Source organism: Thalassolituus sp., from assembly GCF_984348125.1.
On record NZ_CFHJLR010000003.1, the window covers coordinates 1 to 57,671 of the forward strand.

47 protein-coding genes (1 of these 47 running past the window's edge) are annotated in these 57,671 nt (G+C 48.1%); 4 read left to right on the top strand and 43 right to left on the bottom strand.

The annotated features are described in order from the left end of the window. Positions 1–171: 171 nt before the first annotated feature. From lysS to AC5E51_RS02710, 5 genes are all read right to left on the bottom strand, one after another. Positions 172–1,689, bottom strand: coding sequence for a lysine--tRNA ligase (lysS, locus tag AC5E51_RS02690; RefSeq protein ID WP_301378232.1), 1,518 nt, complete (start codon positions 1,687–1,689; stop codon positions 172–174). A gap of 174 nt (positions 1,690–1,863) precedes the next feature. After that, positions 1,864–2,959, bottom strand: a protein-coding gene (gene prfB, locus AC5E51_RS02695; protein WP_139325782.1) for a peptide chain release factor 2 whose coding sequence is annotated in 2 segments (ribosomal slippage) — positions 1,864–2,886 and positions 2,888–2,959 — 1,095 coding nt in all. Because the reading frame shifts where the segments join, the coding sequence is not laid out codon by codon here. 377 nt (positions 2,960–3,336) lie between these two features. After that, the gene (fliD, locus tag AC5E51_RS02700; protein WP_491778066.1) at positions 3,337–7,293 is read right to left on the bottom strand and encodes a flagellar filament capping protein FliD; all 3,957 of its coding nucleotides are present in this window, start codon (positions 7,291–7,293) and stop codon (positions 3,337–3,339) included. Positions 7,294–7,388: 95 nt separating this feature from the next. Continuing rightward, a complete protein-coding gene (locus tag AC5E51_RS02705; protein WP_297532815.1) occupies positions 7,389–7,772 on the bottom strand; it encodes a flagellar protein FlaG in 384 nt (127 codons plus the stop codon). Positions 7,773–7,851: 79 nt separating this feature from the next. Further along, complete coding sequence (locus AC5E51_RS02710) at positions 7,852–11,424, bottom strand: flagellin N-terminal helical domain-containing protein (RefSeq protein ID WP_301391120.1); 3,573 nt, start codon at positions 11,422–11,424, stop codon at positions 7,852–7,854. A gap of 335 nt (positions 11,425–11,759) precedes the next feature. On the opposite strand from AC5E51_RS02710, the gene AC5E51_RS02715 reads away from it, so the two are divergent. Then, a complete protein-coding gene (locus AC5E51_RS02715) occupies positions 11,760–13,811 on the top strand; it encodes a motility associated factor glycosyltransferase family protein (RefSeq protein ID WP_301391118.1) in 2,052 nt (683 codons plus the stop codon). Here the strand turns inward: AC5E51_RS02715 and AC5E51_RS02720 are convergent. The 25 genes from AC5E51_RS02720 to AC5E51_RS02840 all read right to left on the bottom strand — a co-directional run bounded on the left by AC5E51_RS02720 (position 13,797) and on the right by AC5E51_RS02840 (position 42,102). Continuing rightward, complete coding sequence (locus AC5E51_RS02720) at positions 13,797–14,711, bottom strand: hypothetical protein (protein ID WP_491778067.1); 915 nt, start codon at positions 14,709–14,711, stop codon at positions 13,797–13,799. The genes AC5E51_RS02715 and AC5E51_RS02720 overlap by 15 nt on opposite strands. Then, positions 14,704–15,240 carry a GNAT family N-acetyltransferase gene (locus tag AC5E51_RS02725; RefSeq protein WP_068436787.1) on the bottom strand — a complete coding sequence of 179 codons (537 nt, stop codon included), beginning with the start codon at positions 15,238–15,240 and terminating at the stop codon, positions 14,704–14,706. The genes AC5E51_RS02720 and AC5E51_RS02725 overlap by 8 nt, the downstream gene beginning before the upstream one ends. A gap of 9 nt (positions 15,241–15,249) precedes the next feature. Continuing rightward, a complete protein-coding gene (locus tag AC5E51_RS02730) occupies positions 15,250–16,560 on the bottom strand; it encodes a DegT/DnrJ/EryC1/StrS family aminotransferase (RefSeq protein ID WP_297532807.1) in 1,311 nt (436 codons plus the stop codon). Then, a complete protein-coding gene (locus tag AC5E51_RS02735) occupies positions 16,553–17,548 on the bottom strand; it encodes a Gfo/Idh/MocA family protein (RefSeq protein WP_491778068.1) in 996 nt (331 codons plus the stop codon). Before AC5E51_RS02735 ends, AC5E51_RS02730 begins: the two co-directional genes overlap by 8 nt. Then, entirely contained in the window at positions 17,545–18,216 is a 672-nt protein-coding gene (locus AC5E51_RS02740) for a PIG-L deacetylase family protein (protein ID WP_491778069.1), read from the bottom strand. Before AC5E51_RS02740 ends, AC5E51_RS02735 begins: the two co-directional genes overlap by 4 nt. After that, positions 18,209–19,255: a pseudaminic acid synthase gene (pseI, locus tag AC5E51_RS02745; RefSeq protein WP_491778070.1), complete on the bottom strand. Its 1,047-nt coding sequence runs from the start codon at positions 19,253–19,255 to the stop codon at positions 18,209–18,211. Before pseI ends, AC5E51_RS02740 begins: the two co-directional genes overlap by 8 nt. Further along, positions 19,252–19,986: a formyl transferase gene (locus tag AC5E51_RS02750; RefSeq protein ID WP_491778071.1), complete on the bottom strand. Its 735-nt coding sequence runs from the start codon at positions 19,984–19,986 to the stop codon at positions 19,252–19,254. Before AC5E51_RS02750 ends, pseI begins: the two co-directional genes overlap by 4 nt. Beyond that, positions 19,976–21,526: a UDP-2,4-diacetamido-2,4,6-trideoxy-beta-L-altropyranose hydrolase gene (gene pseG, locus AC5E51_RS02755; RefSeq protein WP_491778072.1), complete on the bottom strand. Its 1,551-nt coding sequence runs from the start codon at positions 21,524–21,526 to the stop codon at positions 19,976–19,978. Before pseG ends, AC5E51_RS02750 begins: the two co-directional genes overlap by 11 nt. A 3-nt stretch (positions 21,527–21,529) precedes the next feature. Then, positions 21,530–22,219: a pseudaminic acid cytidylyltransferase gene (pseF, locus tag AC5E51_RS02760; RefSeq protein ID WP_491228059.1), complete on the bottom strand. Its 690-nt coding sequence runs from the start codon at positions 22,217–22,219 to the stop codon at positions 21,530–21,532. Further along, positions 22,216–23,373: a UDP-4-amino-4,6-dideoxy-N-acetyl-beta-L-altrosamine transaminase gene (gene pseC, locus AC5E51_RS02765; RefSeq protein WP_491228060.1), complete on the bottom strand. Its 1,158-nt coding sequence runs from the start codon at positions 23,371–23,373 to the stop codon at positions 22,216–22,218. The genes pseF and pseC overlap by 4 nt, the downstream gene beginning before the upstream one ends. 2 nt (positions 23,374–23,375) lie before the next feature. Beyond that, the gene (gene pseB / locus AC5E51_RS02770; RefSeq protein ID WP_068443410.1) at positions 23,376–24,374 is read right to left on the bottom strand and encodes a UDP-N-acetylglucosamine 4,6-dehydratase (inverting); all 999 of its coding nucleotides are present in this window, start codon (positions 24,372–24,374) and stop codon (positions 23,376–23,378) included. Between the two features lie 99 nt (positions 24,375–24,473). Beyond that, positions 24,474–24,989, bottom strand: a complete 516-nt coding sequence (locus AC5E51_RS02775; protein WP_491778073.1) for a hypothetical protein — start codon at positions 24,987–24,989, stop codon at positions 24,474–24,476. A gap of 125 nt (positions 24,990–25,114) precedes the next feature. Beyond that, positions 25,115–27,328, bottom strand: a complete 2,214-nt coding sequence (locus AC5E51_RS02780; protein WP_491778074.1) for a GumC family protein — start codon at positions 27,326–27,328, stop codon at positions 25,115–25,117. A gap of 1 nt (position 27,329) precedes the next feature. Beyond that, positions 27,330–27,827, bottom strand: coding sequence for a polysaccharide biosynthesis/export family protein (locus AC5E51_RS02785; protein WP_301391104.1), 498 nt, complete (start codon positions 27,825–27,827; stop codon positions 27,330–27,332). Between the two features lie 95 nt (positions 27,828–27,922). Beyond that, on the bottom strand, positions 27,923–29,137 hold the full coding sequence (locus AC5E51_RS02790) for an outer membrane beta-barrel protein (RefSeq protein ID WP_491778075.1): 1,215 nt from the start codon (positions 29,135–29,137) through the stop codon (positions 27,923–27,925). 16 nt (positions 29,138–29,153) lie between these two features. Next, positions 29,154–29,609: a VanZ family protein gene (locus AC5E51_RS02795; protein ID WP_297532786.1), complete on the bottom strand. Its 456-nt coding sequence runs from the start codon at positions 29,607–29,609 to the stop codon at positions 29,154–29,156. Continuing rightward, entirely contained in the window at positions 29,593–30,996 is a 1,404-nt protein-coding gene (locus AC5E51_RS02800) for an undecaprenyl-phosphate glucose phosphotransferase (RefSeq protein ID WP_301391102.1), read from the bottom strand. The genes AC5E51_RS02795 and AC5E51_RS02800 overlap by 17 nt, the downstream gene beginning before the upstream one ends. Before the next feature lie 216 nt (positions 30,997–31,212). Then, positions 31,213–32,625 carry an MBL fold metallo-hydrolase gene (locus AC5E51_RS02805; protein ID WP_491778076.1) on the bottom strand — a complete coding sequence of 471 codons (1,413 nt, stop codon included), beginning with the start codon at positions 32,623–32,625 and terminating at the stop codon, positions 31,213–31,215. 161 nt (positions 32,626–32,786) lie between these two features. After that, positions 32,787–33,953 carry a nucleotide sugar dehydrogenase gene (locus AC5E51_RS02810; RefSeq protein ID WP_491778077.1) on the bottom strand — a complete coding sequence of 389 codons (1,167 nt, stop codon included), beginning with the start codon at positions 33,951–33,953 and terminating at the stop codon, positions 32,787–32,789. A 105-nt stretch (positions 33,954–34,058) separates the two neighbouring features. Then, complete coding sequence (locus AC5E51_RS02815) at positions 34,059–35,822, bottom strand: SLC13 family permease (protein ID WP_491778078.1); 1,764 nt, start codon at positions 35,820–35,822, stop codon at positions 34,059–34,061. A gap of 43 nt (positions 35,823–35,865) precedes the next feature. Next, entirely contained in the window at positions 35,866–37,308 is a 1,443-nt protein-coding gene (locus AC5E51_RS02820; protein WP_488074228.1) for a phosphomannomutase, read from the bottom strand. 582 nt (positions 37,309–37,890) lie between these two features. Further along, positions 37,891–39,339 (bottom strand): mannose-1-phosphate guanylyltransferase/mannose-6-phosphate isomerase, encoded by a 1,449-nt coding sequence (locus AC5E51_RS02825; protein WP_491778079.1) that lies wholly within the window; start codon positions 39,337–39,339, stop codon positions 37,891–37,893. Next, entirely contained in the window at positions 39,336–39,818 is a 483-nt protein-coding gene (locus AC5E51_RS02830; protein ID WP_297532773.1) for a GDP-mannose mannosyl hydrolase, read from the bottom strand. Before AC5E51_RS02830 ends, AC5E51_RS02825 begins: the two co-directional genes overlap by 4 nt. Before the next feature lie 14 nt (positions 39,819–39,832). Continuing rightward, the gene (locus AC5E51_RS02835) at positions 39,833–40,945 is read right to left on the bottom strand and encodes a glycosyltransferase family 4 protein (protein ID WP_488074232.1); all 1,113 of its coding nucleotides are present in this window, start codon (positions 40,943–40,945) and stop codon (positions 39,833–39,835) included. Between the two features lie 20 nt (positions 40,946–40,965). Then, the gene (locus AC5E51_RS02840; RefSeq protein WP_491778080.1) at positions 40,966–42,102 is read right to left on the bottom strand and encodes a glycosyltransferase; all 1,137 of its coding nucleotides are present in this window, start codon (positions 42,100–42,102) and stop codon (positions 40,966–40,968) included. A gap of 232 nt (positions 42,103–42,334) precedes the next feature. On the opposite strand from AC5E51_RS02840, the gene AC5E51_RS02845 reads away from it, so the two are divergent. Then, positions 42,335–43,228 (top strand): hypothetical protein, encoded by an 894-nt coding sequence (locus AC5E51_RS02845; protein WP_491778081.1) that lies wholly within the window; start codon positions 42,335–42,337, stop codon positions 43,226–43,228. A 24-nt stretch (positions 43,229–43,252) separates the two neighbouring features. Beyond that, complete coding sequence (locus AC5E51_RS02850; protein ID WP_491778082.1) at positions 43,253–44,152, top strand: sulfotransferase family protein; 900 nt, start codon at positions 43,253–43,255, stop codon at positions 44,150–44,152. A 50-nt stretch (positions 44,153–44,202) separates the two neighbouring features. Here the strand turns inward: AC5E51_RS02850 and AC5E51_RS02855 are convergent, their stop codons facing one another. The 13 genes from AC5E51_RS02855 to AC5E51_RS02915 form a co-directional block, all read right to left on the bottom strand. Next, positions 44,203–44,955 (bottom strand): hypothetical protein, encoded by a 753-nt coding sequence (locus AC5E51_RS02855; RefSeq protein WP_491778083.1) that lies wholly within the window; start codon positions 44,953–44,955, stop codon positions 44,203–44,205. Between the two features lie 122 nt (positions 44,956–45,077). Then, positions 45,078–45,947, bottom strand: a complete 870-nt coding sequence (locus AC5E51_RS02860) for a hypothetical protein (RefSeq protein WP_491778084.1) — start codon at positions 45,945–45,947, stop codon at positions 45,078–45,080. Then, positions 45,947–47,380: an oligosaccharide flippase family protein gene (locus AC5E51_RS02865; RefSeq protein WP_491778085.1), complete on the bottom strand. Its 1,434-nt coding sequence runs from the start codon at positions 47,378–47,380 to the stop codon at positions 45,947–45,949. Before AC5E51_RS02865 ends, AC5E51_RS02860 begins: the two co-directional genes overlap by 1 nt. Continuing rightward, a complete protein-coding gene (locus AC5E51_RS02870; protein WP_491778086.1) occupies positions 47,367–48,302 on the bottom strand; it encodes a glycosyltransferase family protein in 936 nt (311 codons plus the stop codon). Before AC5E51_RS02870 ends, AC5E51_RS02865 begins: the two co-directional genes overlap by 14 nt. A gap of 9 nt (positions 48,303–48,311) precedes the next feature. Then, a complete protein-coding gene (locus AC5E51_RS02875) occupies positions 48,312–48,590 on the bottom strand; it encodes a serine O-acetyltransferase (RefSeq protein WP_491778147.1) in 279 nt (92 codons plus the stop codon). A gap of 272 nt (positions 48,591–48,862) precedes the next feature. After that, the gene (locus AC5E51_RS02880) at positions 48,863–49,744 is read right to left on the bottom strand and encodes a glycosyltransferase family 2 protein (RefSeq protein ID WP_491778087.1); all 882 of its coding nucleotides are present in this window, start codon (positions 49,742–49,744) and stop codon (positions 48,863–48,865) included. Next, complete coding sequence (locus AC5E51_RS02885) at positions 49,745–50,764, bottom strand: hypothetical protein (RefSeq protein WP_491778088.1); 1,020 nt, start codon at positions 50,762–50,764, stop codon at positions 49,745–49,747. It abuts the gene before it with no gap. A gap of 55 nt (positions 50,765–50,819) precedes the next feature. Beyond that, the gene (locus AC5E51_RS02890) at positions 50,820–52,148 is read right to left on the bottom strand and encodes an O-antigen ligase family protein (RefSeq protein ID WP_491778089.1); all 1,329 of its coding nucleotides are present in this window, start codon (positions 52,146–52,148) and stop codon (positions 50,820–50,822) included. Then, positions 52,148–53,260 (bottom strand): glycosyltransferase family 4 protein, encoded by a 1,113-nt coding sequence (locus tag AC5E51_RS02895; protein ID WP_491778090.1) that lies wholly within the window; start codon positions 53,258–53,260, stop codon positions 52,148–52,150. Before AC5E51_RS02895 ends, AC5E51_RS02890 begins: the two co-directional genes overlap by 1 nt. Further along, entirely contained in the window at positions 53,257–54,387 is a 1,131-nt protein-coding gene (locus AC5E51_RS02900) for a glycosyltransferase (RefSeq protein WP_491778091.1), read from the bottom strand. Before AC5E51_RS02900 ends, AC5E51_RS02895 begins: the two co-directional genes overlap by 4 nt. Before the next feature lie 3 nt (positions 54,388–54,390). Further along, the gene (locus AC5E51_RS02905; RefSeq protein ID WP_491778092.1) at positions 54,391–55,404 is read right to left on the bottom strand and encodes an NAD-dependent epimerase; all 1,014 of its coding nucleotides are present in this window, start codon (positions 55,402–55,404) and stop codon (positions 54,391–54,393) included. Positions 55,405–55,510: 106 nt separating this feature from the next. After that, complete coding sequence (gene cysC, locus AC5E51_RS02910; protein WP_491778093.1) at positions 55,511–56,110, bottom strand: adenylyl-sulfate kinase; 600 nt, start codon at positions 56,108–56,110, stop codon at positions 55,511–55,513. Between the two features lie 115 nt (positions 56,111–56,225). Next, entirely contained in the window at positions 56,226–57,188 is a 963-nt protein-coding gene (locus tag AC5E51_RS02915; RefSeq protein ID WP_491778094.1) for a DHH family phosphoesterase, read from the bottom strand. A 226-nt stretch (positions 57,189–57,414) separates the two neighbouring features. On the opposite strand from AC5E51_RS02915, the gene AC5E51_RS02920 reads away from it, so the two are divergent. Next, positions 57,415–57,671, top strand: partial view of a hypothetical protein gene (locus AC5E51_RS02920; RefSeq protein WP_491778095.1) — the start only. Its footprint extends 328 nt past the window's final position; 257 of the gene's 585 nt are visible here — the first part of the coding sequence; the start codon lies at positions 57,415–57,417; its stop codon lies off the right edge, out of view.

Genomic DNA, 57,671 nt, shown 5'->3' on the forward strand with positions numbered 1-57,671 from the left:
TATCGCTCATACCTGTGGGAGCTATTCAGTCAGCTTGCCTGACTAATAGCGACAGGGATTCTTCCAGATGACTAATCGCGAATAGCCTCCGGCTGATTCGCTCCCACAATGTGTGATCGGGGGTAAGATCCCCTCCTACAACACAGTCAAGTCAGGACAACACAGCTAGCCTCAGAGTGGCTTCATATGCGGGAAAAGAATCACATCTTTAATAGTGTGGGAATCGGTAAACAGCATTACCAGACGATCAATACCGATACCCTCACCCGCAGTTGGTGGCATACCGTACTCCAGCGCACGAACATAATCTGCATCGTAGTGCATTGCTTCGTCGTCACCGGCGTCTTTTTCTTCAACCTGCTTACGGAAACGAGCAGCCTGATCTTCGGCGTCGTTAAGCTCTGAGAAGCCATTTGCCAGCTCACGGCCACCGACGAAGAATTCGAAACGATCAGTCACAAATGGATTGTCGTCGTTTCGGCGTGCCAGCGGCGACACTTCCCATGGATATTCGGTAATAAAGGTCGGCTGATCGAGTTTTTCTTCAGCGGTTTCTTCAAAGATTTCGCAGATGTACTTACCCGGGCCCCACGCAGATTGTTTCTCAGACTGAGGAATACCGACTTTTTTCGCGTACTCTTTCAGCGTGTCGATATTTTCTTCCGGATTATTCAGTACATTGGCATCCATATCCGGGTTGTACTTCAGGATTGCATCGACCATAGTCATACGCTGGAATGGCTGTGCAAAATCGTATTCCGACTCACCGTATTTAATGGTGGTGCTACCAACGACGTTTTCAGCAACAAAACGCAGCATACCTTCGGTCAGGTCCATCATGTCTCGGTAATCGGCGTAGGCCTGATAGAACTCAATCATGGTGAATTCTGGGTTATGGCGAGTACTCAGACCTTCATTACGGAAGTTACGGTTAATTTCGAACACACGCTCAAAACCACCGACGACCAGGCGCTTCAGATACAGCTCAGGCGCAATACGCAGGAACATGTCGATATCCAGCGCGTTGTGGTGGGTTTCAAATGGCTTCGCCGTTGCACCGCCCGGAATGGTTTGCAGCATTGGCGTTTCGACTTCCATAAAGCCGCGCTGCGACAGATAGAAGCGAATGCCTTCGATGATTTTTGAACGCATCAGGAAATTATTACGCGTTTCTTCGTTGATGATCAGATCAACATAACGCTGGCGATATTTCAGTTCCTGATCCGCAAGGCCGTGGAATTTATCCGGCAGTGGGCGCAGTGACTTAGTCAGAATCTGGAAGTTGCTCAGATCACCCACATCAACGTACAGCTCGCCTTTACCAGACAGGCTCAGTGTGCCGGTTGCCGCAACAATGTCACCGATATCCAGTGACTGCCACGCGGTGCTTTCTTTCTGCAGCGGCTTCGCCATGTAAACCTGCAGGGACCCCGTGACATCCTGAATACCGATGAACGGACCGCCACGGCGCATAACACGACCAGCTACCGCTACACGGTGACCTTCTTCAGCAAGCTGCTCTTTGCTTTTTTCACCGTGTTCAGCTTTCAGATCAGCCGCCAGATGTTCCCGACGGAAGTCGTTCGGGTGGCCATTAGATTTGCTGTTTTCACGCAGCGTTTCGAGTTTGGCACGACGCTCGGCGATGAGCTTATTTTCGTCCTGAACGGTTTGATTCTGATCTGTCATTTGGCACCCGGTATTCTAGGGATCAATGTTAAATTCTGTTTGGTGTCGTATCGGGGAGATGCTCCCCTCCTACAAATTCTGAAATACATCGCGCAAGCTTCGCGTTGCGCTCCTACAGGATTCTTTTACCGTAGGAGCGCTTCAGCCAGCTCGCCTGGCTATGCGCGAAAAAGGTCAGAGCCCGGATTTCAGGCTCGCTTCAATAAACTGGTCCAGATCTCCATCCAGAACAGCCTGCGTATTACGCGTTTCAACGCCGGTGCGCAGATCTTTAATACGCGCGTCATCCAGCACGTACGAACGGATCTGGCTGCCCCAGCCGATATCCGCTTTGCTGTCTTCCAGCGCCTGAGATTCAGCACTGCGCTTCTGCAGCTCCAGCTCATAGAGCTTGGCTTTCATCTGCTTCATTGCCTGATCTTTGTTCTTGTGCTGAGAGCGATCATTCTGACACTGAGTCACGGTATTGGTCGGCAAGTGCGTAATACGTACCGCGGACTCTGTCCGGTTTACGTGCTGACCACCCGCACCTGAGGCACGGTATACGTCGATACGGAGATCAGCCGGGTTAATATCGATTTCAATATTGTCATCAACTTCTGGCGATACGAACACAGACGAAAACGAGGTATGACGGCGGTTACCCGAGTCAAACGGGCTCTTACGTACCAGACGGTGTACACCGGTTTCTGTACGCAGCCAACCATAAGCGTATTCGCCCTGAACGTGAATCGTCGCGCCTTTGATACCTGCAACTTCACCTTCGGAGACTTCCATCAGCTCGCCTTTGAAGCCATGCGCTTCGATCCAGCGCAGGTACATACGCAACAGCATGTTGGCCCAGTCCTGAGCTTCTGTACCACCTGAACCTGCCTGAATTTCGACGTAGCAGTTGTTCTCGTCCATCTCGCCCGAGAACATACGACGGAACTCCAGAACTTCCAACTCTGACTGAAGGCCATCCAGTTCGCTTTTCACTTCGTCGACGGCATCTTCATCGTCTTCTTCGACCGCCATATCAAGCAGATCTTTGGCATCGCCGAGACCGCTATCCAGGGTATCAATGGTCTTAACAACGGCTTCCAGAGAAGACCGCTCGCGACCCAGCTCCTGCGCGCGGTCCGGGTCATCCCAGACATCGCCCTGAGCCAGTTCGTGTTCTACTTCTTCGAGACGCTCAACCTTGTTGGCGTAGTCAAAGATACCCCCTAAGCACGTCGGTGCGTGCCTGAAGGTCTTTAATCTGTTCGACGATTGGATTGATTTCCAAGGTGGGTACCCCTGTCGCTGTCTAACGTATGAAAATGACGCGGCATTTTACAGGAAAGACAGCGGGGTTTCATCCTGTGTGGCATAGAACCACACAGTGGTTCCTTGTGAGAGTGAATCAGCCGGAGGCTATGCGCGATCATCCTCTTCGCTATTAGTCAGGCAAGCTGACTGAATAGCTCCCACAGGGATAAGTGATACATCAGAGTCAGATGTAGAAGGGGATCTTATCCCCGACCACACATTGTGGGAGCGAATCAGCCGAAGGCTATTCGCGATCATCCTCTTCGCTATTAGTCAGGCAAGCTGACTGAATAGCTCCCACAAACACTTTGACTCTGGGTGGGAGCGAATCAGCCGGAGGCTATTCGCGAAGAATTAATCCTTGTTATTGCCATTGAGCGCATCAAACTGCTGTTTCACATAGTCCAACGTTGTGTTCAGCGTCTGAATCAAAGAGTCGTTATACAGGAATTTGGCCTTCAGACGCGCTTCCTGAGCATCCATACGGGCCTCAAGATCCGCGCGATCTTCTTCAACCGTGGTAATGTCCTGATCAAGCGCCGACAATTTATTCGTAATCGTACCGCTGCTGTTATCAAGAAAGTTCAGCAGGATATCTTTGAGCTGATCACCAAAGCCGGTAATGTAAGTAACATCTCCCCGGTATCCGATATCTCCCCCGGTGACCTTCAAACGGATCCCAGATGCGTCATCAATCTCACCGTTGGCATCCTTACCGCGCTCACCATCACCTACACCACGAACAAAACCGAACAAGTCTGCTGCGTCATTCGGCAGGTCTTTGATTTCCACCGACGAATCGGCACCGGTACGGTTGGAGATGATACCGAATTTATTAAAGGCAAAAGAGGATGTGTCATCTGTGTATTCAACCTTCACAGAAACGCCCTCTGCTTTCAGCGTGGCGTTGTCATTGATCGCCGTCTGCATTGCCGATGCCAACGCTGAACCGCTGATATAAGTGGCTGGAAAATTCAGTTGAATCTCTGCCTCAACACCATCGACTTCGATCGTAAAGCTGCTGTTGTCTGCATCGAGAACCACGGGCGTATCAAAGCCTGCCGACTCGTTGCCAATATAGAAACCAGGCGAAGCCTTAACGTTGCCATCAACCGCGCGCAGGAACTGTCCATTACCGGAAGCTTCTACGCCGTTAATCTTGCCAGCGACGTTCTGGCCTTTCGGAATTTCCTGACTGTACAGACTGACATCCTGCAAACCAAGAAAAGCAATAGCATCGGCATCAAGCTCAGTGAATCCAACACGAGTACCTTCACCACCAATCTGAATATTGAATGAGCCAAGGTCGCTGTCAGGGTCGTAGTTGTAGCTGACAACCGGATCAAGGTCATAACCGAACTCACGACCGCTGCTCATACCAAAACCGTCGAAACCATTGGTGCTGGTCTCGGCAGATAATCCCAGTGACGTCGCTGCCGTACCGCCGAGGTTGCTCACCTCAATGCTTGCCGCAGAGCCGAACGTGGCTGACGTTTTTACGCCCTCTTTCGAATTCGTCTCAAAGTACAGCTGACCAGAACCATCCACCGCAGCAGTAACATCACCTGCCTGGTATTCACCTGTAGCGATCAAGGCTTCATCCAGCGCACTCTGGATAGCGACCAGATTGGACTGGCTATCGTTGCTACCAGATGTGCCGTCACCCGTAACATCCACGTTAATGGCGGTTCCACCGACGGTAAGCGTAAAGCTGGCGTTCTGGCCTGGTGCCGAGAAATCGAAGCCAGTAGAAATATCACCAAAAGCCGATGTCTGAGCACCACGGCCGTCACTGACGACTTCGATAAACTCCTCATGCCCGGTCGCTACTGTGCTGAGTTTCAGACCGGTGCCGTCCAGGGATGCAGTCACTACGCCTGCACCATAGGCAGCATCAAGCGCTGCTTGCACGTCAGCAACATTGTCACCGGAATCGGTATTAACAAGAATGTCCTGCTCTACGCCCGACACATTCAGGCGGAACCCAGCGTTTGTTGTGCTGAAGTCGATATTGGCACTGATGTCACGCGAACCGGTCGCTGTCTCGCCGCCGCGTACAACGCCAGCAAAATTAGGATCTGTGCTTAAAGTGGCGCCCAACTGGTTCTGTATTTCCGTCGCCAGGTCAGCACCGGTCAGATACGTCCCCGCGGGAATAGAAACAAAGCCATCAGAATCGATGCCATCCACCTGCACTTTAAAATTAACCGCAGCCTGGAAATCAAGGCCGGGATCTTTACCATTGGTCTGAGCGCCCTGCGTCGCATCAAGGCCGAGCTGAGTATCAGTAACCGATGCGCCAACAGACGCAATTTCAATTGAGCTTGCCGCACCGACCGATGTCGTTTCGAACTTCAGATAACCATTGTTATCGAACGTGGCCAGCACCTGACCATTGAGAGCAGTCGAATCAATCGCCGTCTGAATCGCCTGCAAAGTATCATTGCGATCACCGAAGGTGCCGTCACCATTCAGGTCCTGTCCCTGAGCATTCTGATCGACGGTGACAGCGATCGGGCCGGAGCCATCCACATCAAGGCTGAAAGTCGCATTATTTGCCTGAAAGTTAATACCGGTTTCGGGATTGAGAAAGCGGCTTCCCGCGTCGGTCGTCGCGCCCCGCCCTGCAAACGCCGCCGCATTTAAGGTCGTCAGTTCTCCACCTTCGTAAGTACCGCTACCCAGCGCACTGAAGCCAAGGGTGTTAGCAGTATTGCCACTCACCGACTTAATATAAACCTGAGAATCAGCCCCATACTTATTCGACGTGATAGAAAAGTTATTACTGCTGGTATTGAAATCCACCGATACCGAGTGACCAAACTGAACCAGGGTGTCGTTACTGTTGATCTGCAACGCCAGCTCTGCCGCCAGATCATCGCCCGAGGTGTAATCACCGTGGGTCAGATTGACGGTCGCGTCCTTACCATTCACATTGATAGTGAAACTGTCATTGCTGCTGTCGACCGTCACAGGAGACGCAAAATCCAGCAGCCCGAGAGACGCCGACGTGTATTTTGCCTGCGTCGCCAGTTGCGTAATCTCAACGCCATACGTCCCCGACTTAGTGTTAATAGAGTCGTTAACGTAAGTAATCTGGCTATCGCTGGTGACGCCCGACTTTGCCAGAATCCCAACAATGGACGAGCGCTCTTCGTTAATCGCCTTACGGAATACCGAAGGATCGTATTCCAGCAGATAACCGTTATTCCGGTCAGTATTCACACCCAGCTCGGTCAGTGAACGATACTCACCGTTCAGCCCTGCAATCGGCTGGGAGATCAACGAGCGAACCTGACTCTGCATCGTGCGGATAGTCGAATCACCCAATAATAAACCTGCCTGCTGGCTATCGGTATCGTACGACGACAGGTCATCAACAAACTGCTTCAGGTTGTTATAGGCATCAACAAAGCCCTGAATATTCTCACTCAGAGTCTCGGTATCAGGAGACACACCAATGCTCACCTGAGTGCCGACATCAGCACTCTTCAGGTTGATGGTGACGCCCTTAATTACTTCGTCGACACTATTGCTCTCACGGGTGATCGTCAGACCATTCACACTGAGCTGCGCGTTTTCGCCTCGGCTGGTCTGCTCCAGGTTATCCGGCCCGGCCTGAAGTTCGTTAAACGCCATCGACGCCAGGCCATTGGTCAGTAGGTTACCGCCCTCGTCGCGTGCTTCAATCCGCATGGCGTTGCTGGAACCCGTATCGTCGCTCGTCATCAGCAGACGGTAACCACTGCCATCGTTAATGATTGAGGCTGAGACGCCCATATCAGCGTTATTGATCGCATCACGAATACCGCTCAGGGTGCGATTAGATTCGTCAATCGTGATGGTACGGGTCGGCCGATCGGTATTCACGTCCTGGCCAGTAATGTCGCCAGTGACGGCATCATAATTATTGGTACCAAAGCTGAACGTCAGCTCACCTGTGCCAACGATTTCGTCAAAACTGTTGAACGTACCCGTTGCCAACGAGTGAGACTTTGCCGTGTTGAGAACCTCGACACTGTAGTTACCTGGATCAGCAGTCGTTGAGGTAGTAACGGTCAGAATATCTTCGTTGCTGGAAGTAGCGAGTGTCGCACCTGCCGCACTCGGTGATGCGAGGTTGTTAACAGACGACTGCATGGTCGACATCAGAGATTTGATTTCGCCATAGGCAGTGATCTTGGCCTCAATCAGTTCCTGACGACGATCAAGACGAAGTTCACTGACTTCCCTCTCAGCGCCAATGATCTGCTCGACGAGGTCGGTAGTCAGTACACCTGAGCCCAGACCTAACGATTCTATCGATGCCATACAATCCTCTCACTGCTGATTTGCAGCCATAAAAAAAACCCACACTTACCTTATCGGCCAGTGCGGGTCTCTTTTTAGAGCGGTTTACTTAACCGTTACACTTGCGCACTGAACAATAAAGATGGCTCTTCATCATTCAATTTCTGCGCCAGCTCCAGGGCCAGCTCACTGGGGATCTGACGAATCAGTTCCGCAGAAGCTTTATCATAGACGCTGATAACCGTCTTACCGCTGTTTTCATCCAGTTTAAAGTCCAGAGTCCGTTCAGTTTGCTGTACGTATTCGTTAATACGTGACACTGCATCGCGAACTTTTTCTGAACTCACTTCTGCCCGGGCTTCGGTAGCCTGCGGCAAACCGTTGCCGCTGGTAGCGCTGATATCAGCACTGACGTTGACCTTAGCAGACTGACCCTGGGTGACGCTGACAGTGGACGCCGCAGCGGACTTATCCATCATGTTATTTCTCAGCTCGTTCATAATTCACCTCTATGGTATCTGAATCAGTATCTGAGTCAGTAAAAGTGGGCTGGTCAACCAGCCCATCTTACCCTTTACCTTATCCCAGCAGAGACAGTACCTGCTGACCTGCGGCGTTGGCCTGAGCCAGTACCGAGATACCAGCCTGCTGCAGTACCTGAGTACGTGACAGCTCGGCGGTTTCGGCCGCAAAGTCGGCATCCTGAATCCGTGAGTTCGCAGCATTCAGGTTCTCAGAGGTCACCTGCAGGTTGCTCACTGTGGATTCGAGACGGTTCTGAATCGCACCAAGGTCGGCTCGCTGGCTCGCCACCTGACCGATCGCATTGTCGATCGCGGTGATAGCTTCCTGAGCGCCTTCGAAGGTAGAGATGTCGATATCAGCCAGGAACTGACCATCTTCACCGCCGCCGTAGGTACCTGTCGCCAGACCGATTGCATCCAGCTCAGAGTTACCGTTCGCACCACCTTCCAGAGTGAACTCTTTCGCAGAAGACAGTGAGATCGAACCGTAAGTGGTCTCGTAAGCCGCAGCTTCAGCAGAAGTACCACCGCCTGCTACAGAGCCCTCACCGAAGGTTGCTTCACCGATACCGTCGACACCAGCATCCAGACCCAGCACTGCACCGATCGAGGCGCTTGAGCCAGACTTATCGTCGATTGCGATAGAGACGTTACGACCATCCGCTGCAGTCAGCGTCAGAGACACACCGTTGTCTTCTGCTACCACACCTGTTTTACCAGAGTTCTGGTTAATCAGGTTCAGTGCGTCAGCACGTGCACGGTCAGAGTCCAGGTTACCGCCACCATCAGTCTGCAGGGTTACCGTACCGACTTCTACACCATTGATGTAGATACCAGCCTGATCACCCTCTTCGAACTGAGTCAGGTCAACGTTAGTGCCGTCGCCACCAACCACTTCGGTCGCGTTAACTTCAGCAGATACGCCGGTCTCGTCAGATACTTTGTTGATTGCTGCTGCAATCGCGATCGCTGACTGAGACTTCTCAGAAGACAGGATCTTAGAACCATCTGACGATACGGTTGCAGAAGCAGTATCCGCATTCACATCCGCACCACCGATGGTAACGCCGTTGATCAGCAGGTCACCGTCTTCCAGGCCGTTAACACCTGTGTAGTCTTCCGAAGCACTTGTACCACTGAACAGCTCGCCACCCGTAGTTGGATCAGACAGAGTGACATTCACATCCTGACCATCGTCAGAGTAGAACTTCAGTTCACCCGACAGGTTCAGAGCGTTTTCGCCGATATCTGTAGTACCGCCTTCAGCGACTGTAATAGTCTGGCCACTGGCGTTCTCAGTTTCCAGGCTAACCGTGTCAGCGCTGTAGTTACGGATGGTCAGTGATACTTCGCCGCTGTCTGCGTCGTAAGTTGCTGATACATCCATATTGGCTGTAGAGAAGTCTGTACCGTTAATGTCATCAGCCAGACCTTGCAGCGTGAAGTTACCAGCGCTGTCTGGGGTAGCCGTCACATCGATATTGACACCGCCCGCCGAGAAACGCAGTTGCTCACCAGACTCAAGAGCCGAGTCTGTAATGGTCAGGTTGATTTCTTCGTAGGCGCTCACACCACTCACACCGTCGATGGCGCTTGCCAGCTCAGCAACCGTAGAACCTGCCTGCAGAGGGGCAGAAGGTGATACATCAACACCGCCAACACTCACTGAAAGGTTAGTTTCAGACGTCGTTGTCAGAACATCGCCCGCCGAAGAGCTGTCTGTCACTGTACCCGGAGCAGCCAGCAGTTCAGAACCTGCGTCAGTCAAAGTCACGTCAACCGCTTCACCGGTTGCAGACGTTGATGCAAAGGCCAGCTCACCATTCAGAACGGTTCCATTTGCCGTGGTAGAAATGGCAGTACCATTGATGCTGACTGAACCAGCAGTTGTTCTGTCAGCACTCAACTGAGTCGCTGTCTCATTACGGAAGGTGAAGGTCACGTCACCGCCAGTACCGTCCAGCTCAGCATTCAGGAAGCCTGAAGTACCCAGAGCAGCATTGAAGTTACCGGCATTCAGCTGATCTACCACGCTTTCAGCGCGAAGGATCGCAGACGTTCCAGAAACATTCACGGTCACGCCGCCAATGTCGAACGAGTCACCCGCATCCAGACCGGAAAGCGTCATGGTGCCCTGCTCGTAGAAGTTAACATCGATACCCGCGGTGGTTGCCACAGTTTCAGCAGCATCTGCGTATGCAGCGATGGCTTGGTCACCGGCATTCGAGTAGGTCACTGCGGTTGTTCCCTGAACGATGGTTACAGAGGCGCCGCTATCTGTGATCTGTCCGCTTGTACCACCCGTGGTAACAGACGTGGTAACACTACCACCAGCCTGAGAAATAAAGGTACCGCCCGAGTCAGCACGCTGCAGAGTGTTCGCCAGCGAACCCCCGCCAACGGTAGAAGCTTTAGTATCGTCAGCCACTTTAGAAGACACAGATACTGCTTCAGCGCGGTCGTAGGTACCCGCAGTCAGACCCGCATTTGAAAGGTCGCCACGACCAGTGCCGTTACCACCCGATACTTCAATGGTTTTCTGATCGCCGTCAGCAATCAGAGTGTAACCGCCTTCATAAGTGTTGCTGTACGTAGTACCAGACTGCACTGTCGCACCGCCAGCAAGACCGGTTGCCGCAGCAAAGGTATCCTGGTCGAGGCCATTCAGTTCAGTGGTATCGAAGGTCAGAGTGATGTTACGGCCGTCTTCAGCGACAAGGTTTACACCCGTCGAACCGTTCTCAGTGTCCACCGCACGTACACCAGTCTGTTCAGAAACTGCATTGATCGCCTGAGTGATCGCTGCACGGGACTGAGCCGTATCGGTCGTAGTAGAGAAAGAAATGTCTACACCGTTCAGAGTGAAAGTACCGGAACCCGCGGTGCCGCTCATCTCACTACCACCAGCCACGTTTTCATTTACCTGAGCGGTAACGCCAGTTTCGTCGCTGTAACGGTTAATCGCTGCTGCTTTAGAAATCGCAGAAGCGGCATTGTTAGAAACAGAAGAAGTATCGTCCTCTGCACGAGAAGCGGCGATTGCAACACCGTTGAGCACCAGGTCACCGTTTTCCAGAGCGAAGTCAGTACCACGCGCTGAAAGACCTGACTGAGAAGAAGAACCCAGTTTGTCAGCGGTCAGCTCACCGATAGAGATATCAACCGTCTGACCGGCATTCGCACCGACCTGGAAAGTTGCAGAGAAAGAACCATCAAGCAGCTTACGGCCGTTGAAGTCAGTTTCTTCTGCAGTACGTGAAATCTCAGAAACCAGCTGATCAACCTCAGCCTGAAGAGCTTCACGGTCAACGTCAGAGTTCGTGGCGTTAGCAGACTGAACCGCCAGCTCACGAATACGCTGCAGAGATTCGTTAATAGAACCCAGTGCACCTTCAGCAGTCTGTGCCAGAGCAATACCGTCACCGGCGTTACGTACGGCTACATCCAGACCTTTGATCTGAGAGGTAAAACGGGTAGAAATCGCCAGACCAGCAGCGTCATCTTTAGCGCTGTTGATACGGAGACCAGAAGACAGGCGCTGCAAGGCCTGCTGGTTCGCCGACTGGGATTTGTCCAGGTTACGCTGAGCGTTCAGCGAGGCAATGTTGGTATTAATAACTTGAGGCATGGTGTTTCTCCTGTACCTACTTCTATTGGAACCGGCATCACCTTCGACGCTTTTCGGCTCCGCCTGACTTTGTCATAGGGTTTAACGGCGCCCCTGTAGAGTTCTTTAGAAGTTTTTTTCAACAAAGTGACTGGCATCTGCGACGCACTTTTGACACCCTCACAACAGCCTCAGTAACCCACTGATATACAAAGAAAATTATTTTTGACACTCACCAAACCTGGCATTAAAAAAGATTGTTACGAAATGTTTTCCAATGCTTTTCTTACATGCCTGCCCCCCCCTTCAAGTGGCATGATCTCTGCTACTTTCTCTATTCAATAAGGAGAAATGGCATGACACACCCACGAGCCGCCGGTGCTATGGCGCTGAAAGACAAAAATCTGGCGTATTTTAAAAAGAAGCACCCTGCTCTATATCAGACTGCGTTGCAGGAAAGCTTCAGTCGACTGACGCTGAATATCGATGGCGATACAGGTAAGGTCGATCTTTGGCACAACAAGCAAAGTCTGTATCAAGGTGATGCACATGCGTTTGCCGATAACGAGGTGGCTGCGTACAAGGAAAACTTCGGACCAGGAAGCTCGATCGCCACCATATTGCCGCCAAGGCCCGGAGCAATAGGGTTCCACCGGTTTTTCTCCAAACGTATGCACGCCCTTACGGATCAGATTCCGGACGACGCAGACCTGACTCAGAACTATACCATTCCTGATTTCTACCCCATGATCGTATTCTTTGGCTGCGGGCTGGGAATTCATATCGAAAAGATGATCCGGGAGAACAGAATTCTCAACGTCGTCATTTTCGAGCCAGATCCTGAGTACTTCTTCGCCAGCCTCTATGTCACAGACTGGGAAAGCCTCTTCAGAGAGTTTGAAAGAAAAGGCAACAAAATCGATATACTTGTCTCTAGTGGCGGAGTTGCTCCACCAGAAGTGTCCTCCCCCGCCCTCTGGAACCTCCTGATTAACTACGGCCCGAGCTTCCCGCTGTGTGCTCTGTTTTATAATCACATCAGCAGTGAGCCCTATAATCCTATCGTCAAGCGTATACAGGGGGATATGCACTTCTTCCTGAATCAGTGGGGTTACTACGACGACGAAATAAATCAGTTTAATAATGCCCTGCATAATATCGGTGCAGGCGTACCACCCATGTCTTACAACCAGATCGATACCGACATGCCCGCGGTGATTGTCGGCGGCGGACCTTCGTTTGATATGCGGGTAGAAGAAATCAAACGCCATCGCGATAAAGTGTTACTGATCTCGTGCGGAACATCGGTGCACAGCATTATTGCTGCTGGACTCATGCCCGATATTCACGTCGAAATTGAGTCTCACATGCTAACGTACGATCATCTTTCGAAAATCGATCAGCCGGAGTTCTTTGAGAATACCTTGCTGGTCGGCGCCCTACAGCTGCCTCCTCAGGTGTTCAACCTGTTCAAACATGGTTACTACTTCCTTAAAGACTCAACGGCGCTAGCCAGTATGTTTGGAACCGAAGATGAAATCGTACACAGAGCGACACCGACCTGTACCAATACCGGCGTGGCCGTAGCAACCCACCTTAAACTTAAGAGCGTCTTCCTGTACGGCATGGACTTCGGCTTCCCGGAGAAGAATCAGCATCACTCGAAAAACAGCATCTACTTCAGCGATAAAATGAGTGACTCCATCAAAGAAGGGGTGAAGCGCAACCTGGAGAAGCTGGTCGAAACCGAATCCGTTCATGGCGATCCTATGTACACCTTTCCGATGTACAACACCTCGAGAATGAGTATTGAGCAGCTCACAAAGCACCGCACGATCCACCAGCACACACAGAGCTATGCCTGCTCCGAAGGTGCAAAGATCGCCAACACAGAATATCTGACACCGGATGCTGTCGATGACTTCTTCGCTACACGTGAAGAAATCGCCTCTACTGACTTTCTTAAGTCTTTGAAAGGAACGCCCTTCACTCAAAAACAGATGCGTAAGAAAATCGACGAGCTCGGTGCTTTCCTGACAGAAATCAGCCGATCATTCAGCGTGTGTTTAAACTCTCTGAAATCTACTGAACCTGAAGACGTATTCCGTGTGTGCCACACGATTAACCTCAATCTTCTACAACAGGTCTTTCCGAAATATGGCCTGACTGCTTACTTTATACGCGGGTCAATCTGGCACTACCTTAATATCGGCTGTGCCCACTCACTGTCGATAGAGAATAAGGCCAGTCGCGATAAATTCATTACAGAATGGAAAAATAACTTCGGGAAATTTCTTCAAGATCTTCCCGCCCATTACGACAGTATTACGTCAAAGCAATACCCTGACTCTGAAGACCCTTGGGTTCGCAACGATATCGTTTCTAACGAGCATCTATACGCTGAATGATTCGTTTCGAAGGTCAATAATACCTGCATGTGGTAACACACATGCAGGTGCATTCGGTGGCAAGGCACAGTAGACCTTGCGTCCTGCGGCTAACGCCACCACCATCGCGTAACTGTTTAATCCGACAACATAGGTCGCCTCTGAGATCGCATGCGATAATGACTCTTCCGTTTTTACAGAAACTCTGAAATCTACACACTCAGTAAGAGCGTCGTACTTACCAGGTGGGTCAGAAGGATGAGGGCGAATCACAATGTCGCCGACGTTAGCATCAGTCTTTTTAAGAGCGGTAAGAAAAAACTCGAAGGCTGAAAATTCACCCGGCTTAAGAGAAGCAGACTGACCCGTATGCATATCGCCCCATTGCTCTCGCACGGGCTCCATCAAAAACAGAACCTGTTCAGGCGTTGAGGGCAAACCAATATCGGCGATCTGACTCTCAAGATACCTTCCGGGCATAGCGCGTATACAGGTACCCGGAAACTCCGTAGCAGCTAAGGAACGTGCTTCCTCATCTACAACCCATAGTTCATCAACATCAGCTGTATCGTCAGCCTGATAATTCAATCTCGGGCGATAATTCACCCAGTGATCCAGTACAGCGAATACAGGGACTGCATATTGTCGAGCGAGACACATCGCGCTCTTCTCAATCTGCGTTGCCCAGCCTGTACCACAAATAACCCAATCCGCCTTCTGAATCAGGGTTTCGACATCATCGATACTATCGAAAAGACTCAGTAGTCCAAGGCGTTCTGCAATAGTTTGGGCAGGACCATGTAATGACAGCGTGATATCAACATCAGAAAAATCGCCCGCCGTAATCCAATGCAGGATCTGGTTCGCCGCACCTGCATCGTGAGCGACGATGCCACAACGCCCCGTAGGAAAATCAGTCATAAGAGAATCGGGCAAAATGAAGCATATCGAAAGCAACGCCCTCGACTAATTCTTGCTGTACTCGAATACCATCCGGGACCATATCACTCTTACGAATAACCCCTAGCATCGCCTTATTACAACTCAGGGTACCAGCGGTTATCTTACGCACCCCAGACAACGAAAGTACCTTATCCATCACCATCAACCAGGCCGTAGAACCAGCACCGGGAACCGACGTTTCACCAATCAGGATTCCCATATCAGCCGTGCCATGACGTTGATTGAAATGAACCGTCATCGTGCCGATATGGCCGTGAACATTATGCTTCACAGCAAGAAATACTGAGTTACTCCGGCTTACAGAATCAAAGAACTCACGACAACTGGCTTCATCATGATTCATAAATCTCTGATTACTGAACCTGACCAGTTCCTTATTGTTCAACCAACCAATATACCGCTCTGAAATATCATCCAGAGTAAAAAGACAGACTCTTAAGTCATCCTTTTCAATCGGCAGTATGGATTTGAAATCATTACTGAACATGGTTACGCCTTACCGACTCATCTCGACTTTGTGAGCCCACACTTTATGGAATGCCTGGATAATCAGATCAACATCCGATTCGGTCAGATCATAAGTGCACATACCGAACCCCAGATACGTACGGTCATTCATATCCTCTGCGACCGGGCATATCCCCTTCTCGTAGGATATATCCTGCCGGGTGAAATCAGCACTCCACGGGAACCCGCTGCTGCCGTAAGCAGTTTTCTGCTGATACATAGGCAAAAGATGCAGGTTCTGATACTGAGTCGCCAGAATCACCCCTTCTGCCTTCAATGCCTCAGCAATCTCAAATTTACTGACACCCGTGATATCCGGATCGACCAGAAGTGGAAAGACGTAATACACATGGGTATTTCCATCGGCGACATAAGGGACAGATAAACCAGCGAGGTCACGAATGCCTTCTGCCAACCGTTCGGCCAGAGCGCGGCGAGACTCAACCAGCCCATTGAGCTTCTTCAATTGCTCAATACCAATCGCACACTCAATCTCACCCAAGCGGAAGTTATAACCGAGCATGTTATTAATCGGCATGGCCTCGCGGTCAGGCAACACGGCCTCTGCATGATTGCGTATCAAGCGGACACGTTCAGCGAGTGCATCATCGTTGGTAACAACCACGCCGCCCTCACCGGTATGAATATGTTTGTGGTAATTCAGGCTATAACCACCAATATCCCCCAGGGTGCCCGCCCATTTGCCTTTGTACTTCGCGGCGGGTGCCTGCGCGGTATCGGAGATAATTTTCAGATTAAACTCATCAGCAATGGCTCGTAGCGCATCCATATCGGCCGACTGGCCGAAAATATCGACGGCCATGATAGCCCGGGTTTTTTCCGAAATATTTCTGCGCACCGATTCTGGATCAAGATTAAATGTTTGCGGATCGATATCTGCAAACACCGGGATGGCATTCCAATGTAGGATGGCCGTCGCACTGGCACACATAGTCCATGGCGTTACGATAATTTCATCACCCGGTTCGATATCAAGAGCACCCACCGCAGCGATCAGACCTGAGGTCCAGGAGTTGACCGTAATAGCGTGCTTAACACCAAAGTAGTCAGCGCACTGTGCCTCGAACGCCTGTACCTTGCTGCCGCCATAAAAATCGTCGTGCCAGCAACCCAGAAACTGAGACAGAACACCACTTTCCATAACCTTCTGCACAGCATCCTGCTCTTCTTTGCCAAGGCTGTTATAACGCGGAAACTCATGCGTAATAACAGGCGCGCCACCTTCAAGAGCAAGGGTTTCTGAACGCATGGCATCCAGTAATTCGTTTGTATTAGTCATCTACTCGTTCCAGAATCTGTTCTATCAAACGTTCCGTTTCTACCGCCTGCTCCGCAGCCCGATAATCAAAAGAGCCAGACTGACTGAGCAGTGCGAGATCTATCACTTCAGATATGGCTTTTTCCATCACTGGAAGATATCCACCGGAGCATGCGATTTCTTTACCCAAACGCTTATAGCCGGCAAACTCCGGGCTTTCTTCAACCCTGCGTTCGCTCCAGCGAAGTCCACCATCAAGCATACGGAATTCGCCTTTATCAGTCAGAAACGTCAGCTCAAACTGAGCGAAATCATCCGAGTCCGTACTATTCAGAGAACAGCGTATTCCACGATCAGACATCAGGACCATATCGATATCAGGATCATCCTTACGTACGTTGCCAGGGCGAACCGCAGCCCACTCTGGGCTCAGCACGCCGACCATACCCGCCAACAAGTCCAGAAGGTGAGAGCCGTTATTGCGTATGCCCTTGTTATACACCGCGGTAACCGCTTTAAGCGAACCCGGCCATCCTGCACTCTTGGTTTCCAGACCATTTTTAAGCTCAGCCAGCACTGAATCCCAACGGCGGCTGTAATTAACAATCAAGGCGATATTCTGCTGCCTGCATTTATCCAGTAACGCCTGACTCGTATCTGCAGAAGACGATACAGGTTTCTCAAGAAATATTACTTTCGGTCTGAAGCGAAAAATACTCTCCACTGAGCTCTTATGAACAGCGGTTGGAGTACAGATACTGACAATATCGAATTCGCGCTCAGCGGGTATTTCTTCACATCCCGAGTATGCTTCACTGACTGACCAACGCTCTGCAAATCTCTCTGCGATCTCAATATCAGGATCAACGCAAGCCGCGAGTACAACTTCGGATCGCTTACTGTAAGCGCCCGCATGCGACAGCGCGTGCTCTTCGCTCGAGCGCTTTTCATCGAACCCGCCTGCGATTCGTCCACATCCAACAATAAGGACAGACAGCGGCTTCGTCATTCGGACTTCTCTACCGCCCGCAACAACATAAAGGCTTCCGCATACTCCACACCAGCCGATGCTCCCCGAAGTCCAGCTAACTGACGCACATTCTGGTATGAACGGGTATGTGGGTACTCACGCATCTCTGAATCATACGGTGCGAGTGCCAACATTTTTTCCTCAATGGTGGCAGTTATATCTATCCAATAATTCGGTACAAACGTTTCATTCATCGACCATTCGGTACTGGAAAGCACCTCGAAAGAAAGAATGCGTTTTAACGCAGGCAAAGAGCCCGGCTGAGGGCGGCATGCAGTCATGACCGCCTGAGCCGTCACGCGATGATCAATATTCAAATCGCCCGAAAAGTGGGTATAAACAATTGAAGGGTTTAAGCGACTGATATGTGGCTCAAGGCTCTGTACGATATCCAGTAATGGCACTGAATCCAGCATGTTGTCGGGCCAGTCTAAAAAGATCCGTTCTGATATTCCGAGCGCATCGGCGCAATTGTTTGCGGCCAAACGGCGTTGCGTAATATCAGCCTCTTCACGAGAGGCTTCACCATCTGCCATAAACAAAACATGAACCTGATCACCCGCAGCAACATGCCTCGCAATAGTGCCACCACACCCAAGAACTTCATCATCGGGATGGGCAGCAACAACCAATACAACCTCACTCATCAAACGCCTCCCACTGCACAGGTGTACCCCGGCTTACTGAATCACTTAGTTTGCGGCCGATGACATCGTCGTAATATTTAGGCGCCAGACCGAACCCCGGACGAATACGACGGATATCGTTCTCTCTGACAATATGGCCCGCGGGCAGATCTTTAACAAAGTACAAAGACCGGCGGAATCGGCGGTTCGGCTCTTCAGCTTTTTGTCGGGTATAAGCCTCACTACCCAATGCAGCCCAGGCGTTATTTGCATCCTCGACCAACTGCTTCAACTCTTGCGGCTCAATAGAGAACTCACTATCTGGGCCTTTGTCTTCCCGGCTTAGGGTAAAGTGTTTCTCGATCACACACGCACCTAAGGAAACAGCAGCCACGGAAGCGACGGTTCCTAACGTATGATCAGACAACCCAACGGTAACGCCAAATTCTTTCTCAAGGCTGGCCATCTGACGAATGTTCGCTTGCTCCATCGGTGCTGGGTAACTACTGATGCAGTGCAACAACACCAGATCCTTGCAACCAGAAGCGCGCGCAGCATCTACCGCCTCTTTCACTTCTTCCAGGCTCGCCATTCCCGTCGACATAATCATAGGTTTGCCGGTGGCTGCAATACAGCGAATTAATGGGATATCAGTCAACTCAAACGACGCGACTTTGTAGGCGGGGGCACCTAATGACTCCAGAAGCTCAACAGCCGACTCATCAAAAGGCGTTGAAAATAAAGTAATACCGCGCGCTTTTGCATGGTCAAACATGGCCTTATGCCATTCATACGGCGTTTCGGCCCACTTATAGAGGTCGTAAAGCTTGTAGCCATCCCACAAACCACCATGGATCTGAAAATCAGGTAAATCGCAGTCGATGGTCATGGTGTCTGCAGTGTAAGTCTGAATTTTGACTGCGCTGGCCCCTGCGTCAGCGGCCGCATCAATGGTCTGCAACGCTTTGGCAAGATCGCCGTTATGATTGGCAGATACCTCAGCAATAATATACGGCTTGAAAGAGGCGCCTATCTTTCGGCCTGAAATAGAAAACGTCATGGCTTCTCTCTCTGTTTTACTTCGGATGTTGATCTTTCTGAACCTGTTAAAGAAATAACAACGCTCGCTTTCAGTTCACCCTCATGTAATTCGGCATCCGTATAGCGCAGAATGTACTGACCAGAACGGCTGAATGCATGAGGGTAACCATCGGCATCCAGCATCCGTATAAAATCATAAAGTATCTCAGGAGAAGCACCGTCCGGAATTTCACTCTCCTCCGGTGTACGACGTTTAAACACAACGACTTCACCCGTCTGATCTACAGGTTCAGGTTGTTCAGCAATCATTGACTGAATGATGTCTGTCGATAACTCCCCGGCTCTTCGATAGATCTGTTCTGCCGTGCCACTCAGGGATAAGCCCCGTTTCGCATAAACAGGCCCGGCATCCATAGCCTCGACCATTCGGAACGCAGTAAGCACCGTTTCCTGATGACCGCGAAGAATCAAATTCTGCAATGGGCTGCCACCTCGCCCGTAGGGCAGGTCCGTCATATGGAAGCACACGCACTCATGCTGCGCCCATACGCTTTCGGGCACATGATGGCTCCAGTGTAAGAAAAAAATATAACGCGGAGACTCGATCTCCCTGACAGCTTCGAGCAATTCATCAGGCGTCGATACCCAGTACCAGTCACCCTCGTACTCTTCCTTCAAAGCTTCAAACGAGGTTCGATGCCACTCTTTATTGCTCGCAATAATATATGCAGACGCAACATCAGTACTCATAGCGACGTCCTCCTGTTTTCTGAAAGCCCGCTCGTTTGAATACTTTCCGCGAGGCAAAATTACCTGGAGCAACATCGGCGCAAAAACGTGTTTCGGGATAACGGCTTACAAGCGCTTTCAATGCGTTAACAGCAAGCTTCCGCCCGCGAAAGTTCCGGCTGATAAGGATAGATACTTCTGAACTACCTAAAGAGCTATCTAAAGAGCTACCTACAGAACTACTTTCAGAACTAGTTACAGCGCCATCCACTCGCACGTAACCCGCCTTCTCTCCTTTGAAAAGAACGATATACAGGCTGATCGAAGCGTCAGACATAACACCTTGATACCATCGCCTGTGTTGCGACCAGCGCGGAAGTTGTGGCGTACGGAAAAAGCGACGTGCTCCGGGTTGCTTTTGCCAACGATAGAAATCCCGCATGTCACTCACTATCGCGGAGCGCAGAGTCAGGCCTTCCGGCTTTGTGTTTTCAACGGCTTGGATAACACACCGACTGCCACTCTTCTCAATGAGGTTGGCTGAGCTATCCTGCATACTCTGACGCACCCCATCAGACTCAACAAGACTTCTGAACGCGGAGGTATCAAAACTGCCAGCTGTGCCAGAGTAGTCTGCTACGACTTTTACCGGGCCATTATCTTCAGCATAACTGGCCTGAGGTTTCTGGTTTTCAGCAACAATCACCAATGCAGTAGGCAATCTCATTGCGACCCGTTCCCACAGCGAGCCTCCAGATGCACCGATACAAATATGATGAGTGCGATACAGGCCTGCCATATCGTCGCAATGATCAATTAAATTCACCGAAAATGGATATTCGCTGCTCTGACTACGAGACTGAATATGAGAGAATGCAGGAGATGACTGACTCAAAAGCACGGTGAAACTTAGCTTATTAACGAAGTCTTCTCTGGCCAATGCATCAAGAATATCAGCACTTATACCACGATAGTCATATCCACCCAGGTTAAGTAAAACACGCTGCACATTTCCAGCAGGCTGACAGGATTCATGGAAAAACTCTTCACGAATCAGGTTAAAATCAGAACCGGAGAGCACTCTCTCCGGTTCGATATAGCCTCTATAATCCCCAGCAATCGATCCAGGACGAGGGTCGAGAAGTAAGTCAGCACTGACTTTCCGGTGCGGCCAGTCTTCGATTAAAAGCACACAATAGCCCGCGCGTTTAACTGCAGAGATCCATGGCTCACCGTAGCCGTAATGATCGACGACGATCCAGTCATGCTGATAGCCCGCCACTGTACTTAAAAAGCACCGGGCCTCAGTCTCCTGCTGACTTGTTTCGTATTCAGCTTCGATTGCTACCGATGATTGCTGACAGCCATATTTCAACGAGGGAAGCCTGATAATCCGGATACCAGTCGCATTGATTCGCTTCTCAAGAGCAGCATCGATATCAGAAACAAAAAAGCAAACCTCATGACCCTGCATCATGGCTTCACGCGCCAGCGTCAGGCAGCGCATTACATGCCCTGTGCCTACTCTCTCTGATGCATCGCAACGAAACGCAATTTTCATGCTTTACCCCAGAATTGCCGGAGCCATCAGTTCTGCTCTCGCCCAATCATCTGGAGTATCAATATCCTGAACCCGCCATCGAGGAATGACGAACGCCTGAGAATGCGGAGCAAAAATAAGATCGCCATCCATCCAGGCTTTGGCGTGGCCCCAGTAGAATTGTCCTGCATCGTGATACGCCACCGGTAGATCCTGGCTGCGCTTTTCAAAGTTTTCTGGCCAGAACATCTCGACAGAATGATCATCTTCTACCTGAAAGGAGCGGAAGATCGGCGCCGCAAACTCTGTTGCGGTAAAACAATACATGCTGTCTGTACGCTTAAACTGTTTGTAAGAAGCCTCTAAATCATCCGCTGAAATAAAGGGGGCGGTTGCGTAGATACAACAAACATCAACAGGGGCCTCGCCTTCGTCAATAAGAGCATCAATTGCATGCGCAATGACCGGAATCGTGGCCGTATGATCATCCGACAGATACGCGGGGCGCATAAACGGGACTTCAGCTCCGAGTGTACGCGCTATTTCGGCAATTTCATCGTCGTCGGTAGAAACAATAATACGGTCGAACAATCCACATTGAATCGCTGCATCAATCGACCAGGCGATCATCGGTTTACCCGCAAAATGCTTAATGTTCTTTCGTGGAATCCGCTTACTGCCACCGCGAGCGGGTATCACAGCGATCCGACTCATATCAAAACGTCCTCCAAAACGTTAGCCACCGTGTTCTGCTGTTCTTCTGCCATTCCGTGAAATAACGGGATACTGATCGCTTCTGTGTAATACTTCTCTGCCGCCGGGAAGTCCCCCATCGCAAAGCCACGAGCAGCGTAATACGGCTGCAAATGCACCGGAATATAGTGCAGATTAACGCCAATGCCCGACTCACGGAGTTCTTTAAATACCTGCTTCTGCGATTTCTCAATCAGGTCAGGTTTAATCCTCAGTATGTACAAATGCCAGGCGGACGCTGACCACTCGGCCTGGTGCGGCAACGTCACCGGCAGGCTACTCAATAGCGAAAAGTATCGTTCAGCCAGTGTGCGTCGTTGCTCAATAAACTGACTCAGGCGCTGCATCTGACTGACGCCCAGGGCCGCCTGAAGATCCGTCATGCGATAATTAAAACCAAGCTCCTGCTGCTGGTAATACCAATCGCCATCGGGCTCTTGAGTCATCAAAGCTGGATCACGGGTAATACCGTGCGAGCGCAACCGTGCCATGGTATTCGCCAGAAGCTCATCCTGAGTCACTGCCATACCGCCCTCACCCGTCGTAATAATCTTTACAGGATGAAAACTGAAGACAGTAATATCAGAATAACGGCAATTCCCTACCGGCAAACCGGCATAATCTGCCCCTATCGCATGAGAAGCGTCTTCAATGACTTTGAAATTAAAACGTTCTGCGAGGTCAGCGATGGCCTTCATGTCGCACGACTGGCCAGCTAAATGAACGGGGATAAGCACATCAGGTAAAGTACCCGTCTGCTCAGCCTCAACGAGCTTTTCGGTCAGAGCCTCGATACTGAGGTTATAGGTCTGGCTATCGATGTCGACAAAATCAACGTCAGCGCCGCAGTAAAGAGCACAATTAGCAGAAGCAACAAAGGTTACCGGGCTGGTCCAGACTCGACTTCCCCTGCCGACTCCTAAGGCCAGACAAGCGATATGAAGTGCAGAGGTTGCACTGTTAACAGCTACACCAAACGCCGCACCAACGGCATCACAAACCGCGGATTCAAAGGCAGGGACAGCCGGACCCTGAGTCAGAAAGTCAGACTGAAGTGCTTCAGTGACCGCTTTGATATCCTCACTCGTAATGTTCTGGCGCCCGTATGGGATCATAGTTAAATCTTCCCGATTCTATCCCGGTTATGCTCTATCCAGTGCTGAAGCTCGGCATCAGTCATCCACTCCGTGTTGTTATCACTCGAGTAGGTAAAGCCTTCAGCAACCAGCTTGCCGTCTTTTATACGCTCAGGGCAATGGTCCCAACCGTTGATACTCGGAAGAATTTTAAAATGTTCGTCGTATTCGTAAGTGTGGAACGAATCCTCACTGCCAATCATCTGCTCATGCAGCTTTTCGCCCGGGCGGATACCTACAACCTTCTGTTCGGCTTCCGGGGCCACAACACGTGCAAGATCCGTTACCTTCATCGACGGAATCTTCTTCACGTAGATTTCACCGCCAACCATGTCCTCAAAAGCATGCCAGACCAGCTTCACAGCATCTTCAAGCGAGATCATAAAGCGAGTCATTCGATCATCGGTAATCGGTAACACACCAGACTCTTTGATCGACTGAAAGAAAGGAATCACAGATCCACGCGAGCCCATCACATTGCCGTAGCGCACGACCGAGAAGTTGGTGCCATGCTCGCCAGAATACGCGTTACCCGACACAAACAACTTATCCGAAGCGAGCTTGGTCGCACCATAGAGGTTAACAGGAGAACTGGCCTTATCTGTAGAGAGCGCCACACAGCTTTCGATACCGTGATCAATACAAGCATCAATCACATTCATCGCGCCGTTGATGTTGGTTTTTACACACTCGAACGGGTTGTACTCAGCGATCGGAACAATCTTAGTCGCCGCCGCATGCACCACATAATCAACGCCATCTAAGGCTCGATACAAACGGTCTTTATCGCGTACATCGCCAATGAAGAAACGAACCCTGGGGTCACCCTCGAAAAGCTTCGCCATCTCCCATTGCTTCATCTCATCACGAGAAAACACAATGATCCGGCGCGGGTTGTACTTCTCTAGCGTCATCGGAACAAAAGCATGGCCAAATGACCCAGTGCCACCCGTGACCAGAATGCTTTTCCCATCGAACATAGTCAAACTCCTGACGCTTCAACTCATATCCATGAGATTCAGCAATCAGTGTGCCATGTCAGTGTTCATCGAAAGAGACAGAGGGTGGAAAAGAAGGAATTATTCCTGGCAAGCGCGCTTTACGAGCTTCCAGGGTAGCTGAGTACAGAGACGGGGGTTGTAGGTTTTGAGGCTAGAGATCTGGAGCAACAGATCATCACGTTTCTCACGCTGCATGCCTAACATCTGCACTCCAATCCAGTTTTGCTGAGATCCTTTAAGCGAATCCCAAACATATAACGAAGTCTGAATCAGGCTGAGGTCAACACCTCTTTCGTTCGGAGCTAGAGACCTAATACCATCGAAGCGAGCTTGAAGGGCAACTTCTGAAGCACCAGAAAGTACCTCAGCGTCATACTTTGCGAGCTGGTAATACGGCCATAGAGGTCTCTTTGCGATAGCAGAATCAATCAACTCATGGATTACCGATAATGTCTTAGCTTTCTCAGGCATAGAAGCCGTTACAGCATAGCCTCTTAAATACGCTGCATAAGCTATTGCAGCATCAGCGCTCCACGGAGCAAGAGTTGTGGCCCAATGAAGCGATGAATTATAGCTGGAAACCTCATCTGCCATTCGTCCATGTGCGATCAAGGCATTCACAACTGTAAAATAAATAAATATCACAGCTAACGAGCAGAACACCGATATAACTATAAAGTCAGGCCTTATCCTAATTACCCCCTTTCTACCTGAGTTCATTAGCTATGGTACGAATCCGTTGTATATCCATACGAGTCATAATAGCCCGCATGAGAATCTGTATATTTGGCCTCACGTTCAACGTCTACTTGGTTAAGCACAACACCTAGCAACCGAGCATTGTTATCGTCCAGACGAGAAATACCAGAAAGAGCAAGCTTGTCTTTAGTGTGGTCTGCTTTTACCACATAAACCACGCCATCAGCTAATGATGAGAGGTATAGCGCATCGCTTACTGCCTGCATCGGAGCTGAGTCGATGATGATACGTTGATATCTTTCCCGAAGCGTATCAAGAATGGCCTTGAAGTTTTTTGAAGCTAATAACTCCAGCGGATTCGGAGGAATTGGCCCTGCGGCAATAACATCAATGCCTAGTGAAGGTACACTCTGAATGCAGCTATCAAGAGTATCTGGATACGCTACTGCATTAGAAAGGCCCGGCTTACCGTGAGGTAAACTAAACTTCTTCGCAACCGATGGTCGACGCATATCACAATCAATCAGCAACGTTTTTTCCATTTGCCCGAAAGCTTCGGCTACATTACTGGATGTAGTCGTCTTCCCCTCACCGGGAATAGAAGAAGTAACGAGTATTACCTGAGCGCTTTGCTCCATACTCGCCAGAGTCAGGCTTGTACGCAGGGTCCTGACTGATTCCTTAAAGCCACTCTGCTGATCATCAACAAAAGCCCTCACCAACTGTTCTGTTTCGGCCGGCTCCTTCTTTGACCCAACAAAAGGAAGCAGTCCCAGCATAGGAACACCTAGTTTGCGGTCAACGTCATCAGGATTCTTAACCGTAGAATCCAGAACGTCGTACAAAAATGCCAGAGCAACACCAAACATGACGCTTAAGAACAGAGCTGCTGCTACTATCAACTTCTTATTGGGAGCTATTGGAATGCCTGGTTTTATAGCAGGGTCTACGACACGAGCATTGGCTGTCTGGAGGTCTCCGGTCGCCGAAGTTTCACTCACGCGATTAAAGAACGCGTCGTACAGCTGCCGGTTTGTATTAACTTCCCGCACATACTCATTAAGCGTAAATTCGGTTCTATTAAGCCCTTGCGCATCTGACTTAACCTCCTGAAGTGCCTTTTGCAGTGACTCCTCTTTGCTTCTCGCGACGAGGTAATTACTTTCCAGGGAGGTCGCGATGCGTTTCATCTGAGTCAGAACAGACTCCCTTACAGCATCCAGATCAGACTCTGCAGCGATCATTTTCGGGTGCAAGGGACCATAGCGCTTACGCAATTCAGAGACCTTTAATTCAGCCGTAGTTTCATTCTCACGGAGGCGGCTAACAACCGGACTGGCAAGAATTGAAGGCAAACTAGACAGGTTCTCGTATGTAAGAGATCCAAGACTTCTGAGCTGCTGATACGTTCCTTGTAGTTCAACTCTCTGAGAACGCGCCTCGACAAGCTTTCGAGTGATCTCATCAATTTGCTTAGCTACCAAGGTATTTACACCCTGAACATCTACGAGGTTATTGGCTTCCCTGAACTCCTGCAGCTTCTTCTCGGACTCTTCAAGCTTTTGCTTTAGCCCTCCAAGACGGTCACTGAGCCATGTCGCTGCTTTCTGAGTAACTTCGACCTTAGCATCCAGCTGACTTTCAATAAACTGATCTGCCAACTCATTCGCTGCAGTGACAGCCATACTCGGCGACTCACTTTCGACGGAGACCTTAACAAGCTGAGTACTACGTACAGGGGAGATATCTACTGCTTTTGCAAATCGCCCGACAGTTGACTCAAGAATTTGCTCGTCAGTGGGCGGTTCCTTTTCTACCCCCAAGATATTGTTGATGGTACCTCGGATGGAAAATGACTTAGCATTTGCTTCATGGTGCGGATTGAACTCAGGAACATCAACCAGATTAAGCGCCAGCACGACGCGCTTCGCCAACTCCCGGGATTTGAGAATCTCAAACTGCGTCAGGTAATACTCGTCTGATGCCTTACCTATACCGTAGACCTCCTCAATTGACAGGACTTTAGCTTCCTGCGACTCAATCAGAAGAGTAGCCGTCGCACGATAAACAGGAGTCATAACCATCGAGGCCAGTGCCGCAATAATGGTTATGATGACACTTAAAATCAGGATCTTACTGAGCTGCCGGCGAATGACCTGCCAGTAGTGAGCGAGATCGATAACTTCAACAGTGCCCACGTCAAATTTTCCCATACCCGTATTGCGACCTTCCATTTTAGAAAAAGCTCTGTTCAACTGTGATCACATCACCGGGACGAACAACATCAGCAAGCTTGGTTCGAGTCTTGTCAGAGCTATCGTCATCGTCGTGCACGACATATATTTTGCTCTTGGACGCCCGCTCGGTAAAACCTCCAGCAATTGATATTGCCCGGTCTATTGTAAGACCTGGATGGAAAGAATAACTTCCCGGCTTCTTAACCTCCCCTGTCACATAAAAAGGCCGATAATTGATAATACTTACGGTAACGCTGGGGTCGACCAGATATGGACCTTTTAAGCGCTCAGTCAATCGAATCTCGAGCTCTTTAGGGCTCAAACCTTCAACCTGAATATCGCCGAGGAGGGGATAGGATATTTGTCCAGAGAGACCGATGCGAAGCTCTTTCAGGCTCAGATCTGGTTCGTCATAAACACTGATAGAAATAAGGTCGCCAGGACCCAACAGATAAATGCCCTCATCAGCATTCGTGAAGGAAGATAGCAAAGCCATCAATACGGCTAGAGACAAAAACCTGAACATCTAACAACCCGCAAGAGAAAAGAATACCGGAAGCACTCAGAATGCCCCCGGTGCCGGAGTACGGTTTAAATTCCGACAGCTACACCGAACGTTATCAACTGCTGGTCATAATCCAAACCGTCTTCAGTTGAGTCGCGTTCAGACTGCTCGACACTTGCGTATACGTCTAACGAGGTCGTTGGAGAATATGTACCGCGTAAGCCATAACTTATAATGTCATCCTCACGATCAGCTTCACCGGAATCACCGTCATAGTATATGTCTTCAGCGAAGCTCGCATGCGCTCTCAATGAGAAGAACGTCGAGAACTCGTGAGTCCAGGTAACGCGAGAAAAGGTTGCATCAACATAATTACTGCTCGCACTTGGTGTTTCATTGGCAGCCTGAACAGTAAACAACGTGATTGTTGAATAAGTACGTGGATTCCACGTCAAAGAACCTTCCCAAGTAAAGGAGCTATCGGACTCTACGTCCGAAAGCTCAAATGTACGTTCGCTAACACCGACTTTGGCGCGACTGGTTAACTTACCAGTCAACTCATAGCTAAAACCCGCCAGCGCGCGATAAAGATTACCTTCACGGCTTTCAGCAATGACTGAGTCGTTGGTGTAATCGATGTCTGTAGCGCTTACATCGAACAACAAGTCGGTGGATGGACTGATATAAACATCAGTTTCCAGGCTTACACGGTTACGGACATGTTCTCGGTCGCGTGTACCATTAACAAAGTTGTTTTTGTACGACTTCTGGTAGCGATTCAAGCCAGCAGTTATGTTGAAAAGCGCTGATGAGCTTCCATATGTGTATGAGCCATCATAAATGGTCTCGTCATATCTATCCGGGTCGCGTAAACCAAGCGCTTCTGCACCTTCAACGGTGCCCGCGCCGCGAGCATCATGCTCATTTCTGAATTGAGCCTCAGCCGCCACCTGATGTCTGGAGTTGAGTTCGAAATCGCCCCCCAGAATTATACCTGTATCGGTATAATCATCATTTTCATCTTCAGAGTAAGAGCCCTTCTCCGCGAATAGAGCGGCACGGAGGACTGTTTGGCCCATATCGGCTTCTACACCCAAGGCAGGAGTGACTTTCGTGATAGTAGAAGAGGTTTGAGTCTCTTCAGGCTGAAGATATACGTTGTCGTTATCTGTGACTTCGAGTCCCACTGCAGGGTACACCGAAACACCAGACCCTAGCGGAATCCCGTCTCTCTCAACGGCAAAAGCCCCTGTGCTCAACATTGTTGCTACAGCACCTGCAGGCAGCATCCAAGCTTTCATAGTTTATCCTCACACATCACATTTCAACCTCTTTCTTTCTTGGGTTGAAACCAAAAATTTTCAGTCTTTCTGCGCCAAAAACATACACAAAACATCCTGACGCGAGCCCCGCAAGCCCACAAGCAAAGTCGAGCACTTCGAATCGTCGTGAAGCCAACGCGTACTGCAAGGTTTCATCGATCGCTAGTGCAAGGGCCAGAACAACGACTACGGGGACTACACTCCAATAAGGACGCAAATCTAACACTCGGTCAAATGCAAAACAACCTAAAACGGCAAGAACGGCAGCTAGTTGAAAATGCGCCCATTTATCACCCCCCAACCATTCCTCTAAAGCGTATATCTGTTCAAGCTGAAGCCCCAGACTCTTAAACAGACTAAGCCCCCCCAAAAACATGGAGTATGCAAAGAATACGCTCAAGAGAGCTATACGCTTTTTCCTTTCTCTATCCAATCTAATGAACGTGACCACCAATGAAACCTTTGAAGAATGTCAGCAATACAATCTTGACATCCATCCACAGGGACCAGTTCCTGATGTAATCTAAATCGTACTCGACCCTGCCTTCCATTTTGTCCAGAGTATCTGTCTCTCCCCGATACCCATTGATCTGCGCCCAGCCAGTGATGCCCGGCTTCACCTTATGCCGCAACATGTAATATGGAATCAACTTACGATACTCCTCATTATGCGCAACGGCATGAGGACGAGGGCCCACAACGGACATACTCCCCTGAAGAACATTAATAAACTGTGGTAACTCATCCAGGGACGTCCTGCGGATGAAAGCACCCACCGGGGTTATTCGGGCGTCACCTTTTTTTGCCTGAACCACTTTATCGCCATTATCCATAGTGGTCATACTGCGAAACTTCCAAACCTCGATAGGTCGGCCATCTAAGCCATACCGATACTGTTTGAAAATAACAGGCCCGCGAGACGTAAACTTAACCGCCCCCGCTATAACTAGCATAGGCAAAGCGATCACCGTGAGAACGCCGATAGAAAATAAGATATCAAACATTCTCTTAAGCACATCATTGATGCCAAATATCGGGGAGTCATAAACACTCAACGTTTGCATATGGCCAACTTCACTAAGACGAGCGTGTAGCAGGTTGAATGTGAAGAAGTCGGGAATCAAATGGACCGACGCCGTGGTGTCACCACATTTTTGCAGAATTTCAGCAATACGAGCCTGCGCCTTCAGAGGCAAAGCAATAAAGATAACTTCAAACTTCCCAGACTGCGTGAGCTGAATAAGTTCATCAATAGTGCCCATCAACTCAACGTCATCGTGCTCTGCCAAGATCCGCTCATCGCAACGATCATCGAAGAACCCCCAGAACTGATACCCCAATTCAGGACTACGATCGATTTGCTTGCGCATTTCCAGAGCAGCCTCGTTAACGCCAACAATAGCAACCCGCCGGGTATTGTACCCTCGCAACCTGATAGATCTCAGAAACTGACGGAATATCAACCGCCAGGTACTAAGAAGCAACAGCGACCCCAGCATCCAACTACCCATCACTAAACGTGAGTAGTCTTCTGAGACTTTCGCGAAGAAAGCGATAACCAGTAGAGAGGTAGCAACGAGAACCCAGGCCGCAGACGTTATCGTGACCATTCTCACCGCGGAGGTCGCTCTCCAGGAGCGATAAACCTCAAGAGACTCAGCAACCAGCAGATACCCCAGGCCACCCAGAAGGGCCGCGGTTAGATAATGAGGGCCTAGATTAATACCGTACAGAGTAGAGCACAGGATGAGAGTAACAAGAATGATCGCCAGATCAATGAGCCGGTATACAACCCCGAAAGCATTCTCATTCGACCGAATCATTCCTTGTTTAGTCATACCCTACCCCTAAGCCATTCATTTGGACTGTCCCTGATGGTGATAACACCAAGTGCGCCATGGTACCAATACGGCGACTCCAGAACCATTATTATGTGACGCCTATCACAGAGCTGTCTAGCCGACTCAGTGTAAGTGACAGCAATGATCTCGTGATTTACTGAACATTTGAACAGTTTGTCAGCCCGCTTACGCTACCACATAGGTGTGACAAATTTATTTAAACGGAATCAACACCCTGATATCCGGGAATTCTTTCATAAGCCGCACCTTGAGTTCACGCTTGGCCTCATCGTCTCCATGTACAATGCGTACAATTTCAGGGCCGTGACGTATGCGCTTAATAAAGTTCAGTAAATCTTTCTGATCCGCATGAGCACTGTACCCAGACAAGGTATACACACCCGCCCGAATGTCTGTTTTCTCGCCATCGAGATAGACATACCCGCCCCGTGGGCCGTACTTCTGAATATCCCTGCCCGGCGTCCCTTGAGCCTGATAACCCACAAACACGACATCCGTGCGCTCGTCAGGCAACAAGGCCTTCAGATAATTCATCATTCGACCGCCTGCACACATACCACTCGCTGCAATCACGATGGCTGGTTTTCCCGTGTTAGCCAGATACTCAACGGTCTGCATGTGCTCCCGGTGAGATTCGATGGTCGTCAGCTGCTCAAACGACAAAGGATGGCGGCCAGACCGAAGACGCTGCCTTGCCTCGGCATCCCAAAGCTTCTTTAACGAACGATAATGTGCCGTGAATTCAGCAGCTAATGGAGAATCGACAATGATATCGAGTGACTCCCACAGAGCTGTTTGCTCGTCATTTGTCGACTTATGCGTTGCCCGGTGAATGATCTCCTCGATCTCATACAGCAGCTCCTGCGTGCGCCCAATCGAAAATGCCGGAATCAGAACCGTACCCCGATTCTTGAGGCAGCGCTCGATCGTCTTCTGCAAACGTTGTCGACGGGTTCTCCTGCCCTCGTGGCACTTATCACCGTAAGTACTCTCAATCACCAGATCATCGCAACGATACGGCGACTTAGGCGCGGGCAGTAGTGGCGAATACGGCGCCCCGAGATCCCCCGAAAACACGACACGTTTTGAGCCGCGCAACTTCTCGCCCACAGCGCATTCAACATACGCAGAACCAAGAATATGCCCTGCGCGCTGAAACTTGAGCTGCAGCCCAGCAATATCAGCAGGAACAAACCACTCCTTAAACGGCACAGCGACCAACTGCTTATCCAGCAAGCGCAAGAAATTATTAATCAGAGACTCGTCACGGGTAACACCGACCTTTAAGGCGTCTTCAAGTACCAACGGCAACAATTGAGCCGTTGCTTCGGTGGCGTAGATAGGGCCAGAAAAACCCGCCGCCATCAGATAAGGAATACGCCCGACGTGATCAATGTGACAGTGAGTGACGACTAACGCCCTAACCCTCGATATATCGAAATCGATGGGCGACTCGCCCCTGGCCAGACCTTCAGAAATGGCCTCGCCCTCAGCGCCCTGAAACATACCGCAATCAATAAGAATGGCATCGCCAGAATCCAGCGTCAGCCGGTGGCAAGAACCCGTGACGCCATCAACCGCGCCATGGTGAGAGATTTTGTACATATATCGTCCTTGATATGTGTTTTTAGAGGGCGAACAGCCCTTATAACCTTTAAGAGGGAATCAGCCAGCTTGCTCCACCAATGTGGGAGCGAATCAGCCGAAGGCTATTCGCGAAGCCTATCGCTATTAGCCAGGCAAGCTGGCTGAATAGCTCCCACAAATCAATCCGCCCCGAACAGATCCCGCGTATACACTTTGCTTTCGACATCGCGAATATCATCCGACAAACGGTTGGCGATAATCACATCCGACTCGGCCTTAAACGCCTCAAGGTCATTCACCACCCGCGAATTGAAGAAATCCTCTTCTTCTAGCACTGGCTCATACACAATAACCTCAATACCCTTCGCCTTGATGCGCTTCATCACACCCTGAATCGCTGATGCACGGAAGTTATCCGACCCAGACTTCATCACCAGGCGATAAATACCCACAACCTGCGGATTTTTACGGATCACAGAATCGGCAATAAAGTCTTTACGGGTGCTGTTCGCATCCACAATCGCGCGCACGATATTGCTTGGCACATCTTCAAAGTTCGCCAGCAGCTGCTTGGTGTCTTTCGGCAGGCAGTAACCACCATACCCAAACGACGGGTTGTTGTAGTGGTTGCCAATACGTGGATCAAGGCCAACGCCCTCAATAATCTGACGAGTATTCAAACCATGGGTCTCAGCGTACGAGTCCAGCTCGTTGAAGTACGCCACACGCATCGCAAGATACGTGTTCGAAAACAGCTTAACGGCTTCAGCTTCAGTCGCATCAGTAAACAGTACAGGAACATCCTGCTTAACCGCACCCTGCAACAGAAGGTCAGCAAACTCTTTAGCACGCTCAGACTGCTCACCAACGATAATACGGCTTGGATACAGGTTATCGTACAGCGCCTTACCTTCACGCAGAAACTCAGGCGAGAAAATCAGGTTCTCACAGCCCGTCTCTTCTTTCAGCTTCTGGGTGTAGCCCACCGGAATCGTCGACTTAATCACCATCACGGCATCCGGGTTCACGGCCGTCACATCGGCAATCACACTCTCGACCGAGCGGGTATTAAAGTAGTTTGTTACCGGGTCATAGTCGGTCGGCGTAGCGATCACAACAAATCGAGCACCAGAGTATGCTTCACTCTTATCCAGGGTCGCCCGGAAATTTATATCGCGGTTCGCCAGAAAGTCCGAGATCTCAGCATCCACAATAGGTGATTGCTTGTTATTCAGCATCTCGACCTTCTCAGGCACGATATCCACAGCAACCACTTCATTGTGCTGTGCCAGCAGCATCGCGTTAGAAAGGCCAACATAGCCGGTACCGGCAATAGCGATTTTCATATTTGATCAATCCTGAATCTTTAGATGAAACTTGGCGGAATGTTAACACGCCTCACTCGTTAAGGAAGCTTATCGCGGCCACTATGTCAGAAATATGAAACATTCTTAAGTAGGCCAAAACGGAAACGCTACCGGGATGAGAGCCAGCGCGGCAACGGAGTAAGCAATCAGCGGAGCGAGCCCTGCTCGAATATAGTCTGTGAGGCAGTAATTCCCGGCACCGTATACCATCAGATTCGTTTGATAGCCGTATGGCGACAGAAAACTGGCACTCGCGGCAAAAGCCAATGCCATAAAAAACGGATACGGGCTAACACCCAGCGCCTCCGCGCTTGCATAAGCTACCGGAAACATCAGCGCAGCCGCCGCATTGTTCGTCACAAGCTCGGTTACCAGCCATGTGACTATATACACCAGAACAAGAGCGGCATACGGGCCAAGCGCTCCCACAGAGTGCTCAACCCCAGCAGCCAACATACTCGCAAGACCAACCTCAAACATCGCCTGCGACAAGCCCAGGGCTCCGCCAATCACGATGATCAACTCAAAGGGAAACCGGTTTTTAAGTTCGTCGAGAGATACTAACCTGAAAGCCAGGCATGCCCCCAACAGCAAAAGAATTCCCTTCAGTAAGGGGATTACTCCCATGACTGACAAAGCGATGGCAAGTCCGAAGCCCCCCATTACCAGAACACTAGAGAGAGCACTCAATGATTGGCGTCTCTCGATACCAGAGATCGTGACAAAGTCTCTGCGGGATTCATGCTTACTACTTATAAATTTATCCCCTGTCGTGAGAAGTAACGAATCGCCTGCCTGCAGGACGTGATTACCCAAGTTGCCGCGAATATTCTTACTACCCCGTCGAATAGCGATAACAGCCGCCCCAAATCTCGACCTGAACTCACAGGACTTGAGACTCGCACCAATCATTGAAGACGTCGGCGAAACCACGACCTCCACCAAAGAATCGGCACCTGAGCGAAATCCATCGTCGTAATCCCGCCCAGACAATCCATTGAACTCAGAAAGAATGTGCTCGTATCGTGGGTCTCCCGAAAAGACAAGCACATCTCCAGCCTGCAGAATGAAATCAGGGTCAACAGGAGAAAATACCTTATCTCCGCGGACTAGCTCTGCGAGAAACATGCTCTCTAATCGCCTCAGGGCATTTTCAGAAACCGTCTTCCCGACCATGCCCGAATCCGCAGAAACCACACGTTCAAAGAGATACTGGCGACGCTCCTGAGACTCACTAACAACCTTGTGATCTGGCAGTAACCTATGAGAAACCAACGATATTGCCAGGAGAGTAGCAACAAATACGGGAGCACCAATCAAGGTAAAGTCGAAGAAGCCAAGTGGAACCTCGCCCGCTTCTTCTACAAAGCTATTCACAATCAGGTTAGTGCTGGTTCCTACCAGAGTCATCATACCGCCAGCAATTGATGCATAGGATAGTGGTAGCAAATATCGCGATAATGCCAGCCCCGACTGGCGACGAAGTCCGCCCATCAAGGTTGCAACGACAGCGGTATTATTGAGAAAGGAGGAGATTACCCCAGCAACAAACCCCAGCCTGAATACACCCCGCCCCACACTCTGGCTTTGGGTAACGCTATGGCGGGAAAGGCTGGATACAAAACTAACCTTTTCGAGCACAACAGAGAGAAGTAAAAGACTAATAAGTGTTAACAGTGAGGGATTCACATAATTATGAGAAAGGCTCTCGAGCGTTAGAACACCAGACGCATACAATATCCAAGCTACGCCCCCAAAGACGGCTATTGGCCTGAGTCGCGTAACTGCCAGCATTAAGATGACTGCTACGAATAAAAGCGCAACTACGATGAAATCAAAAGCTGGCAATCAACAATCCTCAGCAGTTAACTGCGACACCAAACAAGAAGCCTCAGAGACCTTGCAATGACAAATAACGAACGTTACTCAATACTTTATTAACCAGTTCAACCGCCTTTCCATGAGAAGCAGCCTCGGCATAACACCGCAATTCAGGTGCATTACCCGATGGACGCAAGTGCACAACATCACCGCCCGTCAGGTTCATTCTCAAGCCATCGGTAGTATCCACACTCTCTACGGTAACGCCTTCGAGCCCTAACTGGGATAACAGAGCAGCCTCGTTACCGGTATACGCATGAATAATCTGCTTACTCTTCTCGGTCGCGAAGTTCTTAATGCGATCACTGGCGGAATAACGTTCGGTACAGTCAGCCACTAACTCAGAGACAGGTTTACCAGAGGCTGTCGCGGCGAACAACATAATCGCAGGGAGCACAGCATCACGTGTCGGCAAAGCCTTGATTAAGCGGCCATTCACCTGCGTGTCTGAACCCAGCAAGAAGCCCCCATTGGCCTCAAAGCCCGCAACAGAAACGCATTCTTTGCTCAACGTATCAAATTCGGCGATCACATAAGGGGAACCAATACGAGTACGTTCAACGTGCTTGAATGCACCCGACAATTCGACTGAAGAGTTGCAACTTACTGGAATCGCCAGCGCCTCAGCACCTAGCTGTTTCGCACACAACAGACCTAGAATATCGCCGCGTAGCCAGACGCCCTTTTCATCACTGATCAGTGGTCGGTCACCATCACCATCCGTAGAGAAAATGGCATCGAAGCCATACTGAGCAGTCCAGTCACGAGCTTTCTGTTGGTCCTCTTCCGATACAGCTTCGGTATCAATAGGCACAAACTCATCGCTGCGTTCTAACGGCGTCACTTGAGCGCCGAGCTTTTCAAACATCGGCTGATATAAATCACGGCCTGCACTGGAGTGTTCGTAAATGCCGATGTGCTTACCCTTGAGAAACGGCGTATCGAACAAGGATAAATAACGATCTACATACTCTTGGGCGGCTTCACCATGGGTAGTCAGGTCACTTAGCTCACCGAGAGACTCAAACGCTGCTGATACGCCCAGAATAGACTGCTCATCTGCCTTTGTTATCTCGCCGTCTGGGCGATAGAACTTAAGGCCGTTACGATCAAACGGAATATGACTTCCCGTCACCATAATGCTCGGGATATTTCGCTCCATCGCCGCATAGGCCAGCGCCGGAGTCGGCACTACGCCAAAATAAATCGTATCGACACCTTTCTGTTGTAAAGCGGCAGCGCAGGCCTTAGCCATCGCATAACTGCTCGGGCGGTTATCAATCGCAATGGCAACCGTGTCGAATTCAAACTCAGGTTTGAGAGCCTCTACGAAGGCAATAGCAAAAGCTGCACAGACATCAGGAGTGAACTGTTCGACCAGGCCGCGTGCTCCGCTAGTACCGAAAGCAACGCCGCTTTCAGCGAGAATCGTATTTGTTTGAAGAGTAGTCATTGAATCCAGCTTCAGATAAATAAGTTTTGTAGGGGCAAATCAGCCCCCCCTTCCTCGTGGGAGCGAATCAGCCGGAGGCTATTCGCGAAACCTCTATCGCGATGAACTCAATCGCTATTAGCCAGGCAAGCTGGCTGAATAGCTCCTACAAGGGAATGACACGATCTTTGTAGGAGCTCACCGCGAAGCTCGAGCGATAAATTCGCGCATCACACGATCTTTGTGGGAGCGAATCAGCCGGAGGCTATTCGCGAAACCTCTATCGCGATGAACTCAATCGCTATTAGCCAGGCAAGCTGGCTGAATAGCTCCTACAAGGGAATGACACGATCTTTGTAGGAGCTCAACGCGAAGCTTGAGCGATAAATTCGCGCATCACTCGATCTTTGTGGGAGCGAATCAGCCGAAGGCTATTCGCGATACCTCTACCGGCAACACCCCAATCGCTATTAGCCAGGCAAACTGGCTGAATAGCTCCCACAAACCAGGCCACCCTCTGTAGAAGCAAATCAGCCTGTAACCCCTTGTGGGAGCGAATCAGCCGAAGGCTATTCGCGATAGCCATCCGAGCCAAAGCATCAATCACGCCCGGCCGTAAACATCCTTAAAGCGAACGATATCATCTTCACCCAGGTACGACCCCGACTGAACCTCAATCATCTCAAGATCCACTTTCCCCGGGTTCTCAAGGCAATGCACTTGCCCAATCGGAATATACGTCGACTCATTCTCAGTCACCAGGAAGGTCTTATCACCATTGGTCACGCTCGCCGTACCAGAGACAACAATCCAATGCTCCGCTCGGTGGTGATGCATCTGGACCGACAACTTAGCCCCAGGCTTCACGGTAATACGCTTAACCTGATAGCGCTCACCGTTATCAATGCTGTCGTAACGGCCCCAAGGACGATACACCTCACGATGGAACTCATGCTGGCCACCGCCCTGCTCTTTGATCTGAGCCACAATCTTCTTGACGTCCTGAACCTTATCGCGGTGAGCAACCAGCAAGGCGTCTTTAGTATCAACAATAACGAGATCATCAACACCCAGCGTACTCACCAAACGATCTGACGTACTGATCAGCGAGTTGCGGGTATCTTTCAAAATCGTTTCACCTTCGCCCTTGCCAGCGTGCAGCACCGAGTTGCCGTCTTCACACTTATCGGCGATATCCCACAGTGCAGACCAGCTACCCACATCACTCCAACCCGCATCAAGCGGCGCAACAACCACTTGAGAGTTCGCTGAGTCGGCCGTTAACGGTTCCATCAGGGCGTAATCAATAGAATCATCTGGGCAGGCAATAAAGGCCTCTTTATCAATACGAACAAAATCGTAATCCTGCTCTGTATTCGCCATCGCCGCTTCACACGCAGCGTACATCGCTGGCTGATGACGCTTAAGCTCTTCAAGATAACGATCAGCCCGAATCATAAACATGCCACTGTTCCAGTAGTAGCACTGGGCATCCAGATAAGACTGAGCGGTTTCTGCGTCTGGCTTTTCAACAAACTGCTCTACAGTGAATAAGCCTGATGCTTCAGCACCCGCTTTGATGTAACCGTACCCGGTTGCAGGTTCAGTCGGCACAATCCCCAGCGTGCCGAACTTACCCTCACGAACTGCAGGTTCCAGCTTATTAACAGCGGCCTGAAATGCAGCGGTGTCTTTAATCACATGATCTGCCGCCAGAATCAGAAGAATCGGAGCTTCACCTGGGTCATTCTTGTTGTCACCTAACGCCTGAAACGCGGCCAAAGCAATCGCAGGCGCTGTGTTGCGGCCAACAGGTTCAAGTAGAATAGAAGCGCTCTGCCCCATCTGACGCAATTGCTCAGCCACTAAAAAGCGGTGGTTTTCATTCGTGATGATGATGGGGGCAGAGGTGTTTAAACCCTCCAAGCGAGAGACCGTCTGCTGTAGCATGGTCTCGTCGTAGCCCAACGACAAAAACTGCTTAGGAAACGCAGTACGAGACAGCGGCCAAAGACGAGTACCGGAACCACCGGCCATAATCACAGGAATCATAGAAAACCCTTTCCTTTATCCAGATACCAGCGGCTATGAATATGTACACGCTCGCTGGACTTAAATTCTTCTTCCGACAGCCACTGATACTCGTTGTGCTGCTCATATGGGAGCGAACTATACCCTTCTGGCAACACGACCTCAAAGCCGCTCACCACGTAATGGGTACTTATATTGTCACCACCGTCAGTAAAAATACTGTCATCGTAGAAGTGCTCGTATAAGCCAAGGTAAGTCGCCGAAGCGATATCCAGGCGAATACCAAGCTCGGCCTCGGTCAAACGGGCAAAGGCATCCGCTATACGCTCATTTTTAAGAATTCGACCACCGGGCACAAACCAATAGCCCTGAGCAGGACGATTAACGCGTTTGCCGACAAGAATCCTTCTATATGCATCCCGCACTAAGAGGTCTATCGACACTAATGGTGTGCTACTCACTACCGAGCGGAACGAAAGCCTGTCGAGCAATTTTGTCATACTGCCGCCTCTATTCAGGAAATGCGGGAGGGTACCGCAATTTCTGAATAGAGCCGCCAATAACTGTCAGCAGCATCCTCCCAGCTCCAAGCCTCGAGTTTGGCCTTACTCCGATAACTCTCATAAACGCTATAGTCGGGAACCTTCAATTTATCCGCAAGCACTCCAACATCATCAACAGGGAAATAAGACACATCGTCCAAACCGAACTCCCGGTGAACAGGAATGTCCGATAACAGAACTCGAGAGCCCTGCATAATGGCCTCTGCAACGACCAGACAGTAGCCTTCCATCTTGGACGCATTAACCAACAAAGTGCAGTTCCGATACAAATCAGCCAGCTCTTCGCCGAATATTGGACCAACGAGCCGTATGTCACTTGCGGTATCCGCCACCAGAGACTCGGCATAGGCTCTGTCTTCCTGGGTGTCTCCAACGATAACTAAAGGGATATCAAGTGAGCTAGCCTGGTAAGCTTTCACTGCGATATCGAAGCGTTTCGTCTCTTCAATGCGGCCAACACACAACAAATAAGAACCGGAGGTAAGATTCAAACGACCAAGCACAGACGAAGAACCTGAGTTCACTACAGTGGGAGCCGCATTCGGGATTGTCCTTCGGATCTTGCGCCTAAAGGGTAACCTGGCGTCAATGTCCTCCTTCAAAGATCGGCTAACGCAAACCACACGATCTGAGAACAGACACGTAAATACTTCGCCGGTTCTCAATAGTGCCCTCGCATACCAGCGCCATTTAGGGCGATCGTAGTCGGTAGAATGATGAGTAGTAACAACTTTAAAACCGAGCAACTTAGCAACTGGCGCGAATACACCCGGACCGATTCCGTGCAGATGCACGAGATCAGGCCTGACGTACCTTCTAGCGTAGAGCAACGCCTTCAGACTTCCCCAAAAATTTTCAAACCCGGCGCCGAAATCTGCAGCAAGAGGTATCACTGTAGTACCGAGGTAATTATAACTCGTTTCGCGGTGTTTTGAGCGGGTCAAAAGGGTGATCTCGACGCCCCGGTTGATCTTGAGCAAGGTCGGATAGAGATTGGTGTACACAGTCTCTATACCGCCAATATGCTCGGGTACCTTCCTGGGCCCTATGACACATACCTTCATAATCTAATCCGTGTGGGGCTTCAATGCCCCAGAAACTTATTCCAATATTGTGAGTTAACCTTCTCAAGCGAAAAGTCACCTGCGCGAACGCGCGCCACACTACCATAAAATTGTCGCTGCTCGGGGTCCTGCATGATATTTATGCCTTCGGATAGAGCCTCTGCAGAACCCGGCTCACATAACACCCCAAACTTAACAGGCCAACAGCCATTATCTGATGGCTCAAGGTCCTGATTGTCATTCAAAATTTCGAGCGGCCCAGACTGGCAGTTACTCATTACAATGGGCTTACCCAGGCACATGGCCTCGACCATCGCATTTGGGAAGCCCTCATTCAGGCTGGCAGACACAAAGTACTTCGCACCTTTAACGATAGGGAAAGGGTTCGCAATGTTTCCAAGCAGATGAACGCGCCCGGATAAGCCAATCGCGTCAATATATGACTCAAGCTCAGAACGACATTCTCCTTCCCCCAACACCACCAGATCAGCTGATTCTCCAGAAAGTAGAAAAGCATCAAGCAAAGTTTTAACGTTCTTCGACTTACTCAAGCGCCCGACAGATACGATATACTCTTTACTAGGAGCACCTTCGTTAGTTAACTCCAGTGCACTAGTTTCAATATCTTCAATTGGATAAGGATTGTACACGGTATCGGCTCTTCTCAAGGAGACACCGAAGTTCTCGACAAGATCTTTCGTAACCCCATCAGACACGCCCAGTACAAGGTCAGCGAAAGGATAGGCAAGTCTGGGAATCAGCTTGGCTGCATGCAACTTCAGGCCAGAATGATTAATAGTGAGATGGCTGCTCATATGCATTCGCTCACAAATGACTGAGCGGTAAGAATAGGATTTGGATAGCAGCGCGTTGCACACATTGGCACGTATTAGAAAGCTGACAACAATGTCAGGACGTGCTTTAGCCACGTACTTGCGCCATTCGAGTACAGAATCTACCAAACTTTCTTTAGAGTTCAGAACTGTATATCTCACTCCGCTAGGTAACGATCGGCGAAATGGCAAATCATCCAGGATAACGACTTCAACGCTTGCATCAGGATATTGGTCTGATGAACGCAAGATATTGCAGAGTGCTCGCTCGGCGCCACCATAAAGAATAGAGTTGATCAGAAAAACGATTTTCTGGGCAGCCATACGATACTATCTTCTCCATGAGCAAGTCCATTTAAAGGAGGAGCGTAACTCAACGCTTGCAGTGCTTCCAGAAAGAAAGGGCATCTTTGTTTGAAAAGGAGAATAACCAGCAAGATACTATCTCTATACCGATCAAACTGGACGAAAATACTCTAATACGAAACCTGATTCATCATTTAAGGGTTTATGGTATGGTTCAGCCTTATACCAAAAACATGGAAAGACCGGCAGCATGGGTAAATGCATCATCCTTCTATCAGAAAAGTCATCAGGTTCCAGCATTGTTCAAAAGTTTGTAACAAAGTACACCGATGCGAAACTTCTGCCAAATACTCGTCACTACGAAAACGAAACTCTGTACTGGACTAAGGCTGCCTCACTACTCGGCCTAGAGCAACATGATATGGTGGACAGCGAAGTTCCACTGAGTCGTGAATACGGAAAGTCCGAACTCATCAAACTTCTGCGAGACAACCTACCCGGGTATAACCCGCCTGAAGACGACAAAGAGCTAATCCACGAGGGTTGGAGCATGCTCTGTAAACAATATACCCCTGTGCTATTTGAGAAATCACCGCACCACCTGTGCCAGAGTGCTGCTTTAGACCTTATCTGTGAACAAATAAAACGAGATAGGGATAATGAGTACCTGATTGTGGGCTTGGTTAGAAATCCGATGGACACAATCTACTCGCAATATGATCGGTGGTGCTCGCCTCCAGCCTTAGTGGAGAGTCAATGGCTGAAGGCCTATAGCAACCTGCTTGAGTTAAAGAAGAAACTTGGTAGCCAAATGATCACGTTGAGGTATGAGGATATTGCGACCGACAACAGCACCGTCCACCCTATAGTTACTTTTTGCCAAGATGATATAAAAATAAACTACGCTCAAGATATAGATAAAAAGTCCATAAGTCGGTGGAGAAATAGTAGAACATACTACCATAAGCTTTCGACTGAAACTCTACAACTAGCATTATTTTTAGGGTACGATGAAGAAGATATAAATGTGAAGCCGAGTACTTATAAAAGGGTCGTCTTCTCAGTACTGTACCCCAGTCGCAGAGTCATCTATAAAAGACTAAAACCGTTAGCGCTCAAGTTGGGGCTCAAGCGAAAAAGATAACTTAACATTCAACTCAAAGAAACAATGATTAATTCACCCTCTCCAGTATTCGTAGTTGGGTTTCCTCGTTCCGGGACAACTTACTTACAATCGCTATTGGCAAAGAACAAAAACCTTCTCTGCCTTCCCGAAACTCAATTTTTCGTAGAGATCTACGGTTATAAAAATCTTCAAGGGCACAAAGCAGGGCCTCGCCGGATACTAAAGAATGCGGTAAACAAAAGACTAAATGAATATTTAGGGGTTTCGTACGACCAGTGGAAGAAGCGTTATAAAAAGTTAGAAAAAAACAGATCCTTCCGCTGCTCGAACGATAGCGTAACAAGCTTATTTATAAAGAAAAGAGTGGAAGCATTCGATGAACTACTTCGGTGCGAATGCAGATCGATAGGTGCGAAAGCTTATGCAGAAAAATCACCAGCGCATATTTTCTATATTAATGAAATACAAGAACATCTAGCAGACGCAAAATTCATTCATATTATAAGAGAACCCGCATCAACTGCAGCTTCAGTTGCTGATGCGATGCTAAACAATTCGAGTTGGAAAAACCGATACTCCAGCACAGATTCCATATTAAGGCATTGGGATCGCGCCTTCAAAATATCAATGAACTATAGATTTCATAAGAATCATCATATAATTACACATGAAGAATTAAAGACCAATACAGATCAATGCTTGGAAAGTATATTTTCTTTCCTAGATATTCCCATAGAATACTGGGATGAAAATAGCTATAAAGAAGAGCAGAAAAGTCTCATTTACCCAGATGAAATATGGAAATCTGAAGTAAAACTCGGAAGCTCTTTTATCGAAAAGGATAAATTTAAAATTATTGAGTCAGAAGTCGATCACACACTTCTAAAAAACCTATCAGATAACTATCACAAAGAAACTGCTCTTAGCAAACTTATAAAATAAAGTAAACTTAGTTGATCCAGCCACATAATATCAGAAAAAACTCTACAATATCACTTTCGGTGAATTTTTTTATACCTACTCGTCCTAGCCTCTTCGAAATATACCAAAAGATATCTAAAAATATAACTTACTGTAATCTTTCTATTATATGGAAATAAAAAACAATTAGCCAAACACCTGTCTTTATGGAGCAGAGAAGCGACAGCATGCTCCGTGTATGGATGAGATACTATGCGCAGACTAGGAAGGCCATTCAAATACAGCGCGCGCCTGTAATCCCATTCATTATACCTGGACACATGAACATAATACTCTGTCTTTCCATTCCAGCTTTTTAAAACGTCTCTAAGATTCATATACCTCCTGACGTTTTCTGGCAATAACTCGAACTGATCAATTAATCTGGACATAGAGTATAAACTAGGGTCATTGTTCTTGAGAATCTCGTCTCGGGTTAAATAAGGGTATGGAGAGAATGCAACAACCTTATCTGCTCTGAGTATATGACCCAAAAGGAGGGCTGTGTGCCCGCCACCCGAAGTACCAGTTATGATAATTTCTCGCGGGTTAAGTTTAGCCACAAAACCTTCCAGGTACTCTAAAACGCTATCAAAGGTTTCAAAATCCGGAGGAAGTCCTGCAAGAGTCTTCAGTTTGCTAGGATCGGAGATTACAATTTTCGAAGTCGAGTCTAGATTAGAAAATCTAAAAAAATCTGGAATAGTTAGGTTCAGTTTATTACCGTACCCAGTCGCGGCAATAACTAGCCTATCAGAAGCCTGAAGATCAATCTGGATAGCCATAAACTCCCCCAAAAAAATTCATATATAAGCTTTTAGAGATCTAAAATTTAATAATTAGAAGCACCTAAGGTGCTCTGGGCAGACAATCTCAATTCACCCAAGCTAAAACGATTAACTGCAGTTCAAATAGCTCGACTTAAAACTGGCCCGAGTCTAGCGATATAGGCCTCTTGCCTACCACAATACTCCTCGAGCCCGTAAGCCATATGCCAATTAGTCTCCACCGATGGCAACGGAACGTTAGTTATAACCTTTTTGACATAATCCGTGATCCTTCGCTTTCTTAAAAAAAAGTTTACCCACCGCTGCACAGTCACTTGACTATTAGTCATTGATGGATTGGCAACAATTTTTTCCATGCCGGGCAGAGGCACAAGGTCCGCCATACTGCAAAAATTCTTCAACAAATCAGCAGCTGAAGCTTCATAAGAGCGATAGCGAACACAACCATCAAACATCGAAGCAACTTCTGACCAATAAAATAGAGCCCTGCCAAAGTTAGTCGTATCAGCAATAAAACCTTCTCTATTACTTTGTTTTATATAGTCTGGAAAGCTAAGAAAGCCACCACAAGAGACATATTGCCGATAGTGACTATAAATCCATTTTAGTGGTTCCCTGTAGAATGCGAGAATAACAGGCTTATGCCCTGCAATCGTTAGAATTGACAGTAGCTTTCTAATTTTATCAACATCTACCACTCTTGACGAGAGGTGCTCACTTGATAAGTAAATATTTCTATCAGTGTTATTCCAAAGATATTCGAACAATGCGTTTCTAAAATCAGATTTCGAAACTGGAACCATCATATTTACCAAATATTCAGATGGCAAAACTAAACTCGACAATTCCATATGGTTTGGGCGTCGAAACAGTTCAGAAGGGTAACACTCATCATCTTTAAAAAGCTCTCTTTCATACCGGTCAAAACATGACTGTATCGTTGAACCACCAGTTTTCTCACACCCGATATGAATATAAATTTTAGCCATCAGCCCCCCTTTAGTGAACTAAACTTGCTATTTAACGTGTACAATCTCGGTACCACATAAGGCAGCACGATTAAACCATGAATAGTCATAGTCCCAAGGAGAAAGAGCCACGCAGAGAACGGAATTGAAGTATGCGTTTGAATTATACCTGAAACGTCGATAAGGGATAGAAGATAATAAACTGACAGGTATATACATAAAGACTCTATAAAATGCATAAGGAATGGCCGCCAACTCAACTGCAACACACGGCAAAGAAATACAATTTTAACCATTGCCGAAACAAACAAGCCTACCACAAAGAACTCCACTAAACTTCTAAGCGACCCAAAGGAGATAATCGAGAGTATCAATAGTGAGGCTAAAACCAAAAGATTTATAATATTCAAATAAATAGTTAGACCGGGCCTAGACCTATTTAAACAGATATTCTGTAAATGCCATGATATCGGCTGAGCTATAACCCCAAGCGAAAAAATAGACAAAAGCGGTGCACTTTCTTCCCACTTAGATCCGAACAAAACATAAATAATCTGTTCGCTATTAACCCCTATAATTGCCACGATCGGAACAAGAATGACAATTAAAACCCGAACAATCAAATGATAAGCTGCCATAGAATCAGAGGTTGAAGTCATTACCGACAAAGAGACTGGTGTTACCGCAGTCATAATTACACTATATAGCGTAACAAGAACCTTTCGGCCGACGTCTAAAATTGCTAATGCCTGAGGGCCAAGGAATATTACGGTGATAAATTCCGTTTGCTTCGAGCTAAAAAAGTTCATGACCTGAGAAACTGATACTTTCCATCCGAAAGAATAGATCACATAAAGGCCAGTTATCGAGAAGGAACTCTGCAATTCAAATCGTGAGATATAACGCAGTACAAAATAGTCGAGAAGAACATATGTGTATTTGGCGTAAATTATAGATAATACTCCATGACCGTTACTCACGGATAAAACACCGACCACTCCTGAAAATGTTGCAATCAAAGCCCTTCTTATCGCCAGTGCCTTGAACTGCATTCGTCGCTGAAGAATGCCTTGATAGAAAGTATTCAAACACGCAATACCTGGATACAGCGCCATGCAAATATAGAGACTACTAAGCTCCATCCCCCCGAGATAATAAGATACGGGAGCAATAACACTTAGTACAATGAGCATCAAGACAACAGCAACAATCCATATAAAGTAAAAACAATTTCCATAAAACTCAGTACTGGCTTGTTTGGTTCTTATTATATTCTCTCGAACACCGAAAGATGCTACATATGAAAACAATTCCATTGTCAATAAAACGACAACCAAATACCCAAACTTCTCTAATGGCACCTCCCTAGAAACAAGTATGTATGTAACAACTGTCAAGGCCTTTTCAGAAACAGTTCCGAATATACTCCAAGCTCCTGAACTAAACGCTTTCAAAAATCAATCTCCACTGTTCAGCTACTGACTCATCTGAAAAATAGACTAATGGCTCAACAGTGCCAGAACCAATACTTAGTGACTTATTCAAAAGAAAGTCGTCGAGATCATAGACTCCCCTAAACTGGCTAAAGTACTCGGTATACATAGGAACTCGACGCATCAACACTGATGCACCAAAAGATACTGCATGGTAAAAGGCACCACTAACTAACATGGAGTCTGAATTATGAGGTAAGATTACATATTTGGAGCGGGCTATGTATTGACACAAGCGATCATATTGAACGAAGGAATTATCCCAGTTTACATTCAGTTTTCGCTGATTGATAACCCCACAGATAGTGCTTGTAAGTTCTGGGTCGTTAGATCTACCAAGCATACATAGGCTTTCGCTTGAGGGCCAGTGTTTCAATAATTCAACCAACCCTTTGTAACCCTTAATGGCTCCAAAATATAAGTAATCGGTATCTTTGTTTTTTGCTGGAACAACTTCTGACTTATAGAGTGGATGAGAAACATAATGATACTCTTTAGATAGTCCATGCCTGTGGACTACAGATTTATCGCTTAATCGGTGAAGTAACCAAATAAGTATTTCATGATGGCTTTTTACATATTTCGAATGTGGAAAAATATTATGTCTAACCCAGACCACTTTCCTAAATTTAATTCGAAGTACAACGAGAAATAACATACTCTTAAGTAGTGCCATATAAGGTCGCTTACTGCCCCCTATACGATCCTCAAACCAGTTGAGTATTAACAACTCCTCTCTTTTTCTAATATTCAAAAAGTTTTCTCTAAATCCTCCCAGAGGCTTTGATTCAAAACCACAGCATGCCCAAATCCTTCTGCAAGAGTTTAAATAATCGTTACTGCCATCTCCTTTCGGATAATAGTAAAGCCTGCTTTTCTTCATAGGATTATCTCAAGACCTATATTCAGTTCGTCCCTTGTGAGAAATAACTTTCGCGGGAACACCTACAATCGTAACATTATCTGGAAAGCTTCTGTTAACAACGGAATTAGCACCTATTACTACATTATTGCCGATTGAAATATCACCGTACATCTTCACCCCAGGACCAATGTAGCAGTTATTTCCCAACCTTGGCGCCAGTTTACCATTTGATATATCTGCTCCGATATTAACACAAACATGAACCCGACAATTCGTACCTATTTTGCAATTTGAATTCACGACCACTGTTCCTGCGTGTGCGAGTGATAAGCCCGGCCCGAATACATTTATGGGGATAGAAAATCCCAGTGTTCGGCCAATCTTACGTAGCCTGATTAGATGCAAAACAGCTACAAGCTTCCAAAAAAATCCTAGCTTATTACTGTAATATTCAGTACGTCGTAACTGTCGTTGATACTTCCATATATCATCGAATAACCATGCCTTTAATCCTGGCTTTACATTAAGAGAGACTTTATCTTCAGCAAGATAAGATTTGTAGTCATCACGAGTTCTTATCAAAGCATAGACCTCCTCTTAAGCATATCAACAAAAGCACTGCATGTTGCATGAAAGCCCCCCATCCGCAACGAATAAAGAACCCATGACAGTTTTCTATTTTTCTTGGTAATTTCAACTAGTATCTGCCTGGACATTCGATACCTGTAACACCTCTCACCCATCCATGACCTATGCTTCTCTATTGATGCCAATCTGACGGCATATGTATCGACCGACATTTTCTTTGCCTTGCTTGAAATCCCCTCGTGGGAGCCAAAACGGTAATAGAAAAGAGCCTCGTCAATGTAAGCAATATCACCAGACTGGAAAAGCCTGACATAAATGTCCCAATCCTGACCGCAAACTAGCGATTCATCAAACCTGTGCTCTAAAAGCGTCACTCTCCTGGCAAACAAACCACTCATTCCACAGTATGGGTTACCCTTTTTTAGTACATCTTGTTGAACTTTAGACTCACCGGTTCTGACTTTAAATACTCCTGACTCAAGAAATTCAAACCCGCATAACACAGCATTACACTTTTTCGCATCATTTAAAGCTTTGAGTTGCCTTTCGAGTTTATTTTCCTTCCAAATATCGTCATCATCCAGAAAAGCCACATAATCACAGGTTGCTCTTTGCAGACCAATATTACGTGAAGCATTTGCCCCCATATTTTTTTCTGAGCGAATGTATATAATTTTCTCAGTTTCGAAGCTTTCTATTACGGGCAACAGCTCTGTCGGAGAGCAGTCGTCAACTACTATTATTTCTTCTGGGGATAATGATTGTGATAAAACACTCTCAAGTGAAGCTTTTAGATAGTCGGGACGGTTATATGCACTGATAACTACACTAATACTGGCATACTCATCATTACTAGCCGATTTAATAACCATTTATGTAGCCTCCCCCTTGTTCAGTAAAAACGGAATACACTTGAGCTCTGAAGTTTTACCGAAAGACAAAGAATCTTCGGTAAGCGATGCAACCCGGCTAAGGGTTGAGCATTTAAAGTGTATCGTTGACTTCTTAGTTTCGATTACTTTTTGAAAGTTACTCGTGGCGTAACAATTAACGCATTCGTAGTTTCTCGACCATGATTTTATGGCATGACGACTATTACTGCCACCATAGAACCTCAAGTTCTCCATGAGCACGCCCTTTCCTTTAACGTCCACATCAGCGTCGCGATTATTCTCGAACGTAATATTTTTTAATACTATATTTTCAGGTATGCCCCTTTTATGGTCAATCTCGACACCATCACCTTGCTGAAACTCACCTCCACATTCGCCTTGGTTATTTCTAATCATACCATTTGAAATCACAAGCTCATGGGCACCTTCGTATATCTGGATTCCACCCTTCCAACAATAGCTTTCATCCGACAAACCATCGATATCGATACTATTAATGTTTATACTATTCACACCTGTACCGAACAGCCTGATAGCGGACCGGTAGTAACCGGAGGAAGAAAATCCAGATATATTCCAACCATTTGTTTGCCTATTGCCTCGTCCATTAAGAATAATACAGTCTTTTGTTTTCTTAGATGTTAAGCGATTAATTTCAATGTTATTCGTGATTACATTTCGCGAATTTTTGACACAATAGCTAGTATCGATAAACTGTAAATTATTCAGGGTAATCCCTTCACCGCCAAGTACAATACCTCCTTTATGGTGATCACTTCCGGTGAAGATCGCTCCATCAGCAGCCTCTATCGTGAGCTCTCGGCCATTCACTTTTAGCTCACCCACCAACTCATAAATTCCTAGCTGAAAGACATAGTGTCCAGATATATATCGCTTAGCAACAATTTCTTTAAAAGATTGAAATGAGATAGCTCCAGGAACGCCAATAACCTCAGCTTCACTACTAAATACCCTCACCGAATCATAACGATCTTCCATTAATAACACAGAACACCCGGGAACTAATAAGATACAGAGTATTAGGTAATATCCCCTAAGCATTGCGCAAACATGACTCGTGTCGAAGTAAAAAGTCATCTTGTTGCATTGCATTCTTCTCTGCAAACACACATATTATTGAAAAAAGAACAACCCCTTCTATTTGCCAGAGTGGCATAGTTGCCATATTTAAAACTAAAAAACCAAGCATTGAACATAAAGCAATTCGCAAGACTGGTCTATTGGATAGCGCTATCAATTTAAAAAATGTGATAGTGAAAATTAAAATAAGAATCAAAAAACCGACAACACCAATCTCATAAAGCGCCGAAATATAGGTATTGTGCGCGTACAAAGTATAAAAGCTCCGCCAACTACCTGGCCCATGACCAATAAGCTGCTCAAGACCACTTGACTCGTACCACCCCATAAAGTAAACATTCCATATATACAGCCTACCTGAAAAATACTTCCGATCCTGATTGTAGTAGTAATCATAGGGCACTAAAAGCTCTGCAATATCAGCCATAAATTGGGGGATTTCCTCAAAGCGCTCAAGTAAAGACGCACTCACCATAAAAGGTGCCACTAGCAGAACTAATAATAGGGGAATGAGTGATAATAGTTTCTCTCGAATCCCCGACTGCAAAAAGACCAAGAAGCAATATGAACCAAAAAATATTAAATATGCCATGATCGTCGTTCTATAGTTCACTAGAAATATCAAAACCAGTCCAATCATAAGAATACCAAATTTCACAGCGACTGATTTTTTGGTGGCTTCCGCATGAGCTAGAAATAGAAACGTAGAAGTAAACAGGATTACCGAAAATGCGGACTCGTGATTAAACCCGCCTATGAAACTTCTACTACCATCCGCTTCCGAAGCTTTAACTTCCATAAATACTATCGACAACAAGACCAGAAAAACTGGATAACTATAGACAACGCAAAGTGCGCGAATTACTAATAGTGCCTTATTCTCTTTGATAGCTACTATGAGGACACACATCATACAAACTAAAAAGACCCACTTAATCCCCTCTACAATCGACAGTACAACGTTACCAAACGCACCACTTACCAGCATTACCAGTATAAGAATTTTAACCAGTAAAAATTGACTTCCGAGAATATAAGGATAACGAATTCGCGTGAGGTATATTAAAATTATACCAACGATACATATACTAAAGATGGATATTATTGATAAACCAGCGGCTATGTTTATGTACGTAAATTCATGTATTGAAGACAGCATTAATCGCACCAATACAATCCAAAACACCAACTTCAACGCCAAGGATGTATTGTTCTTCTGATTCCACTTATAGCCGATAAACAAGTATGCCAGAAGAACAACCAACTTCACCCCAAGGAACATTACTTAATTCCCTGAAGTGTGCTTGAGAATTTCAGGGATATTTCAGACCAATTATATTTTTTTATATAAACCGCGCCATCTACTGAGTAAGATTCTAAGCGTGTAGCACTCAATTTTTGGGCCAGTGATTTGATATTTCCCACAGGGAAGTAACAAGGCTCCGGCAGACCAACATCCGTATTAGGCGTGATATCACTTACCAAAACACGGCAACCGAATGACAAAGCCTCGAGTAGTGAGATCGGCAGTCCTTCATGATAAGACGGTAATACAAATAAGGCAGATTGTTTAAACAACGTATAGAGGGCATCTGATTTCTGAACTCCTGCCATCACAACGCCGTCTGTGCGCTTGGCAAGTTGCTGCATCTCTCGATAGAAACTGTCCTCATGATCAGAACCACCTACAATCACGAGTTTAATGCCCTCTTCTTGGGCCGCTGACTTAGAATAAGCGGTGAGTAGGTCTTTTATACCCTTTTCTGGCACTATTCGCCCGACGTACACGATGTACTTATCTGGCTCAATACCTAATTCGTTCAATACACCAATCGCGTCTGTATTCGCACCTTCCAGCGGCTTCATTCCATTGGGGATGTAACTTATCTTATTGTGCTCATTGTATGACTCTTTTAATTGGTTCGTCAGGCTTTTACCGACTACTACGACATGGTTCGAGCTCTTTACCGCTAATCGCTCACCTAACTTCAGCAAGGTTTTGGCGATGACATTCCATTTTGCTCGGTTGTAGTCTTCACCATGGTGTGTGACAACAACTTTCAAGCCCACTAAACGCGCAAGTGGCGCCATCAAGGCTGGACCGATTGCATGAATATGTATTACATCAGCCTTGAGTATGAACCTTGCGAAAAGCACTGCGATGAAAGTGTGGATGATGGTTTCTGTGTATTTGTTCTTCGGGCTCCAGAGTGGCTTTATCTGTAGGCCCTTATATTCGTAAGCTTCTTTACCGATATACGGAGACCTCCCAAGAACCGTGATGTCTATATCGGGGTTTTGCTGTTTAACAAGAGGATACAATTGCTCGCAGTGAGTCTCTACACCACCCATTACCTCGGGTATACCACGCAAGCCGGTTACTGCTAGTTTCATTTCATGGTTCCATTCAGGAGCTCAATATAGCCCTGCTTTACTGCATTCATGGAAAAGTCCTGCGCTCGTTCTTTCGCTTTACGTGCATATTGCTGTCGCATTTCTTCTATCGTGAACACACTCAAAGCGGCAGCCATTGCCTCTTCATTGCGAGTGGGTGTCAATAGGCCCCACTCTGCCTGAACTGCAGAGATGACCGGTTTAGCCAAGCCGGGCGCGAGTATTTCTCTAGGGCCCGAAGGACAATCTGTTGAAATAACAGGCAACCCCAGAGTCATTGCTTCAACGAGCGAGTTTGGAAAGCCTTCGGCATTTGAGGCCGAGACATAAAACTGGGCCATAGCAATATACGGATAGGGATTTTTACAGAATCCTTCGAGCCGAATTTTATAATCTGATATTTCGTTGTAAGCATCGACCTCTTGCTGGAGCATATCACGGTCAGGACCCTCCCCCAGAATAAGAAGGTCGCACTGAGGCTGTGCAAGGCGCCAGGCACGCAGCAACATGGTGACGTTTTTATTGGGTACCAGCCGACCTATGGCTATCGCAAATGGCCTGTCGCTGATAGACGCTACCGATTCCTGTGAAAGTTCATATAGTTCAGAATGATCATAGCCGTTGTAGACGACTGAGCATTTACTCGCACTTACGTTAAAGTTCTGAACAAGATCTTCTTTTACACCACCAGAAACCGCAACAACCTTATTTGGAAGCGGGTAAAGTAACCTGACCATCAGTTTTTGTATGAATGCAAACCGACCCGTCAGGTGGTGAGTGGTATTCACCCGCTCACTTATGATCACAGGGATGCGCATTAGCTTGCAGACAACCGAAGCGGCGAGGTTAGCGCGAGTCAGGTACGAGACTACAGCGTCAGGTTTTATGGCCCGAATTACTGACGCCAACCCCGTAACGCTTTTTAAAAGACTGCCTTGAGCACTTAGCGTCGTTACTTTTACCGAGGCTGGAACAACTTGCTCTACCTCGTAATCATCAAGCAACACCAAGTGGAACTCTTTATCGGCAGCCCAGGCATCACCGCTGAGAGCGACAAGCAACCTGGATAAGGCCCTCTCAGCTCCACCGCCCTCAAGTGAGTTTATAACGAACAATATTCTTTTCACGGGTTAACCTTGTGGTGACTGGCTAGCGGCGTACTCTTGATACCAATCAACAAACCTGGATATCCCAGCACTCAGAGCAGTTGATGGGCTAACACCCGTCACGTCAACCAGATCATCTATGTCGGCATAGGTCCTTACGACATCACCATCCTGCATCGGTAGGTATATTTTCTCTGCCTCTCGGTCACATGCCGATTCAACTGATTGAATAAACTCACTTAGCTCTACCGGCTGGTTGTTACCAATATTATAAATTTTATACGGTGCCGTACTGATGGCCGGGCTATCGGTCAGTTGTGCCGCGCCTTCTGGAATAATGTCTGTAACCGCGACGACTCCATCGACGATGTCATCGATGTAAGTGAAGTCGCGCTGCATCTTGCCATGGTTAAACACTTTAATAGGGTTACCGTTCAATATCGCCTCAGTAAACAACCATGGCGCCATATCGGGACGACCCGCAGGCCCATACACGGTAAAGAAACGAAGGCCAGTCGTGGGGATGCCATACAGGTGCGAGTAGGAGTGAGCCATCAGCTCATTAGACTTTTTGGTCGCAGCATATAAAGACACAGGATGGTCAACATTATCACCCGTTGAAAATGGAATCTTGGGGTTCATACCATAAACCGAGCTCGAGGATGCGTAGACCAGGTGCTCAACCTTGTTGTGCCTGCACCCTTCCAGGATGGTCATCATGCCAACCAGGTTGCTATCTACGTAATCAAACGGCGCCTCGAGCGAATAACGAACGCCTGCTTGTGCAGCAAGATGGATAACCTTATCGAACTGTTCGTCTTTAAATAACGTAGCGACGCTATCGCGGTCTGCGAGGTCCATCTTAACAAAACGGAAATTCTCGAAAGGCTTGATCTGTTCCAGCCGCCAGTGCTTGAGCCGCACGTCGTAGTATGCATTCAGGTTATCTAATCCGACAACCTCGTGACCAGCTTCCAGAAGCCGCTTTGCTGTGTACATTCCGATGAATCCAGCGGCGCCCGTTACGAGTACTTTCATTTGTTAATTTCCTTTTTGAGCAGTAACCCTTGGGTATAATCAGCTGCTCTCCACGTCCTTAAGAGAAACCTGAACAAGCCCTGATAGAGTCAACTCCCACTAGTCATCAGAGGATCTGCTTTTCTTTTAAGTAGGATATTACTTGGTTTACACACTCTTCGACCGACATGGTCGATGTATCCAGCGTTACTTCAGGTGCCTCTGGAGGCTCGTACTCTGAGTCAATACCAGTGAAATTCTTAATCTGTCCTGAGCGTGCTTTCTTGTACAGGCCTTTAGGATCTCGTTGCTCACAGGTTTCAAGGGGGGTACTCATGTGCACTTCAACGAATTCACCTTCCTCAACCAGATCGCGCACTAACTGACGCTCGGCTCTGAAAGGTGATATGAACGCAGTGACTACTATCAGCCCTGCATCAACAAAGAGCTTAGACATTTCACCGATACGACGAATGTTCTCTATCCGATCTTCGTCAGTAAAACCAAGGTCTTTGTTAAGGCCGTGCCGGACGTTGTCTCCGTCGAGTAGGTAGGTATGCTGCTTCAGCTCGGCCAGCCGGTGCTCAACGGCATTCGCGATCGTGGACTTACCTGATCCGCTAAACCCAGTGAACCAGACGATGCATGGGCGCTGAGCTTTATGGGCACAACGGCTCTCTTTCGTGACCTTCGAGTCGTGCCATACTACATTGGTTGCTACTGTCATGAGACTCCCTGCACTTCTGCGCTTCTACTGGCTTTCGCTATGGGTCGAAAGGTACCCCAAACTGCACCAGTTTGGAACATGCCAATGCTAGACAATTGGCGGCCAACGGAGAATGTCAGGCGTAGGTGCATTCCAAAGCTTGCCAAAAGACAGGCAGGTCCTTTTCTGCAATGTCATTAATCCCTGCCGCACTCTTTCTGCCACCGCCGCCAAATTGACTTGCCAGGTTATCCGCGCCTGCAGGGTTGTTCTTCGGGGCACGTATGCTTATCTGATAATGCCCTTGCTTATCAGGCAATGCGGTCAGAATTGCGTGAGCGCGCTCGGGGTGCCTGTTTGCCAATTCATTGCCTAACACACCACTCACACGCCGGGCCCAGCGCTCATCTGGCAAGGCGATCATTGCCGCCGTCTCACTCTCTTGATCTGGCTTGATGGTAATACCCTTCGCCATATCGTCATCATAGCCAGTAGTCAGGGTGTTAAATACCTCAGCTTCCTTTGCGATGAATTCAAATGGACTTTTATAGCACACAGCTACTTGGTAAAGCGCGGCAGGTGTGTAGTAAAGGTCCGCCTCAGTAGTGCCGTAGCCGTTATAGTTCATGACAACCCCCAGACGGCTCAGTAACGCCGTTTGCTCAGGCGACAGACCTAGCTGCTGGCAGTACTCGTTGGCAGCGGCAAGCATGTTATCGCCGAAGGCTGCAACAATGGCCCACTCTCGGTACCTTCCACCCAGGTAGTAATCAACAATAAGGCCTGTGCATGTATTCGATGCAGTATTGATGTGAGCATCGAGCCCCTTGTGTTCAGGGATATCACCTGCACGGTGATGATCTGCGTAAAAAACCTTTACTCCATCGCGCAGTGCATGCCGCAATGCTTCTTGATTCTTCTCCATTGATATATCAAGTACTGTCGCTGTATCGCCTTCGTCAAACCCCACCTTACTGAGCAACTTTATATCCCGTTTAACGCCGGTGATAAGAACCGAGCTGCGTGGCTCAGCAAGCCGTAACTGTATAAGGGCGCATATGCCATCTGCATCGCCATTGAATATATCGTAGTGAGCCATAAAGTAATGCCTGTAAGGATTTGCGCGGATAGTATGAAATTGCTACCACCGCGGCAATTGCTTGCTTTGTTAGAAGTTCGTTTTTGGCCTGAACGTAAATAACGTGTCAAACCGAGTATTCTGCTCACTTTTTAACCACATGTGGTTTCCCGCAGCTTGGCACTGCTACCGCTAAGGCGTAAACTACAGTCCAATAAAGTTTTCGCGCCAGCGGAGGAACCGACTCATGCGCAAGTTTATAACTACAGCGGCACTAATTGCCTGCATGCCAATGATGGCTCTAGCCGAGGAGCCAGCTCAGCCGAACGCTGATGCCGCCCAATCTGAACAAGTGACCATCGGTCAGATGATGAGCGAAAATGGTTTGAGCGCCCAGCAGGCGATTCAGGCTGCAATGAGCGCTGACCCAACGCTCTCTCTGACAGATGCCTTAGCTCAGGCTGCTCAGGCAGGTGCCAGCGCTGATGAGCTTCTTCAAGCGGC

Bases quoted from the DNA above. Each gene is read 5' to 3' on its own strand.
- lysS (WP_301378232.1), bottom strand. From the start codon at position 1,689: ATGACAGATCAGAATCAAACCGTTCAGGACGAAAATAAGCTCATCGCC.
- fliD (WP_491778066.1), bottom strand. From the start codon at position 7,293: ATGGCATCGATAGAATCGTTAGGTCTGGGCTCAGGTGTACTGACTACC.
- AC5E51_RS02705 (WP_297532815.1), bottom strand. From the start codon at position 7,772: ATGAACGAGCTGAGAAATAACATGATGGATAAGTCCGCTGCGGCGTCC.
- AC5E51_RS02710 (WP_301391120.1), bottom strand. From the start codon at position 11,424: ATGCCTCAAGTTATTAATACCAACATTGCCTCGCTGAACGCTCAGCGT.
- AC5E51_RS02715 (WP_301391118.1), top strand. From the start codon at position 11,760: ATGACACACCCACGAGCCGCCGGTGCTATGGCGCTGAAAGACAAAAAT.
- AC5E51_RS02720 (WP_491778067.1), bottom strand. From the start codon at position 14,711: ATGACTGATTTTCCTACGGGGCGTTGTGGCATCGTCGCTCACGATGCA.
- AC5E51_RS02725 (WP_068436787.1), bottom strand. From the start codon at position 15,240: ATGTTCAGTAATGATTTCAAATCCATACTGCCGATTGAAAAGGATGAC.
- AC5E51_RS02730 (WP_297532807.1), bottom strand. From the start codon at position 16,560: ATGACTAATACAAACGAATTACTGGATGCCATGCGTTCAGAAACCCTT.
- AC5E51_RS02735 (WP_491778068.1), bottom strand. From the start codon at position 17,548: ATGACGAAGCCGCTGTCTGTCCTTATTGTTGGATGTGGACGAATCGCA.
- AC5E51_RS02740 (WP_491778069.1), bottom strand. From the start codon at position 18,216: ATGAGTGAGGTTGTATTGGTTGTTGCTGCCCATCCCGATGATGAAGTT.
- pseI (WP_491778070.1), bottom strand. From the start codon at position 19,255: ATGACGTTTTCTATTTCAGGCCGAAAGATAGGCGCCTCTTTCAAGCCG.
- AC5E51_RS02750 (WP_491778071.1), bottom strand. From the start codon at position 19,986: ATGAGTACTGATGTTGCGTCTGCATATATTATTGCGAGCAATAAAGAG.
- pseG (WP_491778072.1), bottom strand. From the start codon at position 21,526: ATGAAAATTGCGTTTCGTTGCGATGCATCAGAGAGAGTAGGCACAGGG.
- pseF (WP_491228059.1), bottom strand. From the start codon at position 22,219: ATGAGTCGGATCGCTGTGATACCCGCTCGCGGTGGCAGTAAGCGGATT.
- pseC (WP_491228060.1), bottom strand. From the start codon at position 23,373: ATGATCCCATACGGGCGCCAGAACATTACGAGTGAGGATATCAAAGCG.
- pseB (WP_068443410.1), bottom strand. From the start codon at position 24,374: ATGTTCGATGGGAAAAGCATTCTGGTCACGGGTGGCACTGGGTCATTT.
- AC5E51_RS02775 (WP_491778073.1), bottom strand. From the start codon at position 24,989: ATGGCAGATGAGGTTTCCAGCTATAATTCATCGCTTCATTGGGCCACA.
- AC5E51_RS02780 (WP_491778074.1), bottom strand. From the start codon at position 27,328: ATGGAAGGTCGCAATACGGGTATGGGAAAATTTGACGTGGGCACTGTT.
- AC5E51_RS02785 (WP_301391104.1), bottom strand. From the start codon at position 27,827: ATGGCTTTGCTATCTTCCTTCACGAATGCTGATGAGGGCATTTATCTG.
- AC5E51_RS02790 (WP_491778075.1), bottom strand. From the start codon at position 29,137: ATGAAAGCTTGGATGCTGCCTGCAGGTGCTGTAGCAACAATGTTGAGC.
- AC5E51_RS02800 (WP_301391102.1), bottom strand. From the start codon at position 30,996: ATGACTAAACAAGGAATGATTCGGTCGAATGAGAATGCTTTCGGGGTT.
- AC5E51_RS02805 (WP_491778076.1), bottom strand. From the start codon at position 32,625: ATGTACAAAATCTCTCACCATGGCGCGGTTGATGGCGTCACGGGTTCT.
- AC5E51_RS02810 (WP_491778077.1), bottom strand. From the start codon at position 33,953: ATGAAAATCGCTATTGCCGGTACCGGCTATGTTGGCCTTTCTAACGCG.
- AC5E51_RS02820 (WP_488074228.1), bottom strand. From the start codon at position 37,308: ATGACTACTCTTCAAACAAATACGATTCTCGCTGAAAGCGGCGTTGCT.
- AC5E51_RS02825 (WP_491778079.1), bottom strand. From the start codon at position 39,339: ATGATTCCTGTGATTATGGCCGGTGGTTCCGGTACTCGTCTTTGGCCG.
- AC5E51_RS02830 (WP_297532773.1), bottom strand. From the start codon at position 39,818: ATGACAAAATTGCTCGACAGGCTTTCGTTCCGCTCGGTAGTGAGTAGC.
- AC5E51_RS02835 (WP_488074232.1), bottom strand. From the start codon at position 40,945: ATGAAGGTATGTGTCATAGGGCCCAGGAAGGTACCCGAGCATATTGGC.
- AC5E51_RS02840 (WP_491778080.1), bottom strand. From the start codon at position 42,102: ATGGCTGCCCAGAAAATCGTTTTTCTGATCAACTCTATTCTTTATGGT.
- AC5E51_RS02845 (WP_491778081.1), top strand. From the start codon at position 42,335: ATGGGTAAATGCATCATCCTTCTATCAGAAAAGTCATCAGGTTCCAGC.
- AC5E51_RS02850 (WP_491778082.1), top strand. From the start codon at position 43,253: ATGATTAATTCACCCTCTCCAGTATTCGTAGTTGGGTTTCCTCGTTCC.
- AC5E51_RS02855 (WP_491778083.1), bottom strand. From the start codon at position 44,955: ATGGCTATCCAGATTGATCTTCAGGCTTCTGATAGGCTAGTTATTGCC.
- AC5E51_RS02860 (WP_491778084.1), bottom strand. From the start codon at position 45,947: ATGGCTAAAATTTATATTCATATCGGGTGTGAGAAAACTGGTGGTTCA.
- AC5E51_RS02870 (WP_491778086.1), bottom strand. From the start codon at position 48,302: ATGAAGAAAAGCAGGCTTTACTATTATCCGAAAGGAGATGGCAGTAAC.
- AC5E51_RS02880 (WP_491778087.1), bottom strand. From the start codon at position 49,744: ATGGTTATTAAATCGGCTAGTAATGATGAGTATGCCAGTATTAGTGTA.
- AC5E51_RS02885 (WP_491778088.1), bottom strand. From the start codon at position 50,764: ATGGAAGATCGTTATGATTCGGTGAGGGTATTTAGTAGTGAAGCTGAG.
- AC5E51_RS02890 (WP_491778089.1), bottom strand. From the start codon at position 52,148: ATGTTCCTTGGGGTGAAGTTGGTTGTTCTTCTGGCATACTTGTTTATC.
- AC5E51_RS02895 (WP_491778090.1), bottom strand. From the start codon at position 53,260: ATGAAACTAGCAGTAACCGGCTTGCGTGGTATACCCGAGGTAATGGGT.
- AC5E51_RS02905 (WP_491778092.1), bottom strand. From the start codon at position 55,404: ATGAAAGTACTCGTAACGGGCGCCGCTGGATTCATCGGAATGTACACA.
- cysC (WP_491778093.1), bottom strand. From the start codon at position 56,110: ATGACAGTAGCAACCAATGTAGTATGGCACGACTCGAAGGTCACGAAA.
- AC5E51_RS02915 (WP_491778094.1), bottom strand. From the start codon at position 57,188: ATGGCTCACTACGATATATTCAATGGCGATGCAGATGGCATATGCGCC.